The organism is Methylobacterium frigidaeris, assembly GCF_022179185.1.
GTDB classification, from domain to species: domain Bacteria; phylum Pseudomonadota; class Alphaproteobacteria; order Rhizobiales; family Beijerinckiaceae; genus Methylobacterium; species Methylobacterium frigidaeris.
Genome location: NZ_BPQJ01000022.1, coordinates 1 through 56,282 on the forward strand (window position 1 = coordinate 1; position 56,282 = coordinate 56,282).

Sequence of the window (56,282 nt, forward strand, 5' to 3'; positions counted from 1 at the left end):
AGCGCCGGCGCCCGTTCGGGCTTGCCTTGCACCTTCGAACGCGTCCGTTCGAAGGTGCGGCGGTATAAGGCGGGAGCGCCCGGCCCCTCGGCCGGGCGCTCCCGTCACGCGTCTCAGGCCGAGAGCGTCGCGTTCAGGCTGATCTGGGCGTTGAGCACCTTCGAAACCGGGCAGTTCTTCTCGGCGATGCCGGCGAGCTCGTCGAACTTCGCCTGATCGATGCCCGGGATCTTCGCGGTCAGGGTGAGGGCCGACTTCGTGATGGTGAAGCCGTCGCCGTCCTTCTCCAGGGTCACCACCGCCTCGGTGCGCAGCTCGTCGGCGGTGAAGCCGGCGCCCTGGAGCTGGAAGGCCAGCGCCATGGTGAAGCAGCCCGCATGCGCGGCGGCAATCAGTTCCTCCGGATTGGTGCCCGGCTCGCTCTCGAAGCGGGTGTTGAAGCCGTAGGGATTGCTCGACAGCACGCCCGATTGGGTGGTCAGCTGACCCTTGCCGTCCTTGCCGCTGCCCTGCCAAACGGCGTTCGCCTTGCGGTTCATGCTCGTCTCCCGTGAACTGGAATGGAACGCGGCGGAGCCGTCCCGGCGCCCGCTCACGCGCACAGGTAGGTCACGGCACGGCAAGGTCATCCTCCGGATCCGCATCGATCACCCGGCGGGCGAGGGCGAGCGCGAATCCCGCCCGCGCCATGGCGGCGAGGTCGCGCTCGCGCGCGGCGGCCCGGGCCGGCGGCTGACGGAAGGGCCCGAGGCGGCGGCGCCTGGCGTAGGCGAAGGCGGCCTCGTCCTCGCCCCCGTCCTCCTCCTCCGCCAGAGCCGCGCCGACGATGTCGCGATCGACCCCCTTGGCGGCGAGCTTGGCGCCGATCGCCCGCGCCGAGCCGCCGCGGCGGCGCAAGGAACGCACCTTGGCGGCCGCGAAGGCGGCGTCGTCGACGAGGCCGGCCCCGAGGGCGCGGGCCATCACCGCCTCGACCATCTCCGAAAAATCGTCCGGCGCCTCGCCGCGCAGGCGGCAACGGGTCTCGACCCGGCGTTTCAGCACCCGGCGCAGCATCTCGGCCGAGGCGCCGTAGCGCTCAAGGTAGTACAGGGCCGCCCGTTCGAGATAGGCCGGCGTGATCGGCCGCGCCGCCCTCAAACCGCCATCGCGGCCGGGTTCATCGGCCCCGTCCCGGATCGCCTCCGTCCCGCCGGGGGCGTCCGCCCCAGGCCCACGCGAGGGGTGATGCCGGCGTTTCTGCACAAGCGTGAATCCTTCTTCCTCCTGGTCGCCCTCGCCCTTGGGGCTGTGGCCGGCGCGGTGCTCTACCTGTCGCGGCCGACGACCCTGCGGGTCGCGGTCGGCCCGCGGGACCGGGTGGAAACGCACCTGATCCAGGCCTATGCCGACGCGCTCGCCCGCGCCCGTGAGGATATACGCCTCGAGGTCGTTCCTTACGACGACGTGCGCGACAGCGCCGCGGCCCTGCAGAGCGGCCGGGCCGATCTCGCGGTGGTGCGGCCCGACGTGCGCCTGCCCGAGAACGGCCTGACGCTGGCGGTGCTGCACGACGAGGCGCTGGTGGTGGCGGCTCCCCCGGATTCCGGTATCCAGTCCTTCCCTGACCTCGCCGGCAAGCGGCTCGGCCTCGTCGCCCATCACGGCGCCGACCAGCCGCTGGTCGCGAGCCTGCTCGCCTACTACGCCCTGACGCCGGCGCCCGCCGGGGCCGCACCGGCCCCGGCCGATCCGGGGGGCACCCTGCCCGCGGCCGCCGGCAGCGTCGCCCTGGTACCCCTGCGCGCCTCCGAGATGGCGGCGGCGCTGGCCGAGAACCGGATCGACGCCGCCGCGGTGATCGCCGCGCCGTCGGCGAAATCGACCGCCCGGGTGGTGCAGGCGGTGGAGGCGGCCTCGCCCGGTCACGGCGCGACGATCGTGGCGATCCCCGACGGCGAGGCGATCGTGCAGCGCCTGCCCGAACTCCAGGCCGTGACCATCGCGGCCGGCACCTTCGGCGGCCGTCCGAAGCGCCCGGACGACGAGGTGAAGACCGTCGGCGCCTCCTACCGGCTGATGGCCCGCGCCTCGTTGAGCCGCGACACCGCCGCGAGCGTGACCCAGCACCTGTTCGAGCTGCGCTCGCGCCTCGCCGCGATGGTGCCGACCGCCAACCTGATGAAGGCGCCGGATTTCGACAGTGCCGCCGAGGCGACGAGCGCCCGCCTGCCGATCCATCCCGGTGCGGTCGACTACTACGAGCGCGAGCAGCAGACCTTCCTGCAGCGCTACGAGGACTGGGTCTACCTGGTGGCATTCTTCGGCGGCGGCCTGGGCTCGGCCGTGGCCTGGCTCGGCCAGCGCCTCGCCCGCGAGCAGCGCGCCCGCATCGACGCCGTCCTCGACCGGCTGCTCGCGATCCTGATCGAGGCCCGGGCGACGCAGGAGCCGGCCGCCCTCGACGCCCTGGCGGTCGAGATCGACGGACTCGTCGTCGACGTGGTGCGCCACGCCCGCGAGCACTCCACCGATATCCGCACGATGAGCGCGCTCATCCTGGCGGTCGATGCGGCCCGCGCCGCGGTGGCCGATTGCCGGCGGGAGGGGACGCCGCGAGAGCGGGCCGGGCGGGTGCTGTCGCTGCATCCTGCGAGCGGGGCCTGAGGCCACCCTGCGCGGGAGGGCTCAGGTGATGAGGTGGTCCCGCCGCCTCAAGGCCGGAAACAGCCGTCCCCACAAACCCGCCACCGCCACCGTCGCGACGCCGCCGACCACCACCGCCGGCACCGCCCCGATCAGGGCGGCGAGCGTGCCCGATTCGAACTCGCCGAGTTCGTTCGAGGCGCCGATGAACACGGTGTTGACCGCCGCGACCCGGCCGCGCATCGCGTCCGGCGTCTCGCCCTGGACCAGGCTCTGGCGCACGTAGACGCTGACCATGTCGGCAGCGCCCGTCACGAACAGGCAGGCCATCGACAGGGGCAGGGAGGTCGAGAGACCGAAGCCGATCGTGGCGAGGCCGAACACCCCGACCGCGATCAGCAGCCGCGGGCCGACCCGGCGGGTCAGCGGGCGGTGGGCGAGGAGGATCGCGGTCGCGACCGAGCCGAGGGCCGGCATGCTGCGCAGGAGTCCGAGGCCGAGGGGGCCTACGAACAGCACCTCCTGGGCGAAGATCGGCAGCAGCGCCGTCGCGCCGCCGAGGAGCACCGCCACGAGGTCGAGGGTGATGGCGCCGAGCACCACCGGCTGGGAGCGGATGTAGGTCAGGCCGGCGAGCAGGGTCGCCCAGGTCAGGGCCGGCCGGGCCGAGACGGCGGCGGGCCGCGGCCGGATGCCGATGATGCTGACGGCGGCGAAGGCGAAGCAGGCGGCCGCGAGGCCGAACACCACCGCGGGGCCCAGCGCGTAGAGCAGGCCGCCGAGCGCCGGTCCGGTCACCGACGCGCTCTGCCACAGAGACGAGTTGAGCGCGATGGCGCTGCCGAACTGCTCGCGCGGCACCAGGGTCGGCAGGAGCGCCTGGCTCGCCGGGTTGGCGAAGGCGCGGGCGGTGCCGACGAGCACCATCAGGGCGTAGACCGGCCAGACCGGGGTGGAGTGGGAGGCGGCGAGCGCCATGAGGCCGAGGCCGGCGAGCGCCAGGAGGCCGTAGGACAGGGCCGCGACCCGGCGCCGGTCGAACGTGTCGGCGACGTGGCCGGTGACCAGGGCCCCGAGCATCGCGGGGGCGAAGCTCGCGAGTCCGACGAAGCCGAGCGCGAGGGCGCTGCGGGTCAGGTCGTAGACGAACCACCCCACTGCCACCGCCTGCATCTGGTAGGCGAGGCCGGTGAGGAAGCGGGCGCCGCCGAAGAGCCGGAAGTCGCGGTTGCGGAAGAGCGTCCAGCCGGACGGCGCGGGGGAGAGCATGGTCGGTCCGTGCCCCGCCCAGGCGGCGGGGGTTCGAGGTCGCGCGCCCGCCCCGGGACGGGCTGGCACAGGATCAGGCAAGAGCCTTGCGGATCAGGACCGAGAGGCCGAAGGCCAGGGCGGAGACGGCGATCGAGATCGCGATGTAGAGCGTACGCCGCGGCTGCTGGGCCGATTCCGCCCGCACCGGCTCGACGATCATGCTGAAGAACTCGATCTGCCGGTCGGCGATCATCCGCGAGCGCTCCCGCGCCGCGATCGTCGCCGCGTAGTACTTCTCGGCGGTCTTGCGCTCGGCGTCGAGCTCCTCGAACTTGGTCAGCGTGGCCGAGAGCACCCGGCGCTGCTCCGGATCCTGGTTGGCGGCCTCGCGCTCGATGCGGGCGATGGTCTCGTCGAGTTGGACGATCTGCGCCTTGAGGTCCTGGATGCTGCGGCTGTCGTCGCGCAGGTCGCGCTGGAGCAGGCTGAGCTTGACGGCGAGGCCGATGCGCTGCGAGCGGATCTCGGCGACCATCTTCAGGTTGGTGTCGTTGGTCTTCTGGGCGTCGAGCACGCCGTCCCGGTTGCGCAGGTCGCGCACCGCGAGGTGGAGCCTGGTCAGCCGGGCCTCGGCGCGCTTCATCTCGCGCTCGCTCTCCGCCAGGGCGTCGTTGCGGGCCCGCTCCGTCAGCTGGTTCACCAGCCGCTCGCTCTCGGCCAGCACGGCCCGGCTCAGCGACAGGGAATCGTCCGGATCGAAGGCGTTGATCGCGACCTCGATCAGGCCGGACGATTCGACGCCGACCTTCACCCGCTCGCCCCAGTAGCGCACGAGCTTCTCGATCGGCTTCTCGGGATCGAAGCGGGAATAGTGATCGATGTCGTCGCGCGAGAACATCTTGCGCAGCGGCAGGGTGCGCTCGAGCGTTTCGATCATCGTCCGGCTCTTGATGTACTCGCCGACGATCATCGAATCCTGGGCGATCATCTGGGACGGGATGCTCGAGGTGGTGCCGACCGAATCCGGCGCCGCCTTCTCGGCCCCGCCGATCGCCGGCCGCAGGGCGAAGCGCGCCTCGGTCACGTAGCGGTCCGAGAGGTAGAGACCGAAGAACACGGCGCTGCCCAAGGACGGGATCACGAACAGGAACAGGAACAGGAGCGGGGTGACGATGTCCCGGCGCCGTTGCGCCCGGATCGTCCGGATGGTGGACTTGTTCGGGTTCGAGAAGCGCGACACCCGGGCCGCCTGCCGCAGGGCCTCGCCGATCATCCGGGAGCGGTCGGCGGGGCTGAGCGCCTTGCCTTCCGGATTGCGGGCGTCGATCGTCATGGCGGGATTTCCGGCTGCGGGCGGGGCCGGGGCGCGGGAGGCACCGGCCGGCCGGGAAGACGGGGAAAAGCGGAGGCGGGGGACGGAAGGGCGACGGGGAGCGTCGCGCTCACTGGTTCAGGCGCTGGTAGACTTCGATCGCGTCGTTGATGTCGGGATAGATCACGGCGCGGCCATTCGCCAGCACGATCCCCTGCTGGGCATAGTCCCGGATCGTGTCCATCGAGTGCGAGCACATGATGATGTCGGCATTCGCCCGGCGCTGGCTCCACACCTCCTCGCAGCGCTTGGCGAAGCGGGCGTCGCCGACGCCGGTGATCTCGTCGACGATGTAGCAGTCGAAGGGGATCGCCATGCTCATGCCGAAGGCGAGGCGCGCGCCCATGCCCGAGGAGTAGTTGCGGATCGGCACGTTGATGTAGTCGCCGAGCTCGGCGAAATCCTCCACGAAGGCCAGCACCCGGCGCGGATCCTCGCCGTGGATGCGCGCGACGAAGATCACGTTCTCGCGGCCGGTCATCAGCGGATGGAAGCCGCCGCCGAAGCCGAGCGGCCAGGAGATCCGGGTGGTGCGGATCACCCGGCCCTTCGTCGGCATCTCGCAGCCGGCGATCAGCCGCAACGTCGTCGACTTGCCGGCGCCGTTGATGCCGAGGATGCCGTAGCTCACACCGGGCTTCAGGGTCAGAGACGCCTGGTCGAGGATGGTACGGCGGTACCCGTCCGTCTTGTAGATCTTGGTGACGTTGTCGAGGCGGATCATCGGCGGAAAGGACACGCTCGAAAGGGGTGCGGCCGCCCCCCGACACGCAACGGGCGGGGCGGGAAGCCTCACCGATCATGCGCCGAGCCGGCATCCGCACGGTTAACGAGGCCGGCCGCAGCGGCCGGCAGGCTCGGGATTAGGCGGAAAAAGCGGCGAATCTGAGAAGCCAGCCCTCGGTGGACCCTTGACCGGTCGCGGTCCCCGCCTCCAGCAGACCCACGATGTCCCGCACCAGTTTCAAGTTATTATAAAGAAGAAGCACGATGCGGCGCTATGAGCCCGCGGGATTTTGGATTAAACACCGGCCCCTCTCGTATCACTCCCGGAAAGACGCCCGTGCTGATTGCGTTCCTGATCATGCTGCGCGAGGGGATCGAGGCGGCCCTGATCGTCGGCATCATCGCCGGCTACCTTGCCCAGACCGGGCGGCAGGCCTGGATGCCGGCCGTCTGGGTCGGCGTCGTCCTCGCCGCCCTGCTCTGCCTCGCTCTCGGCCTCGGGTTGCAGGCGATCGGCGCCGAGTTCCCGCAGAAGCAGCAGGAGCTGGCCGAGGGCGTGATCGCGCTGCTCGCCGCCGGCATGCTGTGCACGATGGTGTTCTGGATGCGCAAGGCTGCCCGCTCGGTGCGGGCCGAGCTGCACGGCGCCGTCGACCACGCGCTCGGGCAGGGCGGCAAGGCCAGGGGCGGGTTCGCCCTCGCCGTGATGGCCTTCCTGGCGGTGGGACGCGAGGGACTCGAATCGGTGTTCTTCCTCCTCGCCACGGTGCAGCAGGATGTCGGCTGGGGCGTGCCGGTGGGGGCGGTGCTCGGCATCGCCCTCTCGGTGCTGATCGGCATCGCGCTGGCCAAGGGCGCCGTGCGCCTCGACCTGCGCCGCTTCTTCCGCTGGACCGGGGTGTTCATCCTGTTCGTCACGGCCGGCCTGCTCGCCAGCGCGCTGAAGGCCTTCCACGAGGCCGGCCTGTGGAACCACCTCCAGGCCACCGCCTTCGACCTCGGCCACGTCCTGCCCGCCGACACGGTGCTCGGCACTTTGCTCACCGGCATCTTCGGCTACCAGGAGGCGCCGGCCTGGGGCGAGGTGCTGGTCTATCTCGGCTTCCTGATCCCCGCCCTGTGGGCCTTCCTGGCAGGTGCCCGGCCGGCGCCCGCCGCGCAGCCCCGACACGCCTGAATCCCTCAAGGACGCCCACGATGACCGCCCGCCGGCCGGCCGCCCTCGCCATTCTCCTCCTCGCTGCCGGACGCGCCTCGGCGCAGGCTCCCGAGCCGGTCGCCGTCACGGTGACCGACAAGGGCTGCGAGCCCGCCGCCCTGACGGTCCCGGCCGGCAAGTCGGTGTTCAGGATCAGCAACAAGAGTCGCCGGGTGCTGGAGTGGGAGATCCTCCAGGGCACGATGATCGTCGAGGAGCGGGAGAACATCATCCCGGGCTTCGTGCAGTCGCTCTCGGCGACGCTCCAGCCCGGCAGCTACGAGATGACTTGCGGGCTGCTCAGCAACCCGAAGGGAACCCTGACGGTGACGGCGGCCGCGGCAACGACCGCGGGCACGCCCGACCCGATGGCCCTCGTCGGCCCGCTCGCCGCCTACAAGCTCTACGTGATGGGCGAGGTCGAGGCCTTCCACAGGCAGACCGCGGCCTTCGTCGCGGCGATCAAGGCCGGGACGATCGCCGAGGCCAAGGCCCTCTATCCGGTGGCGCGCCGCCACTACGAGCGGATCGAGCCGGTGGCGTCGCTGTTCAACGACCTCGACAAGAGCATGGACGTCCGCGCCGACGACTTCGAGAAGAAGGAGGCCGATCCGGGCTTCACCGGTTTCCACCGGCTCGAGAAGGGGCTGTGGGCCGACAACAGCACGAACGGGCTGGCGCCCCATGCCGACCGGCTGCTCGCCGACGCCACGGAGCTGAAGCGGCGCATCGCCGACCTCACCATCCCGCCAGCCAAGATGGCGGGGGGTGCCGCCGGTCTGATCGAGGAGGTCGCGGCGACCAAGATCTCCGGCGAGGAGGACCGCTACAGCCGCACCGACCTGTGGGACTTCCACGCCAATGTCGAGGGCTCGCGCAAGATCTTCGACCTGCTGCGCCCCCTGGTGGCGGCACGCGACCCCGACTTCGTCGCCCGCACCGAGAAGAACTTCTCGCGCGTGGACGCGCTGCTGGCGAAGTACCGGACCGAGGATGGCGGCTTCAAGCCCTACGACCACCTGAGCGACCGCGACCGCAACGCCCTGAAAGGCCCGATCACCGTGCTGGCCGAGGATCTCTCGACCCTGCGCGGCAAGCTCGGCCTGGATTGACCGACACCCGATCGACGACCGCCGCAACGATCACCGCATGGCCTCCTGCCCGTTCTCGACCTCCCGCCGCGCCCTGCTGCGCGGGCTCGCCGCCGGCACCGGTGCCGCCGCTTTCGGCTCGACGCAGGGCCGGGCCGCCGACGCGACGCCCTCGGCCGCCAGCGACGGCACCCTCGACCGTCAGCCGTTCCACGGCCCGCACCAAGCCGGCATCGTCACGCCGCAGCCGGCCGCCGCCCTGGTCGTCGCCCTCGACGTCCTGGCCGAGGATCGCGGCGAACTCGCCAAGCTGTTCCGGATCCTGACCGAGCGCTTCGTCTTTCTGACCGCCGGCGGGCCGGTCCCGCCCCTCGATCCGCGGCTGCCGCCGGCGGATTCCGGCATCCTCGGGCCGCAGGTGCTGCCCGACAACCTCACCGCCACGCTCAGCGTCGGCGCGAGCCTGTTCGACGATCGCTACGGCCTCGAGGGCGCGAAGCCGCGGCGTTTACGCCCGATGGATCGCTTCCCCAACGATTCCCTCGACGGCAAGCTCTGCCACGGCGACCTGCTGCTGCAATTCTGCGCCAACACCGCCGAGACCAACCTGCACGCCCTGCGCGACGTGATCCGCCACACCCCGGGCCTCGTCGCCTTGCGCTGGAAGCTCGAGGGCATGCTGCCGCCCCACGTGGTCAAGCGCCAGGGGCAGGACACGGTGCGCAACTTCCTCGGCTTCAAGGACGGCACCGCCAACCTCGATACCCGCGACGACGCCCTGATGCACCGCCAGGTCTGGGTGCAGCCGGGGAGTACGGAGCCGGGCAGCGGGGAGCCGGACAGCAGGGAGCCGACTTGGGCGGCGGGCGGCTCCTACCAGGTGGTGCGGATCATCCGGAACTTCGTCGAGCGCTGGGACCGCACGCCCCTGCGCGAGCAGGAGCAGATCTTCGGCCGTCACAAGGACAGCGGCGCGCCGCTGGGCGAGACCGACGAGCACGCCCTGCCGGACTATGCCTCGGATCCGGCCGGGACACGCACGCCGATGGACGCGCATATCCGGCTCGCCAACCCGCGCACGAAGGAAACCGCCTCCAGCCTGATCCTGCGCCGCGGCTACAACTACTCGGCCGGGATCACCCCGTCGGGCCAGCTCGACATGGGCTTGCTCTTCGTCTGCTACCAATCCGACCTCGATGCCGGCTTCGTCGCGGTGCAGAACCGGCTCAACGGCGAGCCGCTGGAAGAATACATCAAGCCCGTCGGCGGCGGCTACTTCTACGCCCTGCCGGGCGTGAAGGAGCCGGGTGGGTTCCTGGGGCAGGGGCTCCTGGTCGGGGCCTGACCGGGGCTCGGCTGATCGACATCCAGCACGTCGTCCCGGAGCCGCATAGCGGAGCCCGGGACGACGGAGCCGGTGTGATATCCGTTGAGAGTGCGGGATCGACCGGTCAGCGCATCGCCTCGCGCTGCGCCAGGGTCGTCGGCGCGCCGGATTTCTGGATCAGGCCGTCGATCTGGTCGCGCTGGCGGCGGAACTCGGCGAGGAGCCGGCCGTCGAGCTCGCGGCCGCGGGGCACGCGGATCTTCATCGGGTCGACGAAGTGGCCGTTGATGATGACCTCGTAGTGCAGGTGCGCGCCGGTCGAGAGGCCGGTGGAGCCGACATAGCCGATGATCTGGCCCTGGCGCGCCTTGGCGCCGGCGCTGACGCCGCGGCCGAACCGCGACATGTGGTTGTAGGTGGTGACGTAGCCGTTGGCGTGCTGGATCTCGACCCGGCGGCCGTACCCTGAATCCCACTCCGCCTTGATGATCGTGCCGTTCCCGGCGGCGAAGATCGGGGTGCCGATGCGGATCGACCAGTCGACGCCGGTATGGAGCTTGGCGTAGCCGAGCACCGGGTGGCGGCGATAGCCGAAGCCGGAGCTCATGTTGCCGTCGGCGACGGGCTTGCGCAGCAGGAACTTCTTGAGCGAGCGGCCGGCCTCGTCGAGGTAGTCGATGCTGCCGTCGTCGGGCGACTGGAAGCGGTAGATCCGCCGCGATTCGCCGCCGAGATTGAGGGCCGCGAACAGGATGTCGGGCCGCTCGGCCGAGCCGCCGGATTCCTCGTCGTAGGTGTAGAACAGCTCGATGCCGTCGCCGGTGGCGACGCGGCGCTGGAAATCGACGTCGTAGCCGAAGATCCGCACCAGGTCCTCGACCGTCGAGCGCGGCAGGTCGTAGCGCGCCGCGGTCTCGTAGAGGCTGGCGTAGAGGCGGGCACCCGTGCCCTCCTCGTCGTCCTCCGCCTCCTGCTTCGGCGCAGGTTTCTGCGCCGCGCCCTCCGGCACCGGCGGAGCCACCGACACGAAGGCGCCGCGGTCGTTCATGGCGGCGATCGCCTCGACGCCGGATTCGCCGTAGAGGATCACCCGGGTGAGCTGGCGCGGGTCGCCGGCCCGGGGCCCGGGGCCGACCTGGAGCCGCATCTGCTGGCCCTCGCCGATCGTGCCGGCCCTTGCCCGGGTGCCGAGAGCCGCGAGGATCGGGCGGATCTGCTCGTCGAGGCCGCCATTGGCCCTGAGCACGCCCTCCAGGGTCTCGCCGCGCTTGATCGCGACGTCGCGCTCCTCGACCAGCGGCGCGTCACGCTCCCGCTCGATCTTGGCGAGATCGGTGACGTTCTCGCGCATCACCCGGACCTCGATCGACTTGAACGGGCCGGAAGAACCGCCGAATTCACCGCCGCCGTCGAGGCCCGGCAGCGCTGCCATGCTGCGCAGCGTGCGCGAGAGCATCAATTGCGGGGCGATGGGGAGCGCGGCGCGGCGTCCGGCCTCGGCGGCGAGCCGCCGCTCTTCCTCGATCTGCGCCGCCACGTCCTCGTCCGAGAGGGCGGGCGCCCCGGCCGGGACCGCGAGGTCGCCGAGATCGCGCTTGACGACCGACACCTCGGCATCCGGGGCCTCGGCGGCACTCTGCGCCTCCGGGGCCCGGTCGGTGCCCGGATCGGCGAAGAACCGCATCGGGTCGAAGGCCGGAATGTCGGTCGCCGCCATCCCGGCGGTGGCCGAGAGCGCGGTGGCGATCCGCACGAAGGGCCGGACCTTGATGATCTCGCGCTCGCCCGCCCGCAGGGTCACCGGGGCCTTGAAGCTCTGCTTGGCGAGCGCCACCATCGGGTTGCGCACCAGCCGGTCGCCCTTGCGGGCGAGATTGGTGCCGCCCTCGCTGGCGACCGGGCGGGGTGCCACCGTGACCGCCTGCGGCAGCTCCGCGAAGGTGACCTCGCCCTGCAGCGAGACCCAAATCGCCGAGCCGATGAGGCCGGCGCCGGTCATGCCGGTGAGCACGCAGGCGGTGAGCCAGCGCAGGTTGACGTCGCGCCGGTCGGATCGCGGCGAGGCGGCGCCCGAGAGGTCGAGGGGCGGCTCCCGGCCCGGATCGGCGGTCCGGCCGCGAGGCGCCTGCTGGGATCCGACCGGGTCGAGCCGCGCGCGCTTCACCGTCTCTCCTTCGCCTTCTCGTTCCGGTGCCGCCGCGGACATGCCACGACGGCGAAAAGGACGCCCCGGTCCGCTCCGCAGCACCGCGACCATGCGTGGCTCACGCAGGGAAATCAACGGCGGGCGGGAGACGCATCCCCAATCGGCCGCATGCTCCGATGCGGCCCGGGTCCGGGGCTGTCTCTCCGGCGCCAGCATGTCAGGATTGAGGCGTCGGGCCCGCTCCCCGTGGCGCCCGATCGTGCCGCATGGCCGGCGCCGCCCGGACCCGCTTCGGGCGAGGGCATACAACATCGATCCGTGCGGCACTTCTCCCGGTGCAGCCGATTCCCCCGCGGCCCGACCTGAACTACGGTTCCGCCGATCCTTCCCGGGAGTTTTCCATGACGCGTCGTCACGCCGGCCTCGCCGCCGCCCTGCTGCTCCTCTCCTCGCAAGCCGCCTTCGCGCATCCGGGCCACGGCGACGCGGCCGGGCTCGCGCACGGCTTCGCTCATCCCCTGAGCGGGGCGGACCACCTGCTCGCCATGGTGGCGGTCGGCCTGCTGGCGGCGGCGCGGGGAGGGCGGGCCCTCTGGGCGGTGCCGCTGGCCTTCCTCGGCATGATGGCGGTCGGCGGGGCGCTCGCCGCCGCGGGAAGCGCGCTGCCCTTCGTCGAGACCGGAATCGGCCTGTCGGTGGTGGCCTTCGGCCTCGCGGCGGCCTTCGGCGCCGGACTGCCGCTGGCGGCGGCGCTTGCCCTCGTCGGGACCTTCGCGGTGTTCCACGGCTACGCCCACGGCGCCGAGATGCCCGAGACCGCCTCCGGGCTTGCCTACGGAATCGGCTTCCTGGCGGCGAGCGCGCTCCTGCACCTCGCCGGAATCGGCCTCGGATTCGGCGCTGGCCGCGTCGCTCAAGGTCGCGCGCTGCCCTTCGCCGGCGCCGCGGTGGCGGTGGCGGGCGTGGCGGTGCTGGCTGGAATCCACTGAAAGCACGGCCGGGGGCCGCGCCGCGGCCCCGGTCAGCCCGGATTGACGGCCGTCGCGAGCCAGCAGGCGGCGCCGAGGCGTACCGGCCCCTCCGCCGGCATCGCGTCCCGCAGCGCCGCCAGGGCCCGCTCGCGCAAGGCCGGATCGTCGATCTCGCGCAGCAGCCCGGCGATGGGCCCGACGGTGGCGGAGAAGCGCGTGGCGGCCTCCGGGTCAGCGCCGATCTCCAGAGGGCACTCGATGGGGGCGACCGCGGCGCCGGTGAAGCCGGCCTGCCCCAGGAGATCGACCAGCGCCTCGCCCTCCGCGAACCGGAACGGGCCCGGACTGCCGGGGGGCGAGGCCGCGGGCTCGGGCACCACGCTCAGCACCGCGGCGCGAGGCAGGCTCACCCACGGATTCTCGGCCAGCGCGCGCCAGCACAGGACGGCGAGGCGGCCCCCCGGCCGCAGGGCCCGCCGGATGTTGGCGAAGGCCGCGCACGAATCCTCGAAGAACATGACCCCGAACCGCGACAGCGCGACATCGTGCCCTCGGTCGTGCTCCTGCGCGAGGGGATGGGTCTGGGCGTCGGCCTCGATCCAGCGTATCGGCGCGCCGGTGGCCGGCCGGGTGCGGGCCCGGGCCAGCATCGGCCGGGACACGTCCACCGCCGTGACGCCGCCGCCGGCGCCTGAGCGCGCGGCCGCGAGCAGGGCGATCTCGCCGCAGCCGCAGCCGATATCGAGCACCCGCTCGCCGGGCCGAAGGCCGGCCCCTTCGAGCAGGGAAGCGGTGAGCGGCGCGAAGACTTGGTCGAGCTCCGCCTGCATGCCGGCCCAGCGCGCGCCGACATCGCCGTTCCAGTACTCCGTCTGGGTGATCGGCTCCGGCATCGGCTCAGCCCTCGTCCCGTGGGTCCCGCCGCAACGCTACAGCCTGCGCGAGACCGGGGACAACCGGGACCGTCTCAGGTCGACTTCCGGGGCCGCCCGCGCCGCGCCGCGGGGGCACCGCCCGGGGCGCCGCCGTCGCCCTCGGCCCCGCGCAGGCGCCGCCGGCCGAGGCCGCTGTTCTTGGCGAGTTCCGAGCGTTGCGAGGCGTAGTTCGCCGCGACCATCGGGTAGTCGCGCGGCAATCCCCACTTCTCGCGGTACTGCTCCGGCGAGAGGCCCCGGCCGGCGAGGTGGCGCTTGAGTGTCTTGTAGGGCTTGCCGTCCTCGAGGCTGATGATGTGGTCCGGCGTCACCGTCCGGCGGATCGGGATCGGCGGCTCGGGCTTCGGCGGCTCGGGCGCGGGCGGTGCCATCAGCTGGGTCAAGGTCGAGTGGACGGCGCCGATCATCGGCGGCAACTCGTTCGGCGGCACCGCATTGTTGGACACGTAAGCCGTGATGATCGCGGCGCAAAGATCGACGACGCGGTCACCAGAGCCATTCTCCTCGACATTCATCGCCCAACCCCGTCTGCATCCGTGATAAAGAATGCATGACGACGATCAAACGTCAAACAGACTGCGCGTTCACCGAGGTTAATCCTGTGGAGGTAACCAGTGTTCCTCAGTCAGTTGGGATGAGCGCAGGCTAACTTTTGTTTATGAAAAGGGCTACGCTCTTCGATGTAGGGGGCCGTCGCGGAGGGGCCGGCACGCGGCCATCGGACGCGGCGCCGGCGCGGATGCGCGGCATCGCGATCAGCAGGGGATAATCTGGGGATAAGTCTTAGGAGGGATCCGCCCGGCGGCGGATGAATGGTCGGAGTGGCAGGATTTGAACCTGCGACCCCCACGTCCCGAACGTGGTGCGCTACCAGACTGCGCTACACTCCGACGCGCCCGAAGGCACGGGTATCATACAATCAAAACATCTTGTGCAGATGTTTGAAGGTCTCGGGAAGACTCAGCCTCGTGAGAGGGCTGGTCGGAGTGGCAGGATTTGAACCTGCGACCCCCACGTCCCGAACGTGGTGCGCTACCAGACTGCGCTACACTCCGAACGGCCGGCCGTGGCCGACGACCGGGCTTATAGCGGGGGCATCCGGGGGCCGCAAGGCCGTTCATGCGCGATGGCCGAGTTTCTTGAGCCGGCGCTTTTCGGGCAGCGACCGCCCGCGGTCAGGGGACGGAGCGAGGGGAGAGAATGTCTTGCGCGATTCGCTCTCGCCCCCCATTGTCCCGCTCTCAGGACAGTCGGCACCGGCGGGGTGGCGTATGGCGAGCCGGGTGGCGGCGTGAGCGAGGACGACCAGGCCGGGGTGCCGGAGCCGGGAGCGAGCCACTCCACGGAGGCCCCGTCCTTGGCGCATTTGAAATCTGCGACGATCCGCGAGCCCGGCCTCGACGACCGCGGCAGCGTGTTCTTCGCGGCGATCGAGATGACCCGGATGCCGATGATCCTGACCGATCCGCGGCAGCCCGACAACCCGATCGTGTTCGCCAACCGGGCGTTCCAGGACCTCACCGGCTACACGCAGGCCGAGCTGATCGGACGCAACTGCCGCTTCCTGCAGGGGCCCGAGACCAGCCGCGAGACCGTGCGCGAGCTGCGCGAGGCGGTCGAGGAGCGCCGGGCGGTCGCGACCGAGATCCTGAACTACAAGCGCGACGGCTCGCCGTTCTGGAACGGCATCTTCATCGGCCCGGTCTTCGACGAGGCCGGGGCGATCGTCTACTTCTTCGCCTCGCAGCTCGACGTGACGCGGCGGCGGGTCTCGGAGCAGGCCTTCCGCCAGGCCCAGAAGATGGAAGCGATCGGCCAGCTCACCGCCGGCCTCGCCCACGACTTCAACAACCTGCTCCAGGTCGTCTCCGGCAACCTCGAACTGGCGCGCAATTCCGTGACGAGCGAGCGGGCGCAGCGCCAACTCGCCAACGCCGCCGGCGCGGCGGAGCGGGGGGCGAAGCTGACGAAGCAGCTCCTGTCCTTCGCCCGCAAGGCGCGGCTGGAGCCGCGCTCGCTCAACCTCAACGCGCTGGTGCTCGCCTTCGCCGAGGTGGCGGAGAGCACGCTCGGCAGCACCGTCTCGGTGCGCCTCGACCTGACGCCGCGGCTGCCGGCGGTCACCCTCGACCGCACCAACCTCGAGATGGCGCTTCTCAACGTGCTCATCAACGCCCGCGACGCGATGCCGGCGGGCGGCACGGTGACGATCTCGACCGGAACGGTCCATCTCGACGGCGACGGCAAGGCCCGCGGCCTGCCGCCCGGCGACTACGTGGCCCTGCGGGTTCGCGACGAAGGGGAGGGGATGGCGCCCCACGTCGCCGAGCGGGCGACCGAGCCGTTCTTCTCGACAAAGGGCCCGGGCAAGGGCACCGGCCTCGGCCTCGCCATGGCGCACGGCTTCGTGCAGCAATCCCGCGGACGGCTCGAGATCGAGAGCCGGCCCAAGGGCGGCGGCATCGAGGGCGGCACCACCATCACGATGCTGTTTCCGGCGGGCCTGGGCGCGGCCGCCGAGGAGGAGCCCGCCCAGCAGAGGGCGGTACTGCGGCGCGGCGACGAGACCGTGCTGGTGGTCGAGGACAGCGACGACGTGCGGGCGCTCGCCCGCGAGTACCTCGAGAGTCTCGGCTACCAGGTGCTCTCCGCCCACAACGGCGAGGAGGCCTTGGGGATCCTGGAGCGGGAGGAGCGGATCGATCTCCTGTTCTCCGACATCGTGATGCCGGGCAGCCTCAACGGCCTGATCCTGGCCGACCGGGCTCAAGCGATGCGGCCGGACCTGCCGGTGCTGCTGACCACCGGCTACAACGAGGACCTGGTGGCGGAGGGGCCCGCGACCCCGACCATGGACGTGCTCGGCAAACCCTACCGCAAGTCCGAGCTCGCCGACCGGATCCGTGCCGCCCTCGACCGCGGCGCCAGGCCGATGCCGGCCCCGGGCGAGCCGCATCACGGGTGAGCCCGACCTGCCGACGAAATCGCCGTGTCGTCACTTCACTGACATGGGACGTGCGCAGAACGGCCGCGCTCACCCGCTGAGGATCCCATGCCGCGCCGTACCGTACTCGCCCTCTCGCTCCTGCTCTCCGGCGCGTCCATCGCCCTCGCCCAGACCTCTCCGGCTCCGGCCCCCCAGGCCTTCACCGCCACGCTCGCCGGCCACGCCGTGCTGCCGGCCGACGGCGTCGCACCGCTGCCGGCGGATGCGCCCAAGGACCTCGCCACGCCGGGCAAGTTCACCACCGGCCGCCGGGTGGAGGCAGTCGGCACGGTCGAAGCCCAGTCGATGGGCCGCTCCACCAGCATGAAGCTGCCCCTGCGCGGCCAGCCGCTCCAGGGCCATTCGGGCATCAAGCGCGTGGCGGACGGCACCTACTGGGTACTGACCGACAACGGCTTCGGCGCCAAGGCGAACTCGCCCGACGCGATGCTCTACCTCAACCACTACCGGATCGACTTCGAGACGGGGAGCGTCGAGCGCCTGGAGACGGTCTTCCTGCGCGATCCCGACAGGAAGGTGCCGTTCCGCATCGCCAACGAGGCGACCGAGAGCCGCTATCTCACCGGCAGCGACTTCGACCCCGAGAGCTTCCAGTTCGTCGGCGACCAGATCTGGATCGGCGACGAGTTCGGCCCGTTCCTGATCAAGGCCGACCGTCAGGGCAAGGTCGAGGCGGTGGTCGAGACCCTGGCCAACGGAAAGCCCGTCCGTTCCCCCGACAACCCGGCAGTGACGACCCCGGCGATGCCGGGCGGGGCAGTGGCCTTCAACGCCCGCCGCTCCAAGGGCTTCGAGGGCATGGCGGCCTCACCGAACGGCAGCCGGCTCTACGCCCTGCTCGAAGGCCCGCTCTGGGATGCCGAGGCCAAGGCCTTCGAGACCCGCGACGGCCGCGAGACCTTACGCATCCTCGAGTTCGACACCAAGGCGGAGACCTGGACCGGCCGCTCCTGGCTCTACCCGCTGGAGGCGAACGGCAACGCCATCGGCGACTTCAACCTGATCGACGCCACGACCGGCCTGATCATCGAGCGCGACGACGGCGAGGGCACCGCAGACCGCGCCTGCCCGGCAGGCCAGAAGGGGCCGGATTGCTTCTCGGTCCCGGCGAGGTTCAAGCGCGTCTACAAGGTCGAGATGACCGACGCCAACCAGGGCGGTCCGGTGCGCAAGATCGGCTCCATCGACCTGATGCGCATCGCCGATCCGAACAAGAAGGCGCGCAAGCCGCTCACCGACGGCGCGCTCGCCTTCCCGTTCTTCACGATCGAGAACGTCGACAAGGTGGACGACACCCACATCATCGTCGGCAACGACAACAACCTGCCGTTCTCGGCCAGCCGCGACCCGCACAAGGTGGACGACAACGAGTTCGTGCTGCTGGAGGTGGGGGAGTTCCTGAAGGCGAAGTGATGGGCCGCGCCCCGCATCTCGAGAGAGATGCGGGGCGCCCGGCGAATACTGCCTTCAGTCCTGTTTCGTCCGGTTCGGATTCGGCCCCACCGCGTCAAACCCGGGCTCACCGACGGCGAGAACCGAGATCCATAACCGCTGAAGATGTCCTGAAAGGCCGGGTCGCGGCTCCGCCACACCCTGCATCGTCAGCGGTCATGGATCCGGGGTTCCGTTGCACGGCCCCGGGGCGGCGTCGGAGGACATCGATGGGTCAGCAAGCCAATCCGGCTCTCAGTTTTCCGCGTTGTTCGCCTCGCGAAACAACTGCCACTCCTCGACGACACGACCGTCGGGCAGGTGGCAGTAGCCGGTCTCGCCCTGAGAGCCATTTCGGATCTCGAGGCGCCCGCCGACGGACGTGCAATAGGCCGAAGCCGGGTTCCCGAGGGCCCAGGCCTGCGGGATGCCCGCGGCGACCGTGAGCAGCGCAGCGGCCAATAACGACTTCACGGCTCTCTCCCCTGATCCCGTGTCCGAGACAGGGTAGGAGCGTGCGATGAATCGGCGGTGAGCCAAGGGCGTCCCGCCGGTCCAACGGCTTCAGTGCCCGCCGCCCAGATACGCCGCCCGCACCTGCGGGTCGTTGCGCAGCTGCGCCGCCGGACCCTGGAAGCGGATGCGGCCGTTCTCCAGCACGTAGGCGTGGTCGGCGACGCCCAAAGCCGCCATGGCGAACTGCTCGACCAGCAACATCGTCACCTGCTCCTCCTTGAGCCGGCGGATGATGCGGAACACCTCCTCCACCAGCTTCGGGGCGAGGCCCATCGACGGCTCGTCGAGGAGGAGGATCTCCGGGCGAAGCATCAGGGCCCGGCCCATGGCGAGCATCTGCTGCTCGCCGCCCGAGAGCGTGCCGGCGAGCTGGGTGCGGCGTTCCTTCAGACGCGGGAAGAGGGTGTAGGCCCGCTCCCGGTCGGCGTTGACGTCGCCCTTCGGTCGCGAGCCGGTGAGGCGCGGGAAGGCGCCGAGCGTCAGGTTGTCCTCGACCGAGAGGGTCGGGAAGACCCGCCGCCCCTCGGGCGAGTGGGCGAGGCCGGTGCGGGCGACATCGTGGCTGTCGAGGCCGCCGATCTCGCGCCCGTTGAGCTTGATCGAGCCGGCGCGCGGCCGGATCATGCCGGAGAGCGCCCGCATGGTCGTGGTCTTGCCGGCGCCGTTGGAGCCGATCAGGGTGACGACCTGGCCCTTGGGCACCGTGAAGGTGAGGCCGTGCAGGACCTCGATCTGGCCGTAGCCGGCCGACAGGCCGCTGACGTCGAGCATCTGTCTACTCCGCAGCGTCGGCAACCGGGCTGCCGAGATAGGCTTCGATGACCTTGGGGTCGGACTGAACCTCGCGGGCGCCGCCCTCCGCGATCTTGTGGCCGAAATCGAGCACGCTGACGCGGTCGCACAGGCCCATCACCACGTCCATGTGGTGCTCGATCAGGATCACCGTGATGCCGGCGTCGCGGATCTTGCGGATGATGAGGGTCAGCTCGGCGATGTCGGGGGCGGTGAGGCCCGCCGCCGGCTCGTCGAGGAGGAGCAGGACGGGGTCGAGGGCCAGCGCCCGGCCGATCTCGAGGAGGCGCTGCTTGCCATAGGGCAGGTTGCGGGCCTCGACCTGCGCCAGCGCCCCGAGACCGACGAAGTCGAGGATCGCCATGGCGCGAGCCCGCGCCTCCCGCTCCTCGCGCCGGCGCCGCGGCGTGCCGAGGATCGCGTCGAACAGCGTGCCCTGGAAGCTGTGGTGGAGGCCGACCAGCACGTTCTCCAGGGCCGTCATCTCGCGGAAGAGCTGGACGTTCTGGAAGGTGCGGGCGACGCCGGACAGGGCGATCTCCGAGGGCGTGCGCCCGTCGAGGCGCTTCACCGCATCCACCCCGGTCGCGAGCGACACCCCGCCGGCGGTCGGCTTGTAGATGCCGGTGAGCACGTTCATCATCGTGCTCTTGCCCGAGCCGTTCGGGCCGATCAGCCCGTGGATCGTGCCCGGCCGCACCGCGAGGTCGACCTCGTTGAGGGCTTTCAGGCCGCCGAACTGCATCACCGCCCGCTCGACCTTGAGCAGCGGGTCGGCGCCGGAGCGGCCGCCCTGGCGGATCAGCGCCTCGCCGGAGGCCGCGAGTTCCTGGGTCGCCCCGGTATGGGCCGGGCGCAGGAAGGGCAGCTTCTCGCGCAGGAAGCCGACGATGCCCTCCGGCAGGTAGTAGACCACGAACAGGATCATCAGGCCGAAGACGGTGAGGCGGAAATCCGTCACCGACTCCATCGCCAGGGTCGCCGGGAAGAAGGCGAGGCAGAGCGCGCCCGGGATGAGCAGGGTCATCCGGTTCTCCTGCTTGCGCAGGAAGGCGAGGCCGACCACGACGACGGCGATCGCGGCGATGATGCCGGCCATGATCCGCACGAGGCCGATATCGGCCAGGATGTTCGGCATCATCACGATGATCGCGGCGCCGATCAGCGGCCCGGAGCGCGACTTGCGCCCGCCCATGGTGACGGCGAGGAGGAACAGCACCGTCAGCTCGAAGCCGTAGGAATTCGGCGCGACGTAGCGCTCCGACCAGGCGAACAGCGCGCCGGCCAGCCCCGCGAGCGCCGCCGAGATCACGAAGGCGTAGACCTTGTAGCGGTAGACGCTGACGCCCATGCAGTCGCAGGCGATCGGCGAATCGCGCAGGGCCTCGAAGGCGCGGCCGAAGGGCGAGCGGACCACCCGGTTGACCACCAGGATGGTGAGCAGCAGGCAGGCGCAGACGAGGTAGTAGAATTCGAGCTTGCGGCCGGCCGCGCCCCACGGCGCCTGCAGGCCGATCAGCGAGAAATCGAGGACGCGGGCCGGCGGCAGGGTGATGCCGAGCGGGCCGTTGGTGAGATCCGTCATCTCGTTGATGAAGATCTGGATGATGGTGCCGAAGGCGAGCGTCACCATCGCGAGATAGGGCCCGCTGACCCGGAGCGCGGGAATCGCCAGCAGCAACCCGAAGGCCGCCGTGACGCCGATGCCGGCCAGCAACCCGAACCACAGCCCGAGCTTGAACTTGAGGAACAGCACCGCGGCCGCGTAGGCGCCGATGCCGAACAGGCCGGCATGGCCGAGCGAGACCTGACCGGTATAGCCGACGACGATGTCGAGGCCGAGGATCAGGATCGCGTAGATCGCGATCACCACCAGCAGGTGGATGTAGTACTGGCTGGTGACGACGTGCGGGAAGGCCGCCAGGAAGACGACGAGGCACACGGCCCCGAGGAGGCCGACGAAGCGGCCGAGCCCGGCTTGGGGGACCGGTGGGGCGGTTTGCCGGGCCAGCGCCGGCGCGGAGGCGGACTGCGCCATGATCGTGAGGAACCCTGGAAGAAACGGAAGCGACGAGGCCGCTCCCGCGATCCGGGAGCGGCGCGGGCGAAACAATCAGACCTTCTTGATCACGGCCTTGCCGAACAGGCCGACCGGGCGCACCGCCAGCACGGCGAGCAGCAGGATCAGGCCGGGCACGTCCTTGTAGCCGGTCGAGATGTAGAAGCCGGTCAGCGTCTCGGCGACGCCCAGGATCAGCCCGCCGACGATCACGCCGAGCCCCGATTCGAGGCCGCCGATGATCGCGACCGCGAAGGCCTTGAGCGCCAGGACCGAGCCCATCGTGGCGCCGGTGAGGGTCACGGGGGCGACGAGCACGCCCGCGAAGGCCGCCGTCATCGCGCTGATCGAGTAGGACAGGGTGATGACCTTGCGGGTGTTGATGCCCATCAGGCCGGCGGCGTCGATGTCGTTCGAGGTCGCCACCACCGCCTTGCCCCAGATCGAGCGGCGGTTGAACAGCTCGACCGCGAGCATCATCAGCAGCGCGCCGGCGACGATCATCAGCTCCATCGGCAGCACCCGGACGCCGCCGAACGTCATCGCGGTCTCCGGCAGCGGCGAGGGGAACTTGAGGTCGTCGCGGCCCCAGATGTTCTCCGCGACGTTCTTGAAGATGATGCCGAGGGCGATGGTGGCCATGATCCACCCGTACTCGGACTTGATCTTGACCGCCGGGCGCACGCCGAGGCGCTCGACCACGGCGCCGAGGGCGAAGCCGAAGACCAGGACGAGCGGCAGCATCAGCCAGTAGCCGGTGAAGGGCACCAGCGTCAGGCCGAACAGGGCGCCCAGCATCAGGGCCTCGCCCTGGCCGAAGTTCAGGGTCTTCGAGGTGGCGAAGGTGAGCTGGTAGCCGAACGCGATCGCGGCGTAGATCATGCCGACGGCGATGCCGCTCGCCACGAGCTGAAGGAAGATCTGCATGAGGAGAAGGCTCGTCTCGTCGGGCGGATCCCGCGCTCATGCGCGGGTGCGGGCCCCGCGCCGAAGCGCGGGGCCCGAGAGGGCACTCGGCAGGATGGCGCTCAGTTCGAGGCCTTCTCCTTGACCCGGACGACGCCCGCGTTCTTGGCGTCCTCGTCCTTGGCGTAGACGATCTTGCCGTCCTGGACCTTGCCGAACACCACCATGTTGCGGCTGATCGCGTTGTGGTCCTTCGCGGTGAACGGCTTGTCGTAGGTGGTGACCACGCCCTCGACCTTGGTGTTCAGGTTCTCGAGCGCCGCGCGCACCTTCGGGCCGTCGGTGGTGCCGGCCTGCTTGATCGCGGCGGCGAGCAGGTAGACCGAGTCGTAGCCTTGCGCGCCCGCCACCGGGGTCGGGATCTTGTTGACCTTGAAGGTGGCGTAGTAGCCGTCGAGGAAGGACTTGCGCTTGGGCAGCGTCTTATCCTCGATGAAGGTCTGCGGCATGATCACGCCGTTGCCGTTCGTGCCGGCGATATCGATGAAGCTCTGCATCGAGGCCGGCCACGAGGTGATCATCGGCACCTTCCAGCCGAGCTTGGCCATGCCGTTGGCGATCTGGGCCAGCTCCGGGCCGATGCCGTAGGCCAGGATCACGTCCGCGCCCGCCGCCTGCGACTTCAACAGCTGGGGCGTCATGTCGACGTCCTTGATGTTGAACTTCTCCACCGCGACCGGCTTGATGCCCTTGGCCTTGAAGTACTTCTCCAGGTCCTCGCGACCGAGCTGGCCGTAATTGGTCGAGTCGGCCAGGATCGCGATCTTCTTGAAGCCCTGGGCGATCGCCTCGTCGGCCATCATGCCGGCCTGCAGCACGTCGTAGGCCGAGGTGCGGAAGACGTAGTTGTTGTCGTAGTCCGGCGGGTTGAACTGGTTGGTGATGATCGTGCCGGTGGCGACGTTGTTGATCACCGGAATCTCGGCTTCCTGGTAGAAGCGCTGTGCGGCGAGAGCCACGCCGGTGTTGATGAAGCCGAGGGTGGCGACCACCTTCTCCTTGTTGATCAACTCCTGGGCGACCTGGGCGCCGACCTCGTTCTTGGCCTCGTCGTCGCGCTCCACGAGCTGGATCTGGCGCCCGAGCACGCCGCCGCTCTTGTTGATCTCGTCGGCGGCGAGCCGCACGCCGTCGCGCATCGACACGCCCATCGAGGAGGAGCCGCCCGTATAGGGGCCGGTCACCCCGATCTTGATCGGGTCAGCCGCCAGGGCCGGGGCCGCGAAGGCGGTCGCGCAGGCGAGCGCCGCCGCGAGCGCGGTCAGGGATGAGCGCATCTGGATTCCTCCGGGGACCGTTTCTTGCCGTCCCGCCCTCGGTGGGCGGCGATCGGGGTGCCGGATAGAACCCAAGATGGCAGCGCTTGTCGAGCGCGTCTTTCGATCTAGAAACCAGGGCGGGACTTGAGCGAGACTGCTGAGGCCCTGCTTGATTGATCCTGGCCGTATTGACACCCTTCGGGTCGTTCCGGGCTCCGCTGCGCGGCCCCGGAACGACCCGAAGGGTGTGAGATCTGTCACCTATCTCAGGGGGACTCGGCCAGCGGGATCGGGGGCGACGCGTCGCCCCGCCGCTCAATCCTTCGCCGGCTCGTTCTTGCCCGGGACCTGCGTGATGCCGCCGATCACCCGCACCGGGCGGTTGCCGTCGGGCGGGGTCTTCCAGCCGCCGTCCTTGGCCTCCGGAGCCTTGGGCGGCGCAACCTCGGCCGCCTTCGCGGGCGGGGCGTCCTTCCTCGCGGGCTCGACCTTCGGCGCCAGGGGCGGGACGAGGGCCGCGGGGGTTTCGGTCGTCTCGGCCGGCTTGGTGCGGGCCGCCGTCCGGCGCGGCGCCTCGGGCTTCGCGCCCTCGGGCGCGGTTTCGCGGCGGGTGGCCGCACCGCCGCGGGCGGCCGGGCTGTCGGGGTTGAGGCCGAGCGGGTTCGGCCCGGCGGCGCGCGGAGCCACCGCGGCGCGCGAGGCCGGGGCGGGCGCCTCGACGGGCGGCGCCGGCAGCGGGCGCGCGGCGACGCGGCGCTCCTCCGGTCGCTCGCCGACCGGCGGCAGCGGCTCGCCGCGGGAGAGCGGCACGGGAGCGTAAGCCCCGCCGTCACGCCAGCCGTTGTCGCGCGGGGCACGCTCGCGGAACGCCTCGTCCCGCGGCTGTGGCGGACGCACGTCGGCCTCGGTCCAGCCGTAGCCGGGGCGACGGCCGCCGGGGATGGTGCCGGGGGGGATCAGCGGCGCCTCCAGGCGCTCGCGGTCGAGGATGCGGCCGGTGCGGGCATCGACGACGAGCTGCACCCGGTTGCCCCAGGGGCTGTCGGCCTCGACCCGGTAGGTCTCGCCGTCGAAGCGCGGATGGCTCATGCCGGTGAAGCCGGCCCGGCCGAGGCGGAAGATCACGGCCCGCGGCGGCAGGATCACATCGTCCTCGTCCTCGATGACGACCCGGTAGCCCTGCGCCCGCGCAGGGCCGGTCAGCGCCGCTCCCGTGAGCAGCGTGGCGGCGAGCGCAGCCAGGAGTGCCGCGCCCGTCACGGACCGCGTACCCGTCTTCGACGGCAGTGCAGTCATCGTCCCGCATTCCCTTGTTTCCGGGGTCGTGCCGGGCTTGCTCAGCCCCGCATTCCCCTCGTGCTCGGACAAGATTCTGTTAACCGCGCGAATGAGGCGGGATTGCGGGAGCGCGGCCGTCGCGAGGGCACAGCCTTTCGGGTGAGAACCAACGGGCGAATGGTCGCCGAGAAGGTCGGGCTCGCGCCCGTGACGATCGCGGCGATCCGCGACGGGCGCCGCCCAACCGGCCTCCCGGAGGACGACCTATGACGTCGGACATTGTTCGGCACGCCAGCGTCGTCGATCTCACGGCGGTCAGCGGATCCTACACCTTCCCGACGGTGGAGCTGAACGTCGCACGTTCCACGCTGCCGAAGGACGGCACGCCGCTGCCGCCGCGGCCGGAGTGCCAGCGGACGCCACGCGTGCGGACCCGCGAGGCCGGTCCTTTACGTCACGACCGACGGTTCCGTCCGCCCGGTATGCTGCACGATCCCGGCGATCGCCTCGGCGGCGGCTACGACCGGGGCCAGCATCTCGGCAGTCGGCGCATCCAGCCGGTCCTTCGAGAAGCGCTCGAGATAGACCCGCAGGGTCGCCCCGACGGTCCCGGTGCCCGACAGGCGGAAGACCACGCGGGCATCCTCGCGGAAGAGGATCCGTACGCCCTGGCGCGCGGTCACCGAGCCGTCGACCGGGTCGGTATAGGCGAAGTCGTCCGCGGCCTCGACGGTGAGATCACCGACGCGCTGGCCCGGCAGCCCGGCGAGCTTTTCGCGCAAGCCGCTCATCAGCCCTTCGGCGGCGGCGCTCTCCACCTCCTCGTAGTCGTGGCGGGCGTAGTAGTCGCGGCCGTAAGTCGCCCAGTGGTCGCGCACAACCTGGTCGGCGGGCTTCCCCGTCGCGGCGAGCAGGTTGAGCCAGAGCAGCACCGCCCACAGGCCGTCCTTCTCGCGCACGTGGTTCGAGCCCGTGCCGGCACTCTCCTCGCCGCAGAGGGTGATCCGCCCGGCATCGAGCAGGTTGCCGAAGAACTTCCAGCCGGTCGGGGTCTCGAAGGCCGGGATGCCGAAAGCCGCCGCGACCCGGTCGGCCGCACGGCTCGTCGGCATCGAGCGGGCGATGCCGGCGAGGCCCGCCTTGTAACCTGGCGCCAGATGCGCGTGGGCGGCGAGGATCGCCAGGCTGTCGCTCGGGGTGACGAAGAGATGAGGGGCGACGATCATGTTGCGGTCGCCGTCGCCGTCGGAGGCAGCACCGAAATCGGGCGCGTCCGGTCCGGTCATCAGCGCCATGAGGTCGTGGGCGTGGACCGGGTTCGGGTCCGGGTGGTGGCCGCCGAAATCGGGCAGCGGCTCGGCATTCACCACCGTGCCGGCCGGGGCGCCGAGGCGCCGCTCCAGGATGTCCTTGGCATAGGGGCCGGTCACCGCGCTCATCGCATCGAACCGCATCCGGAAGCCGGAGCGGAACAGGGCCGCGATGGCGGGAAAATCGATCAGCGTCTCCATCAGCGCCGCGTAATCCGTGACGGGATCGATCACCGTGACGGTCGCGTCGCCGAGACTCACGTCGCCGGGGGTGTCGAGGTCGATATCGGCTGCCTCGACGATGCGGTACTCCGTGATCGCCTTGGTGCGGGCAAAGATCGCCTCGGTCACCGGCTCGGGCGCCGGGCCGCCGTTGCGGGCGTTGAACTTGATGCCGAAATCGCCCTCGGGACCGCCCGGGTTGTGGCTCGCCGACAGGACCACGCCGCCGATCGCGCCGTGCTTCCGGATCACGCAGGAGGCGGCCGGGGTCGAGAGCAGGCCGCCGCGTCCGACCAGGATGCGCGCGAAGCCGTTAGCCGCCGCGATCTTCAGGGTCGTCTGCACCACCTCGCGATTGAGGAAGCGCCCGTCGCCGCCGACCACCAGGGTCGTGCCGGCCCGGTCGGGCAGGCAGTCGAAAATCGCCTGGACGAAGTTCTCGACGTAACCGGGCTGGCGGAAGACCGGCACCTTCTTGCGCAGGCCCGAGGTGCCGGGCTTCTGGTCGGGAAAGGGCTGCGTGGGGACGGCCTTGACGGTCATGGGGTCTCGTCTCGGTGAAGGCGGCGGGGCTGGCCGGCAAGGGGCCAGCCGACTTTTGGCCCAGCTTATGCCGCCTCTCGCCGCCGCCGGCCAGCCCGCGCGAGCGATTTCACCCCCGCGCGCGAGTTCATGCGGCGTCCTCCTCGGCCCGCTTCAGGCCGGTGGTCAGGTGGCGGAAGCTGGCGATCGGGGCCGGGCGGCCGAACAGGTAGCCCTGCGCTTCGTGGCAGGCCTCGGCGCCCAGGAAGGCGAGTTCCGCCGAGGTCTCGACGCCCTCTGCCAGCACCGGCAGGCCGAGGCCGCGGCCAAGGCCCAGGACCGTGCGCACGATCGTGGCGGCCTGCTCGCTCGTATCGACCGAGCGGGTGAACGAGGAATCGATCTTGATCTTGTCGAACGGGAAGGCGCGCAGGTTCGACAGCGACGAGTAGCCGGTGCCGAAATCGTCCATGGCGATCCGAACTCCCAGCGCCTTGACCCGGCGCAGCGTCGCGAGTGCGCGGGGAAGGTCGCGGATCAGCGCCGTCTCGGTGATCTCGAGTTCGAGGCGGGCGGGCGCGAGGCCGGTGGTGAACAGCACCTCGTGCACCAGCTCGGCGAAGCCCGGGGCGTGGAGCTGCACCGCCGAGACGTTGACGGCGATGCGCAGGGGGTTGGCCCACGAGGCGGCCTCGCGGCAGGTCTCGCGCAGGACCCACTCGCCGATCCGCAGGATGCTGCCAGTCTCCTCGGCAATCGGGATGAACAGGTCGGGCGGGATGGTGCCGCGCTCCGGGTGGTGCCAGCGCAGAAGCGCCTCGAAGCCCACCGCCTCGCCGGTGTCGATGCGGGTCTGCGGCTGGTAGACGACCCTGAGCTCGTCCCGCTCGACGGCGTGGCGCAGGTCGTGCTCGATCTGGCGCCGCTCGCGGACCTGCACGCCCATCCGCGCCTCGTAGAAGCGCAGGCGACCGCGGCCCTCCTGCTTGGCGCGGTATAGGGCGGTGTCGGCCTGGATCATCAGGGTCTCGGCTTCCGCTCCGTCATGCGGGAAAAGCGCGATACCGAGGCTTGCCGCCGCGATCGCCCCGGCCGGCCCGGTCTCGGCTTGTCGGAGGGCCGCCAGGATCGCTTCGCCGAGCGCCTCGGCGCCGGCCGCGTCGAGGCTCGGCGCCAGAACGGCGAACTCGTCGCCGCCGAGGCGGGCCAGCATCTGGCCGGGGTTGAGCACGGCGGTGATCGCCGCGCAGACGGCACGCAGCAAGCTGTCTCCGGCGGCGTGGCCGAACAGGTCGTTGACCTCCTTGAACCGGTCGAGATCGGCGCAGAGCACCGCCAGCGGCCGGCCGGCGGCCTGGGCCAGCGCGATCTCCTGCGCCAGCCGGGCGTTGAAGCTGGTGCGGTTCGGCGCGCCCGTGAGGGCATCGTGGTGGGCGAGATAGGCGATCCGCGCCTCGGCGCGCTTGCGGGCCCGCAGGTCGCGCACCGCCAGGGCAGCATGCGGACGGCCCGCGAAGTCGATGACCCGGCGGATCACCTCGACCGGCACCAGGCTGCCGTCGTGGCGGCGCAGCTGCGCCTCCGGCACCTCCGCGGCGTCGGTCGCGGCCGGTTCGGCGAGGAGGTCAGACAGGGCCACCCCGGTCAGCGCCTCGGCGGCGAGGCCAACGAGGTCGGCGAAGCTGTCGTTGACGGTGACGATCCGATCGCCGTCGCAGACCACCAGCCCCTCGACGGCGGCGTTGGCGAGGCCCCGCATCCGATCGCCCTCGAGCGCCGAGCGGCGCTCGTCGCGCAGGTGCAGCCACAGGCCGGCGAAGGCCAGGACCAGGATCGTGATGCTGGCGAGCGCCACCGCCACGGCGAGGATCTCGGCCGGCACCGCCGTGCCGGACAGGGCGACCGATGGGTCCGGCACGATCACGGCGGCGTTCATCGCGGTGAAATGCAGGCCGCAGATGCCCGCCACCATCAGACCGGCCCCGGCGAGCTTCACCCGGACCGAGCCATCCCGCAGGGTCATGGCGAGCGCGAGGCTCCCGAACCCGGCGCCGGCCGCGAGAGCCGCCAGGACGAGGCCGGCATCCCAGGCGATGCGGCCGGCCACCTCGAATGCCGCCATGCCGGTGAAGTGCATGGCGCCGACGCCGAGGCCGATCTGCGCCCCGCCGAGCCAGGCCGCGCCGGGCAGGCCCGGCCGCAGGGCGATCCAGAAGCCCGCCGCCGTCATGCCGATCCCGATCAGCAGGGACAGACCGGTCAGGCCGAGGTCGTAGGCCGAGGCGATGCCGGGCGAGAAGGCCAGCATGGCGATGAAATGCGTCGCCCAGATCCCGGTCCCGCCCGCCAGAGCGGCGGTGGCGAGCCACAGCCGGCGCTCCCCGCTAGCATTGACGCGGGCATGATCGAGGAGCGTCAGGCTGGTCACTGCAGCAAGGTTGCATACAACCGCTGCGAGAAAAACCAACTTGAGGTCGTGATTTTCAGCAATACAATTGTAGAGGGCAGTCACGACGTGCGTCTCGCGCTCGGGCTCTGTATGGCGTCCAGAGTGCACGGGCTGTGGTGAAGAACCATGTTATTGCTTGGCCCTGTCGGACATTTCTACGATCCGTAGTGAATTTCGTCCTAACACCGGTGGGGCGGCGCCCGGCTGCGCCTCCCGCGCGGCGGATCCCCGTCGGCGGTTCCCCTTTGGCCGGTTGCCGGCTGCTCCCTCTTGGCGGCCGGCCGCTCCGCACGATATCCGGCACCGGCAAGGAACGGACGTGAGCACGATGCAGAACGACGAGCCCGGCGCCCCGGCGCGGCCGATGCTGGACGACGACACGATCGCCTTCGCGGGCCGGGTCTTTCAGTATGCCCGCCTCGGTCACCACGCGGAGCTGGGCGACCTGTTGGGAATGGGTCTGCCGCCCAACCTGCGCAACGACAAGGGCGACACGCTCCTCATGCTCGCGGCCTATCACGGCCATGCCGAGACCGTCGGCGTGCTGATGGCGCACAAGGCCGATCCGGAGATCGCCAACGACCGCGGCCAGACCCCGCTCGCGGCGGCGGCGTTCAAGGGGGCGATGCCGGTGGTGCTGGCCCTCCTCGACGGCGGGGCCGCCATCGACGGTGCCGGGCCGGACGGGCGCACCGCCCTGATGACCGCCGCGATGTTCAACCGCGTCGAGATGGTCGAGACGCTGCTCGCCCGCGGTGCCGACGCGGCTCGCCGGGACGCAAGCGGCCACACCGCCGAGAGCGCCGCGCGCGCCATGAACGCGCCGGACACGCCGGACGTGCTCGCCCGGGCGGTCGCCGCGGGCAAGCCGAGCTGAGCATCATTCGCCGAAGCGGTACCCGGTTCGGCTGCGAAAATGATGCCAAAACAAAACCTTAAGCAGAGTTACACCATGCACCTCTGCTTAGGTGGCCGGCGGCGCCTTCACCATCAGCCCGCGGCGGGCCTCGATCGTCTGCCAGGCCATCAGCGACGGCAGGCCCAGCACCACGTCCGGCACCCGCTTGACCAGCGAGAGGGCGAGCGCGGTGTGCGGATCGATGCCGAACAGGCTGCCGAGGAGCACGAAGCCGCCCTCCTGCACGCCGAGCCCGCTCGGGACCGGGAAGGCGGCGGACTTGATCGCCTGGCTCAGGGACTCGAGCACCACCGCCTCGGCCAGCGTCACCCCCTGGATGCCGATGCATTGCAGGGCGATCCAGATCTCCAGGGCGCCGAGGAACCAGGCCGCGAGGTGGAGCAGGAGGCCCTGAGTGAGGGGCAGCCAGCGCCGGCGATCCCAGACTGCGTCGAGGGCGGCCTGCACGCCGCCGCTCGGCGGTGCCGTCCCGCCCTCCGCGGCGAACCGGCGGGCGAGCGCGCTGACCTGGCGCTCGATGAAGGCGGCGCCGCCGTAGCGCTGCACCGCGAAGAAGGCGGCGAGCACGACGCCGCTCAGGGCGAGCCCCTTGGCGCACCAGGCGGCCAGGGTCGCGGCCTGCTCGCCCTCGAGCTGCGACAGCAGGACGACGCCGGTCAGCGCGAACAACGCCTGCGTGACGACCTGGAAGAACATGTCGACCAGGATGCCGGCGGCGCTCGCCGCCCCGGTGACGCCCCAGAAGGTCAGGAGCCGCGCGCCCAGGACCTCGCCGCCGACCGAGGCGACGGGCAGGAGCACGTTGACCCCCTCGCGCACGAAACGCAGCAGCACGAACGGGCCGGCCGCCACCGCGACGAGGCCGGTGAGGATCCGGGCCCAGGCGACCCCGCACAGCCCGATGATGAGGACCCGCACCAGCACCACCGCGGCGATGCCGAGGAGGCCGACCCGGCCGAAGGCGTCCGCCACCGCGCCGACGTCGTTGGCGGCAACGAGCCAGAGGGCCAGCACCACGCCGATCACGGCGCCGAGGAGCGGCACGCGCCGCAGCAGGCGGCGGCCGAGGCTCGGGCGCGTCCCGGCCGGCGCCGCGCCGGTTTCCGCCACCGTCACGGTGCGTCGCCCCCCCGCGCGGGAAGCAGGGCATCCAGCATCGCGGCGGGTTCGAGCATGGGATCGAGCACCAGGAGCCGGCCCTCGCCGAGAGAGCCGGCGGTGGCGAGCGTCAGGCTGCGCTTCGGGCACAGGCCGAGGCAGCCGGTCTCGACCACCCGCACCTTGCGTCCGCGGTGATCCGCCTTGAGGGCGCGCTTCAACCCGCCCCGGACCGCCTTGGCACCGACTCCCTGCCGCTTGGCGCACTTGGCGCACACCATCACGATCTCGGCGAAAGGAGCGGCTGCCGCCTTGGCGGGCCCGCGTTTCGTCACCGGCGCCTTGCTCACCGCGTTCTGGTCCCCCGTTCCATGACTGATCCGGGGCTGTGGTTAACCGTCGGCCGGAGCAGGCGCAACGCGGCATGGCGTGGCGACGGGTCTCCCTGGCGTCGGACCTACGACGGCGCCGCCTCGCCGAGCCGCACGCACCGCGCCGCATGGCCCGGGCCCACCGCCACCCGCGCCGGCAGGCCCTCCCGGCAGGACGGGACGACGAGGCCGCAGCGGGGCTCGAATGGGCAGCCGGGGGGCGGGTCGGCGAGGTCGGGGGGCGAGCCGGGGATTGTGGCGAGCCGCACGCCCTTCGGCGAATCCGGGGTGATGCGGGAGGCGAGCAGCCCCCGTGTGTAGGGATGGGCCGGCGTGCCGACCACCGCTCCGCTCGCCCCCACTTCGACGAGGTGGCCGCCATACATCACCGCGACCCGGTCGGCGACCTGCACCGCCACGCCGACGTCGTGGGTGACGAAGATCACCGCGAGGCCGAGGTCGCGCTGCAGCTCGCGCAGGAGGAGCAGGATCTGGATCTGCACGGTGGCGTCGAGGGCGGTGGTCGGCTCGTCGGCGAGCAGCACCTTCGGCCGGCAGGCGAGCGCCAGCGCGATCATCGCCCGCTGGCGCATGCCGCCCGACATCTCGTGGGGATAGGCGTCAAGGCGGCGGGCCGGCGAGGGGATGTGGACGCGCTCGAACAGCTCCAGCGCCCGCGCGCGCCCGGCGGCGCGGGAGACGCCCTCGTGGCGCATGACCGCCTCGGCGATCTGGTCGCCGATGCGGTAGACCGGATCGAGGGCGAGGCCCGGATCCTGGAAGATCATCGCGACGGTGCCGCCGCGATAGGCCGAGAGCGCCTTGGGCCTGAGCGTCAGCACGTCGTGCCCGTCCACCCGCAGGTGGCCGCCGATGCGGGTGCGGGATTCCGGCAGGAGCCGCATCAGGGCCCGCAGGGTCACGGACTTGCCGGAGCCGGATTCGCCCAGCAGCGCCAGGGCCTCGCCGGCCCGGATGGTGAAATCGACCCCGCCGACGGCCCGGACGGCTTTTCGGCCTCCCAGGAAGTCGACCGTCAGGTCGCGGACCTCGATCAGGGCGTCGGAGGTGGCGGTGTCAGAGGTGCGCAGGGGTGCGTTCATGGTTGCCTCACGCCGCCATCGGGACCGCGGGTGCCTTCGGGTGGCCGGAGCCCGCCACCGCCATGTGGCAGGCCGCGGCATGCGCCGGGGCGACCGGGTCGAGACCGGGCTCGCGGGTGCGGCAGACCTCCGCGGCGAACTGGCATCGGGTATGGAAGCGGCAGCCCGGGGGCGGGTTGATCGGGTTCGGCGGGTCGCCGGTGAGCGGTGCCTCTTCCAGCCGGGCATCCGGGTCGGTCGAGGGCTGGGAGGCGAGGAGCGCCGCCGTGTAGGGGTGGCGCGGCGTCGAGAGGATCGCGTCGGCTGGGCCGATCTCGGCGACGCGGCCGAGATACATCACCATCACCCGGTCGGACATGAAGCGCACGACGTTGAGGTCGTGCGAGATGAAGATGTAGGTCAGGCCGAACTCGTTCTTGAGGTCGGTCAGCAGGTTCAGCACCTGCGCCTCCACCGACTTGTCGAGGGCCGAGACCGCCTCGTCGAGGATGAGGAGGCGCGGCTCGAGGGCGAGCGCCCGGGCGATGTTGACCCGCTGGCGCTGGCCGCCGGATACCTCGTGCGGATAGCGCCCGCCGAAGCGCCGCGGCTCCAGGCCGACCCGGCGCAGCAGGTCATGGGCCCGGGCGAGCGCCGCCGCCGAGGACAGCCCGTGCGCCTTCGGCCCGAAGGCCACCGATTCCTCGACCGTGAGGCGCGGGTTGAGCGAGGCGTAGGAATCCTGGAAGACCATCTGCACCTGGCGGCGATAGGCCTTCAGGTCGAGGGCGCGGGAGCCGAGCAACTCGCCGTCGAAGACGATGTCGCCGCGATCCTGCCTGTTGATCTGCATCAGCAGGCGCGCCGTCGTCGACTTGCCGCAGCCGGATTCGCCGACGACGCCGAGCGTCTCCCCCTTCATGACAGAAAAGTCGACGCCGTCGACGGCCCGCACTGCGGGGCCCTTGCCGAAAAGGCCGCCCTTGCCGGCAAAGTGCTTCACCAGGCCGTCGACGGTCAGCAGCGGCTGCGCGGGACCGCCGCGGTCGCGGGGATCGAGATCGGTCACTGGCGCACCTCCATGGCCGAGCGCAGGCCGTCCGACAGCAGGTTGAAGGAGATCGAGGTCAGGAAGATCATCACGCCGGGGAGCGCCGCCACGACCGGGTTGACGTAGATCGCGGTGCGCAGGGTGTTGAGCATCAGGCCCCATTCCGGCTCCGGCGGCTTCACGCCGAGGCCGAGGAAGGACAGGCCCGAGGCCAGGATCATCGAGACCGAGATCAGGCTGGTGGCGTAGACGAAGACGGGACCCAGCACGTTGCCGAGCACCTGCACCCGCACAACCGTGAACGGGTTGGCGCCCGAGACCCGGGCCGCCTCGACGTAGTCGCGGTTGCGGATCTGCACCGTGACGCTCTCGGCGACGCGGGTGATCTGGGGCACGAACACCACGGTGAGCGACACGATCGAGTTGAGGATGCCGGCCCCGAGCGCGCCCGAGAGCGCGATGGCGAGCAGCACCGACGGGAAGGCGAAGAACACGTCGACCACGCGCATGATCAGCGTGTTGACCCAGCCGCCGGCATAGCCCGCGAGGATGCCGAGGCCCGACCCGACGAAGAACGCGATGACGACCGGCAGCACGCCCATGAACAGCGAGAGGCGGCCGGCATAGAGCAGGCGGGTGAGCATGTCGCGGCCGAGCTCGTCCGAGCCGAGCCAGTAGGTCGCGTCGCCGACATGGCGCAGGCGCCGGACCATCGAGCCCTTGAACGGGTCCATCGGGGCGATCAGCGGCGCGAAGATCGCCGCGAGCACGATGCACAGGATGACGAAGGCGGCGGCCATCGCGACCGGATCGCGGACGAGGCGGCGCAGCACGCTGCCCCAGTAGCCGCGGGAGGCCTGGACCGGGATCTCCGGCGCCGGCACCGCAGCGACGGGATCGCCGGTGGCGAGCGAGGTCTGAACGGTCATCGGGTCAGGCCCTCTCGATGCGGGGGTCGAGGGCGGTCTGCACCACGTCGACCAGGAGGTTGAGGGTGACGAAGAACATCGCCAGGACCAGGATCGTGCCCTGGAGCAGCGGCAGGTCGCGCTGGAAGATCGCGGCGTTGAGGAGGAAGCCGGTGCCGGGCCAGGCGAACACGGTCTCGATCAGGATCGAGCCGCCGAGCAGGTAGCCGAGCTGCAGCCCCATGATGGCGATGGCGGTGGGAGCCGCGTTCTTGACCACGTGGCGGAAGACGCCGAATTCCGACAAGCCCTTGGCGCGCAGGGCCTGGACGAAGTCCTGGTGCAGGATGTCGCCGACGAGCGCCCGGACGGTGCGGGAGATCACCCCCATCGGGATCACCGACATGGTGATGGCGGGCAGGAGCAGGTAGCGCAGGTGCTCGAGGTCCGGGAACCAGTTGCCCGACCCTTGGGGCCCGGCGCCGGTGGGCGGCAGCCAGCCGAGTGTGGCCGAGAACACGATCACCATCACGATGCCGAGCCAGTAATGCGGCACGCTGACCCCGAACACCGCGATGGCGGAGGCCACCCGGTCGAGCCAGGAATCGCGGGCGTAGCCGGCAACGAAGCCGAAGAAGGTGCCGAAGGTGAAGCCGATCAGCGTCGCCACCGAGGCGAGGATCAGGCTGTTGCCGACGGCGCGGCCGACCTCCGCCAGGACCGGGCGGCCGGTGGCGATCGAGGTTCCGAGGTCGCCCTGCAGCACCTTCCAGAGCCAGAGGCCGTACTGCACCGGCAGCGGCTTGTCGAAGCCGTAGGCCGCGCGCATCTGCGCCTGCATTTCGGCAGTGGCATCCACCGGCAGGATCGCGCTCAGGGGATCGCCGGGGGCGAGGTGGACGAGGAGGAAGCACACCAGGCTGACGCCCAGGGCGACCGGGGCGGCGTAGCCGATGCGCTTGAGGATGAAGAGGATCATGACGGGAGGATCCCGGGGCTGCGCCGGTTGTCGGAATCGTGGCCTCGCCCGGCGGGAGCCGGGCGGGTTCGTGGTGTCGCGGGCCTGTCCGAGTTCGCCCGAGGGACCTTCCACCCTCCGCGTCATTCCGGGGCCGCGAAGCGGAGCCCCGGATCCGGAGCCGCTCGTGGTGCCGGATGGAGCGGAGCCCTGTCCGCCTTCCTCGGAAGCCTTGGCGGTTCTGGATTCCGGGCTCCGCTGTCGCGGCCCCGGACTGACGTCGAGAGTGTCAGGACGGTCGGTTCACTCGAACACGCATCAAGATCTCACTTCGCCCAAGATCTCACTCCGCCCAAAATCTCACTTCGCCATGGTGATTGGCGAGAAATCCTGGAACCAGCTCTGGGCCTGGACGAAGCCCTGCACCTTCTTGCTCATCGCCCGCGGGTTGACGTCGTGGGTAACCATCAGGAACAGGGCGTCGTCCACGAACTTCTCGTGGATCTTCTGCAAGACCGCGACCTGGTCCTTCGGCTCGAAGGTCGCGCGGACCTCGTCGAACAGCTTGTCCATCGCCGGATCGCAGTAATAGCCCCAGTTGGTGCCGTTCGGCGGCGCCAGGTTGCACTGGGCATGGCGGATGAAGGCGGTGAACGGATCCTGGATCAGGTAGGAGTAGTTCATCGCGGTGCCGCCGCGGGCGCTGTCAGACTTCGAGCCGGCGCGCCAGATGTTGATCAGCGTGTTCCACTCCACGACCTCGTAATCGACCTTGATGCCGACCTCCGCGAGGTTCTGCTGCAGGAACTCGTTCATCGGCAGCGGCTGCATCTGGCCGGAGCCGGAGGCCGAGATCAGCACCTTGGTGGTGAGAGGCTTGTTCGGGCCGTAGCCCGCCTCCTTGAGGAGCTTCTTGGCGGCTTCCGGATCGTAGCCGACCTTGAAGGTGGGCTTGCCGAACCAGGGATGGCCGGGGGTGAGGAAGCCTTCTGCAGGGGTGGCGAGGCCGCCGAGGAACTCCTTCAGGCCCTCGCGGTCGATGGCGAGGTTCGCGGCCTTGCGCACGCGCACGTCGTTCCACGGCGAGCCCTCGGCCCGTGACAGGTGCCAGGTCCAGTTATGCGGATAGAGGTTGGTGACGAGAGCGAAGCCCGCGGCCTTGAGGGAGGCCACCGCGTCCGGCGCCGGCGCCTCGATCCAGTCGACCTGGCCGGAGCGGAGCGCCGCGACCCGGGCATTGGCCTCGGGGAGGGGCACCAGCACCATCTTGTCGAGCTTCGGCACCCGGGCCTTGTCCCAGTACTCCTTGTTCGGGACCAGCTCCAGGCGCTCGCGCGGCACGAAGCCTGTGACCTTCCACGGGCCGGTGCCGGAGGGCGCCTTGGCGACCGCGTCCCAGCTCTTGCCCTGCTTCTCCCAGTTGGCGGGAGACGACATCAGGATCCAGGCGAGCTGGTAGGGGAAGGTGGCGTCCGGGGTCTTGGTGACGATCTCCAGCGTCATCGGGTCGACCGCCTTGTAGGAGGCGACGGCCGGGATGCGGGTGCGCCCCTGCGCCGACTGGCGCGGGTCGAATTGCGGGCTGTCCGACTTCAGGAGCTTGTCGAGGTTCCAGACCACCGCGTTGGCGTCGAAGGCCGAGCCGTCGTGGAAGGTCACGCCGGGGCGGAGCGAGAAGATCCAGCGGGTCTTGTCAGCGGGATCGACCTTCCAGGAGGTGGCGAGGCCGGGCGTCAGGTCGGAGGCCTTGTCGGCCCGGCTGAGGTCCCAGTTGATGAGGGCGTCGTACACCGTGTAGCCGGTGAAGCGCATGCCCTCGCCGCCATTGTCCGCCTGGCCGGTGGTGAGCGGGATGTCGGAGGCGGTCATGCCGATGCGCAGCACGCCCTGGGCGCTCGCAGACCCCACCAGCGCGAGGGCGAGGACGAGCCCGGACAGGGTCCGCCCGAGCGGGCGCAGGGGCAGGCGGGTGGGCAGCGGCATCGTGGAACTTCCCCGTTGGTGAGTGACGGAGACGAGATTGCAAGAGGCCTGCCAACCGGCTCGCGGCAGGAAGCCCGGTTCCCGGGCAGCGAGAATGCCTAATTTCCGGGCTGCCTCATTCGCAGGCGAACGATCCAGCGCGAATCTGCTTTCATTTGAGGCAGGCTTCGGCCCGTGCGGCATCGATCTGCCGGTCGGCGACGAGATGGGCGAGGCCGTGAACCAGGGCCCAGGCCCGCAAGGCATCGCGCTCGGCGCCGGCCGGCGACTCGCGCTCCGTCACCACGCTCCGTAACGCCCCGAACGTGGCCGACGAGGCCTCCGCGAGGTCGGGATGGTCTGCGTCCTCGACCACGCCGCCGAACATCAGCCGGAAGGTCGCCCGGTCCGCATCGGCGAAGCGCAGATAGGCGCGGCCGAGGGCAGTGAGCCGCTCCGGCGGCTCGGCCCGGCGCCCCGCCTCTTCGAGCGCCTTACGCAGAGCCCGAAACCCCTCGGTCGCGAGCGCAGCCAGCAGCGCCTCGCGGCTGGCGAAATGGCGATAGGGCGCGTTGTGCGACACCCCAGCGAGCCGCGCCGCCTCACGCAAGGTCACCGCCTCGACGCCGCCGGCGCGCAGCAGATCACGCGCCGCCGCGATCAGGCTCCGGCGCAGGTCGCCATGGTGATAGGCCGTATCGCCCCCAGATGTTGACAATGCCCACATATCTCCTATGTTGCGCCTGTCAACATACGCAAACCGGCCGCCGCCGCAAGCCGCGGCGGCCGGCCCGCACCTTGCGGAAAGCGTCCGCCATGACCCTGCAGCCGCTCCTCCACGCCTCGCCGGTGATCCAGGTCCACGCCGCGGCCGCTCTCGCCGCCCTGGCGCTCGGGGCGCTGCAATTCGGCCTGCGGCGGGGCGGACGGCGGCACCGGCTGATGGGCCGGCTCTGGGTCGGGCTGATGGCCGTGGTAGCGCTGAGCTCGTTCGGCATCTCCGGCCTGCGCCAGGTCGGGCCGTTCAGCTGGATCCATCTCCTGTCGGCATACACGCTCGTGGCCCTGGTGCGGACGGTGCTCCACGCGCGGCGGGGCCGCATCGCGGCCCATCGCTGGACCATGATCGGGCTCAATCTCGGGGCGCTGGTGATCACCGGGCTGTTCACCCTGCTGCCCGGCCGGATCATGGGGCACGTGGTGTTCGGGTAACGATGTCACGCCGGGGCCGTCGAGCGCGGTCGGTGCGCTCGACGAGGGTGAAGCCCTCCATCGGCATCCCGGGGCCGCGCAGCGGAACCCGGGATGCCTGAAAGGGGACGAAGGACGGCCGCTGCCGATTTGGAAGCCGTCACGCCGGCCGCCACGGCCCCAGCCGCGCGATGTCCCGCTCCCGCCGCTCCAGCCACCAGCCCGCCTGCTGGGGCCAGGCCTCGAAGCCCGGCTCCTCCGCCCTGTCGAGAGCCCGGCTCGCGCGTGACGCCCAGTTCGGATCGGCCAGGGCCTCCCGCCCCACCGCGACGAGATCGGCGCGGCCCTCGGCCACGATGGCGTCCGCCTGGCGCGGATCGACGATCAGGCCGACCGCCATGGTGGCGAGCCCCGTCTCCCGCTTCACGGCCTCGGCGAAGCCGACCTGGAAGCCGTAATCGCGTCGGATCCGGGCAGCGGTGGCGGAGCCGGACAGGCCACCCGACGAGCAGTCGAGCACGTCGACACCGAGGGCCCGCAACTCGGCGGCCAGGGCGAGGGTGTCGTCGAGGGTCAGGCCGCCCTCGAGCCCGTCCACCGCCGAGACCCGCACGAAGAGGGGCTTTCCCGCCGGCCAGGCCTCCCGCAACGCCCGGGCCACTTCGAGGGGGAACCGCATCCGTCCGGTCCGGTCGCCCCCGAAGGCGTCCTCGCGCCGGTTGGTGAGCGGCGACAGGAAGGTGTGGAGCAGGTAGCCGTGCGCGGCGTGAAGCTCGATCACGTCGAACCCCGCGCGGTGCGCCCGATGGGCCGCCGCCACGAAGGCGCCTTTCAGGTCGTCGAGGTCGGAAGGCGAGAGTTCCGCCGGCCTCAGCCAGCCCTCGTCGAGGGGGATCGCGCTCGGCGCCACAATCGGCCAGGGCGTCTCGCCGCGGGCGATCTCCTGTTCCGAGAGCGGGCCGTTGCCCTCCCACGGGCGCTGCATGCTGGCCTTGCGGCCGGCATGGGCGAGTTGCAATCCGGCCGCGGCACCGTTCGCCTTCAGGAAATCCGCGACCCGGGCCAGCGCCTCGCCGTGCGCGTCCGACCAGATCCCGAGGTCGCCGTGGGTGATGCGTCCCTCCGGCACCACCGCGGTCGCCTCCAGGATCACCAGCCCGGCGCCGCCGAGGGCGAATCGGCCGTAATGGACGAGGTGGTGGTCGCCCGCGATCCCGTCCCGCGCCGAATACTGGCACATCGGCGGGATCACGACGCGGTTGCGGAGAGAAACGTCCCGCAGGCGGACGGGCGTGAAGAGCTGCGCGGTCATTCTTCGCTCACACGGTCGCGATCGGCGTCGTCGGCGAGCCGACCGCGCCCGGCAGCCGCAGGGGCGGCGCCGTCAGGAGGAAGCGGGAGCGCCCATGCGCCCGCAGCCAGGTCGCGAGCGGGGTGAGGTGCCACAACTCGCCGAGATTGACCCCGAGGCGGAACAGGCAGTGCTCGTGCAGCGGCAGGGTGGCGCAGCAGCCGTCTCCCGGCAGAGCCGGGTGGACCTCGACGGCGTAGTTGTCGGCGATGAGGGCGGCGAGCCCCGAATCGGTGATCCAGTTGAGCAGCCGCCGGTCGCGGCCGTCGAGCCCGGCGCAGAGGTCGTGGATCACCGCCGGGTCCGGGTTCCGGTTCATGCCGAGCAGCCGCTCGGCGAAGCCGGTATGCAGGCAGACCATGTCGCCGGGCTCGACCACGACCCCGTCGGCATCGAGGATCTGCCGCAGCTGATCATAGCCCACCGCCACCCGCGCGTCGCCGAGATGGGCGTGGAGGTCGATCATCACACCGCGGCCCTGCATGCCGCGCTCGGCCAGCCGCTCGATGCCGAGGGCCTGGGCGCGCGACGGGGCGCCGGCTTCCTCCGGCGTCGTCGGGCCGGTGATGTCGGAGCCTGCCCGGAAACCGTTATAGTAAACCGGACGCGGCGTGCCGTCCCCCTCGACGTCGAACAGCGAGCCGACATGGGCGAGGCTGTCCCACTGCGTCGAGTATTGCAGGTGCAGCACCGCGAGATCGTCGCTGATCACGTCGGTGGCGTCGGGCACCTCCTCGCAGACCAGGAAGTTCATGTTCGGCCGGCCGCTCGCCCGCACGGTCGGGCGGACCTGCGGCGGGTGCCGGCGGGGGTTGAGGACGTTGCCGCCCGGATAGTCGAGGGGCAGGCTGAGGCAGAAGGTCAGGCCCTCCCGCACCTCGGCCGCGCCCTGACGCACCTTCTCGGGGGTCAGGAGGTTGAGCCGGCCGAGCTCGTCGTCGGGGCCGAAATCGCCCCAGGTCGAGCCCTCCGGGCGGCGGCGCCAGCGCATCGTCATTTCTTCACCAGGGGGCAGCGGGACGCCGAGAGCGGCTGGAACGCCTGATCGCCCGGAACGGTGGCGACGAGCTTGTAGAGGTCCCAAGGCCCCTTCGACTCGTCCGGCTTCTTGACCTCGAAGAGGTACATGTCGTGGATCATGCGGCCGTCCTCCCGGATGCGCCCGCCGCGGGCGTAGAAGTCGTCGACCGGCGCCTCGCGCATCGCCGTCATCACCGCGGCGGTCTCGTCGGCACCGGCCTTCTGGACGGCCTTCAGGTAGTGCGTCACCGTCGAGTAGACGCCGGCCTGGGACATGTTCGGCATCTTGCCGACGCGCTCGAAGTAGCGCTTCGACCAGGCCCGCGTCTCGTCGTTGAGGTCCCAGTAGAAGCCTTCCGTCAGGAGCATCCCCTGCGTGGCCTTGAGGCCGAGGCTGTGCACGTCGCTGATGTAGACGAGCAGACCCGCGAGCTTCTGCCCGCCCTGCGTCAGGCCGAACTCGGCCGCCTGCTTGATGGAATTGGTGGTGTCGGCGCCCGCATTGGCGAGGCCGACGACCTTGGCGCCCGAGCCCTGCGCCTGGAGCAGGAACGACGAGAAGTCGGGATTGTTGAGCGGCACCCGCACGGAGCCGAGCACCTTGCCGCCATTGGCCTTCACCACCGCGCTCGCGTCGCGCTCGAGGTCCTGGCCGAAGGCGTAGTCGGCGGTGACGAAGAACCACGACTCGCCCCCGGCCTTGACGGTGGCGAGCGCGGTCGAATTGGCGAGCGCGTAGGTGTCGTAGGCCCAGTGCACCGAGACGGGGGAACAGGCCTCGTTGGTGAGCCGCACCGCGCCGGGGCCGTTGAACACGATGACCTTGTTCTTGGCCCGGGCGATGTCGGCGGCGGCGAGCGCGGTGGCCGAGGCCGCCACGTCGAGGATCGCGTCGACCCCGCCGGTGTCGAACCAGGCCCGCGCGGTCGCCGCCGCGATGTCCGGCTTGTTCTGGTGATCGGCGACCACGACCTCGACGGGGGCGCCCAGCACCTTGCCGCCGAAATCCTCCACCGCCATGCGCGCCGCCGCGGCGCTGCCGGGCCCGGTCACGTCGGCGTAGGGTCCCGACATGTCGAGCAGGAAGCCGAGGCGCACCACACCGTCGGAGATCTTTTGAGATGTCGTGGCCGGCGCCTGCTGCGCGCGAGCCACTCCCTGCCAGGCCATGCCCGGCAATGCGACGGCCAGAGCCGCCGCCAGAAGCGTTGTCCTCACCCGGTTCGTCCTTCGTCGAAGACGTTCGTTCGTACGGTACGCCGTCGAGGGCGCCCGGGTGCATGGTCCTGACAAGGGGACCCGGTTGTCAACCGCTGCCTGAGCGGGCCGGTGCTGCAAAAACCGGTATGGCCTCGCTCAGCCGCTTCAGGCCGCCGGCCTCCCACCCTCCGCCGCCCCGAGCCAGGGTTGGGCATTCACCATCCCGACGCGCCAGCCCGACCCGTCCGGGGCGGCGTAATGGTCGAGACGGGTGAGCGAGCAATTCTCGATCGCGAAGGCGAGGCCGCCCTGGGGACCCAGGTTCAGCGCGAGGGCGATCGCCGCCCGGATCGTGCCGCCATGAGCCACCGCCACGATGTCGCGGCCGCGATGCTCGACGGTGAGCTCGTCGATCGCGGCGTTCACCCGCGCGCACAGCTCCGAAAAGCTCTCGCCGCCCGGCGGGCGCTCGTCGGCGGGCGCGAACCAGTAGCTCGCCGCCGAGGGCTGGCGCTCGGCGAAGAAGCGCGTTCGGTCCTGGCCCTGCCACTCGCCGAGATTCTGCTCGGCCAGGGCCGGCAGGGCGGTGAGGCGGGGCACATTGCCGTCCACCGTGAAGTCGCCGGCCTGCCACAGGGCCTCGGCGGTCTGGCGGGTGCGGCCGAGATGGCTCGCGACCCAGACCGCGCCGCGGGGCAGCACCGGGGCGAGGCCGGAGAAGACGTGGACGTCGCCGCAATCGCACGCGATGTCGCTGCCGCCGTAGATGCGGCCGCCATCGCCCCGCACGGGGGCGTGACGCACCCACCACCAGCGGGTGCGAACGAAGGAGGAGGGGGGCGAAGCACTCATGGTCCCGTCATAGCGCGAATTGCCAGGCCGGCGAACTCTCCGCATAGGTGCGGCACCCGAAACGGAGCGCACGGATGAACGAGGCGGAGAACGGCATGATCTACGGGGCGGACATCCCGTTCGCCCGGCTCTGCGGCATCGAGGCGCTGGATGTCGTCGAGGGACGCACGCGCCTGCGCCTGGAACTCGGACCGCAGCACGGCAACAACCTCGGCATCGCCCATGGCGGCATCCTCTGCACCCTCCTCGACATCGCCATGGGGACGGTGGCCCGGCTCACCGCCGGACGGCCGGTGGTGACCCTCGACATGCAGACCCGCTTCCTCTCGCCGGGCCACGGCGTGCTCCTCGCGGAAGGGTGGGTGACGCGGGCCGGCCAGTCGATCCTGTTCTGCGACGCGGAGATCCGCGACGAGGCCGGGCGGGTGGTGGCGACCGCGACGGGGGTGTTCAAGCCTGTCGGCGCGAAGGGGTAGTCGAGCGGCCGCGGAGGTTTCTGGCCTGTTGCGGGTTTCCGGCGGGCGCCCGGGAGCCATGTTGAGGGGACACGGTCAGGCCCGCCAGCCCGAAAGGCCCCGATGACGCGTTCCCCCGCCACCCGCGCCGCGCCCGGCGGCGTGATCGAGACCGACGTCTCGGCCCGGCTCGACCGGCTGCCCTGGGGCCGGTTCCACACCCTGGTGGTGCTGGCGCTCGGCATCACCTGGGTGCTCGACGGGCTCGAGGTGACGCTCGCGGGCGCCCTGGCGGGCGCCCTCAAGGCGAGCCCGACCCTGCAATTCTCCAATGCCGAGATCGGGCTCGCCACGTCGAGCTACCTCGCCGGCGCGGTGCTGGGGGCGGTGGGCTTCGGCTGGCTCACCGACCGGCTCGGGCGGAAAAAACTCTTCTTCATCACGCTGGCGGTCTATCTCGCGGCCACCGCCGCCACCGGCCTGTCCTGGAACCTGTGGAGCTTCTGCCTCTTCCGCTTCCTCACCGGGGCCGGCATCGGCGGCGAGTACACGGCGATCAACTCGACCATCCAGGAGCTGATCCCGGCCCGGGCCCGGGGCTGGACCGACCTCGTCATCAACGGCAGCTTCTGGCTGGGTGCGGTGCTCGGCGCCGGCACCTCGCTGATCGTGCTCGATCCTGCCCTGTTCGGGCCGGATCTCGGCTGGCGCGTCGCCTTCGGGCTCGGCGCCTTTCTGGGGCTCATCATCCTGTTCCTGCGCACCTGGATCCCCGAGAGCCCGCGCTGGCTGATGACCCACGGGCGGCACGAGGAGGCGGAGGCCCTGGTGACGGGGATCGAGGCGCGCTTTCGCGCCGAGGGCCACACCCTCGCCGAGGGGCCTTTCCCGAAGGCGCGGCTGCGCCAGCGCAGCCACACGCCGCTCGCCGAGGTGTTTTCGGCGCTCAAGACCTACCGGCAGAGGGCGGGGGTGGGCCTGGTGCTGATGTCGGCCCAGGCCTTCTTCTACAACGCGATCTTCTTCACCTACGCGCTGATCCTGATCGACTTCTACCAGGTGCCGGCGGACGGCGTCGGTTGGTACATCCTGCCTTTCGCCGCCGGCAACTTCCTGGGCCCGGTGCTGCTCGGGCGGCTGTTCGACACGGTCGGCCGCAAGCCGATGATCGCCTTCACCTACGGCATGTCGGGCGTGCTGCTGGCCTTGAGCGGGTTCGCCTTCCAGCAGGAGCTCGTCACGGCGACGAGCCTCACCGTGTGCTGGATGGCCGTGTTCTTCTTCGCCTCCGCCGCCGCGAGCTCGGCCTATCTCACCGTCAGCGAGGTGTTCCCCCTCGAGATCCGGGCGCTCGCCATCGCGCTGTTCTACGCCATCGGCACCTCCGTCGGGGCAGTGGGGCCTGCCTTGTTCGGCGTGCTGATCGAGGGCCATTCCCGCACGGCGATCCTCGGCGGGTATCTGCTGGCCTCGGCGCTGATGATCGCGGCCGGCGTGGTCGCGGGGATCTGGGGCGTGGCGGCGGAGCGCAAGTCGCTTGAGGATGTGGCGAAGCCGCTGGCGGCGGAGGAGTGACAGGTCGGGATGCCACCCGAAGGTTTTCCGTCGGCAGAGATGGAGGATGAGAGCGGATTGTCGGTTTCCCGATGAACGACACGACGTGGGGGCCTCGCACCGCCTCACCGACCGCGACCGCATCAGCGGGCGGTGGCGTCGAACCGGAGACGGTAAGCCCTCGGCGACAGTCCGACGGCCCGCCCGAAGTGTTTTCGCAGGTTGACCGCCTCACCGAATCCGGATGCCCGCGCCACCGCTTCGATTGACAGATGGGTCGCCTCCAAGAGGTCGCGCGCGTGCCGGACACGCGCGGCGATGAGCCAGGCACCCGGCGACAGACCCGTCGTCGCCCGCACGTGGCGATGCAGTTCGGTCACGCTGACGCCGACCTCGTCCGCCATGCGCTCGATCGTCCAGTCCTCGGAGATTCGGAGTCGAACGCTGTCGAGGAAGGTTCCGAGACGCGCTCCCGGGCGGATCGGTACAGGCCTCTCGATGAACTGCGCTTGGCCGCCCTCCCGGTGCGCCGCCATGACGAGGCGGCGTGCGACTTGGTTGGCCGCCTTCGCGCCGAAGTCCTTGCGTACCACGTGAAGGCAGAGATCGAGGCCGGCTGCGCTGCCCGCCGAGGTGAGGACCAAGCCCTCATCGACGTACAGGACGTCGTCGACGACCTCCGTGTCCGGGCTGATCTCGGCCAGGCGTTTGACGTGGAACCAGTGCGTGGTGGCGCGTCGGCCCCGCAGCGTCCCCGCTGCGGCGAGAACGAAGGCACCGGCGCAGATGCCGACCAGACGAACGCCTCTCTCGTGCGCCGCCACCAGAGCCTGCAGGAGCGGAGGGGGCACCTCCGCCGAGGGGCCGCGCCAGCCCGGCACGACGACGGTCGAGGCATCGGCCAGGAGTTCGAGCCCGCCATCGGCCTCCACGCGAACGCCACCGAGCCCCCGCAACGGACCGCCCTCCGCGGCCACCGTTGCGCATCGATACCAATCGGGCCCCATCTCCGGACGCGACCGGCCGAAAATCTCGACGGCGCAGCCGAATTCGAACGTGCAGAGCCCATCATAGGCGAGGATGGCGACCACCGGCGCGTTTGGCATGATCGGAGCGATAGTGGCCGTTTCGACCACTGGCAAGCTGGATAGCCGGCCGCGATGCTGACGCAGTCGGACAGCGGATTTCGGCGACCTCGTTCAAGATGGAGACTGCCATGCGCTTGATCGGAATGCTTGATTCGCCCTACGTCCGCCGCGTGGCGATCTCGCTCAAGATGATGGGACTGCCCTTCGAGCACGAGCCGCTATCCGTGTTTCGCGATTTCGATGCATTCGTGTCGCTTAATCCCGTCGTGAAGGCACCGACATTAATCCTGGACGACGGGGAAATACTCTTGGACTCGACATTGATTCTCGATGCCCTCGACCGAATTGCATCTCCGGAGCTGCGCCTTTCACCGGCTACGCAGGGTGATTTCCTGCACTCTCAACGCCTCATCGGCCTGGCTCTGGCGGCTTGCGAAAAGAGCGTCCAGATCGTCTACGAGCAGAACCTTCGCCCTGCCGAGAAGCAGCACCAACCGTGGCTGGATCGCGTCGAGCGACAAATGCTGGCGGCTTACGACCTCCTGGAGGCAGAGTTCGCGGGAGTGGATGGTTGGAGTTTCGGCGAACGTCCGATGCAGGCCGACATCACGGCAGCCGTCGCCTGGCAATTCACGCGAAGCGTCCTCGCGGACAAGATCACGGCCGGTCGGTGCCCGTACCTTCATGATCTCTCTCGACGCGCCGAAGCCTTGCCGGAATTCGTCACTTGCTCGGTCGCGTGATGGCAATCTCGCGGGGGCTGTCCGGACTTCCTAGCAACGACTCGGTGCGTCACCGCAGCAGCTCGTCAACCCCCTCCCAGATCCCCCCGACCACCTCACCGGCCGGCACCGCCCGTGCCAGCCCGGCCGCCTGCCCGGCCCAGGCCTGCATGCGGGCGAGGTCCCCCTCCTTCACCGCCGCCTCGCGCATCCCCTGCGTCAGACCGCGCTGGACCGGGTAGGGGGCGGGCACCGGCGCGTCAGGACCCGCGGCCGCCGCCACGTACTCGGTCGCGAGGCTGCGGCCGGTGCGGCCGCTGAAGGCGCGGGTGAGCCGGGTGTCCTCCGGGCGGGCGCCGCCGAGGGCGTCGGCCCAGGCCGGCGGGATCCCGGCCTCGGGGCAGCGCAGGAAGCCGGTGCCGACCTGCACGGCGCTGGCGCCGAGCAGGAGCGCCGCGGCAGCGCCGCGGGCATCGGCGATGCCGCCGGTGGCGATCACCGGGATTCTCACCGCATCGACCACCGCCGGCAGCAGCGCCATCAGCCCGACCGCCCCGGCCTCGGCCTGATCGGCCCGGAAACAGCCGCGATGGCCGCCGGCCTCGGCGCCCTGCGCCACCACCGCGTCGGCCCCGGCATCTTGCGCCGCGAGCGCCTCGGCCACCGTCGAGACGGTGGCCCACCAGGCGATACCGCACTCCTTCAGCCGCGCGACGAAATCCGGCGGGTAGAGCCCCATGATCGAGGAGACGATGCGGGGCCTGGCCTCGATCATCGCCTCGCACTGGGCGGCGAAGTCGGGCGGCGCCGCGTCGCCGGCCTCGGGCGGCACCGCCGGGCCGAAGCGGCCGAGGAAGCCGCGTAAGCGCGCCTCGTGGGCAGGGTCGCGGACGGGGGCGGGATCGGGGATCCACAGGTTGATCTGGAAGGGACCGGCCTCCCGCACGGCCTCGGCCCAGGCCAGGATCGCCGCCGGCTGCATCAGCAGCGCCCCGCAGGCCCCGAGCCCGCCCGCCCGCATCACCGCGACCGAGAGCGCCGGCGGGCAGGCCCCGGCCATTGGGGCGAGGAGCAGCGCCCGGCGCAGGCCGTAGGTGGCGGCGAAGGATTCCGCCCGGGCGAGGGCGGGATGGCGGACGGACATGAGGACGGCTCCGGCCGAGGAACATTCCGGGCGTATCAATCACCGGACGGGATCTGCGGGCAAGCGCCCGCCGCACGGGTGCGGCGCGGACGACGCAGCGTCCGCCGATTGACTTCGCACCCGCACAACGCCATATGGCGGCTTGCAGCGTCAGCGGCCGATCGCGGTCCGCTCGAGAGGGCTGCGTGACGGATTTCGCCGCGGCACCTGCGCGGCAGGCCCGGCCCTCTCTTAATCGCTCGTCCCTTGGATCGCTCCATCACGCGGGCGGTCTCCCGACATCGGATCGCGATGAGGGCCGTGCATGGCGCGCGCCTTGCGGCGATCCCGCTGCCAAAACCCAAGAAGATCATTTTGACCCAGTTCACCGATTTCGGCCTCGCGGCGCCGATCCTGAAGGCGCTCGCCCAGGCCGGCTACGTCACGCCGACCCCGATCCAGGCGCAGGCGATCCCGCCGGCCATGCAGGGCAAGGACCTGTGCGGCATCGCCCAGACCGGCACCGGCAAGACCGCCTCCTTCGCGCTGCCGATCCTGCACCGCCTCGCCAGCGAGAACACCGGTAAGCCGGCCCCGCGCCGCGGCTGCCGCGTGCTGGTGCTCGCCCCCACCCGCGAGCTCGCCAGCCAGATCGCCGACAGCTTCAAGGATTACGGCCAGTTCCTGAAGCTCACCACCACGGTGGTGTTCGGCGGCGTCACCATCGGCCGCCAGGAGCGGGCGCTCGCCAACGGCGTCGACGTGCTGGTCGCCACCCCGGGCCGGCTGCTCGACCTGATCGACCGCCGCTCGCTGACCCTCGACGGCGTCGAGTACCTGGTCCTTGACGAGGCCGACCAGATGCTCGACCTCGGCTTCATCCACGCCCTCAAGCGGATCGTGAAGCTGCTGCCGGCCGAGCGCCAGAGCCTGTTCTTCTCAGCCACCATGCCGAAGAACATCGCCGGCCTCGCCGACCAGTACCTGAAGAACCCCGTGCAGGTCGCCGTGACCCCGGTCGCCACCACCGCCGAGCGGGTCGATCAGAAGGTCGTCTTCGTGCCGACCGGCTCGAAGCAATCCCTGCTCGCCACGATCCTGCGCGACGAGTCGATCGACCGGGTGCTGGTCTTCACCCGCACCAAGCACGGCGCCGACCGGGTCGTGCGCGGCCTCGAGCGCGACGGCATCGGCTCGGCGGCGATCCACGGCAACAAGTCGCAGCCGCAGCGCGAGCGGGCGCTGGCCGCCTTCCGGGCCGGCACCTGCCGGGTCCTGGTCGCGACCGACATCGCCGCCCGCGGCATCGACGTCGACGGCGTGTCCCACGTCGTCAACTTCGACCTGCCGAACGTGCCGGAGGCCTATGTCCACCGCATCGGCCGCACCGCGCGCGCCGGCAATGACGGCCTCGCGATCTCGTTCTGCAACGACGAGGAGCGGGCTTACCTCCGCGACATCGAGCGCCTGACCCGCCAGAAGGTGCCGGTGATGGCGATCCCCGAGGGCTTCGTGCCTCCGAGCCGCGAGGAGGCCGCCCAGGCGGTCGCCGAGGCCGAGCGCGACCGGCGTCAGCCCGGTCCGCGCGGCCAGCGTCCCGGCGGCGGCCGCCAGGGCCAGCAGCCCGGCGGGCGCCAGGGTCAGCCGCGCCACGGCGCCGGTCGTCCGCAAGAGCACCGCGAGCCGCGCGCCCATGACGGCCGCGGCGGGCAGCACGAGGGCCGCCAGGCCCGCCCGCAGGGCCAGGGTCAAGGCCGGTCGCAGGGCCAAGGCCAAGGCCAGGGTCGTCCGCAAGGACAGGGTCGTCCCCAGGGCGGCCAGCGCGCCGACGGCAACCGCCAGCAGCGCCCGGCGGGCGGCAACCGCGACGGCCGCTCGATCGGCTGGCTCGACCGCGCGCCGCGCTGACACGGACTGATCGCCGTTGAATGATTGAGAAGCCCGCGCTCCATCAAGGAGCGCGGGCTTCTCGCTTGGCGTTCGGGATACTGGCTGCACTAACCTCGTCGGGCTGACGCTCGCGATGCCCGTGATATGTCTCGTCGCCCGCATTGCCGTTGCGTCAGGCTCGTTCTCGTCGAGACGAATTTTACAACGACTACTGTAGTCGATATGAACATGTTTCTTTATCGACGATTATCGTGCGATCATTGGCACCGGAAAAATCGCGCTGGCCTGCACGTAAATCTTCTGAAGCAGGCAGTTCGGGCGAAAGGTCGTCATCAATTGTTGCGCTTATTTCCCTGATTTAGAACGCAAATTTCCGCAAAGCACGGACCGGCACCTGGAGGCCCGACGGCGCCTCGTCGCGACGTGACGACCCGACGTAGCCATGGGTGTTGCCGGTCACCCAGGCGACCCCATCTTTGCCGAGACCCATCACCGAAGGAGACCGTCGATGCGCTTCGAACTCTATCGCGACGGCAAGGGCGAGTGGCGCTGGCGCCTGCGGGCGGAGAACGGCGAGGTGGTGGCCGATTCGGGTGAGGGCTACGCCCGCCGCGAGGATTGCGAGCACGGCATCGCCCTGGTGAAGGGCGCGGCCAACGCCCGGGTCGTCGACATGACGCTCAAGATGGCCTGACGGCGGCACTTGGCTTGGGGCCGCCTCCGACACGAACCGTTCACCCTGTGACACAAGACGCGCAACGCTTTCCCGCTCCCGCGCGTTTCCGCCGTCCATGCCTCCCTCCGGAGGCCTGCACGAGTGAGGGACCGACCACGTGCTGAAGACCGTGATGCTGGCCGCTGGCCTGATCCTGGGTGGCGCTGCCGCCCTGCCGCAGGGCGCGACCGCCGCTCCCGTGAGCGAGACGACCGCCACCGCGACGGCGACATCCGTGCCGACCACTTGGGCTCAGTACGGCTATTACGGCCGTCACCGCCACTGGGGCCCCCGCGGCTACGGCTACGGCTATGGCCACCGCCGCCATTTCGGTCCGCGCTACGGCTTCGGTGGCCCGCGCCATTACGGCCATCGCCATTGGGGCGGTCACCGCGGCTGGGGCCCCGGCCCGCGCGGCTACTACCGCGGCTTCTAGAACCGTCTTGCCGATCGGCCGCCCCATCCGGGGCGGCCGTGCCGCATTCTCGCCCCATAAATGACCTTGGCTGTAAAAGCCTGGCCGTTCCGGCGGCCGGGCTTGGCTCATGGTGGGCTCGCTCACGCAGCGCGCCCGCCCCACAACCAAGGGGAACCGGAATGCCGCACACCATCGCAGAGCGCCGCCGGCGCGTCGAAGCGCAGCTTCAGGATTACGAGCGGATCCTCGCCGAGATCCGCTCCTCGGCAGGCCTGGGCGCAAACAGCCGCGCCCTCCAGCTCCAGCACGCCCGCCTGATCTCCCAGGCGCGCACCGAACTGGCGTCGCTCGACGCCGAGCTGGCCAGCCTCTAACGGCAGCCATCCCCGGTCCCGCGGCTCATCGCGGGACCCTCGGAGGGAGCGTCGAGAGCTTCGCGCGCCGCGTCGTAGAACGCGACGATGTCCTCCGGATAGATCTGCGCGCCGGGCGCCACGAGTTCGGTCCGCGACCACCAGCGGTGCTCGGCCAGGACTTCGATCTCATGCGGCGTCCAGCCGTTGCGGGACAGGGGATCGGTCTCGGCCCGCACGGCGAAGAAGCGCTCCCGCGCCCGGACCCATTCGCCGTCGGGCATCCGCATCGTGAAGCTGCGCTCGCCGAGCATCGGCGCCGTCTCCGGGCAGGCCAGGACGGTCTCCTCGCGCAATTCCCGTATCGCGGCCTCCTCGAAGCTCTCGCCCGGCTCGACGCCGCCGCCCGGTGTCGCCCAGTACACCTCCCCGGCGAGCGCCCCGGCGCGGAAGGCGAAGCGGAAGAGCAGTAGCCGGTGATCGCCGTCGATCACCAGGAGGCGGGAGGCGGGGCGTTCGCGCAGGGTCTCCGTCGATCCTGTGTCGAGACTGCTCATCTCACGCCCTCATCACGCGAGGCCGCGACGCAGCCTTCAAGCAGGATCGCCGGGCAACACGGCGAAATCTGGCCTGCCTCCGGCGGTGAGACCCGTGTTGACACCCAAAAACGAATGAACGATCGTTTCAATCGAAGGATCGCTCGACGGTTCTCGCAAGAATCAGGGGTAGGAACGCCGATGCTGCAGCGTGCGGACAGCTACGCCGACCTCGTGGCGCAATTCCGCTGGCGGATCCCGGCCCGCTACAACATCGGCACCGACGTCTGCGACCGGCACGCCCCAGGCAACCCGCTCGCGCTGATCCATCTCGACCCCGACGGCGCGGTGCGGCGCTATGGCTTCGAGGACCTGCGCCGCCTGTCGAACCGCTTCGCCAACGTGCTGGCGGCGCACGGTCTCACGCGCGGCGACCGGATCGGCGTGCTGCTGCCGCAATCGCCCGAGACGGCGATCGCCCACATCACCGGCTTTCGCGCCGGGCTCATCACCATCCCGCTCTTCGTGCTGTTCGGGCCCGACGCGCTCCGCTTTCGCCTCGGCAACAGCGGCGCGAGGGCCGTGGTGACCGACAGGGCCGGCGCCGTGCTCCTCGCCGGGATCCGCGACGCGCTTCCCGACCTGGAGCGGGTCTACTGCATCGACGGGCCGGAGGAGTTCGCAGAGGATTTCCACGCCCTCTGCGCCCGCGCCTCCGACGCCTTCGCGCCGGTCGACACCGCCGCCGACGATCCGGCCGTCATCATCTACACGTCCGGCACCACCGGCGACCCGAAGGGCGCGCTCCACGCCCACCGGGTGCTGCTCGGCCACCTGCCGGGGGTCGAGATGCCCCAGCGCTTCCTGCCGCAACCGGGCGACCGGTTCTGGACCCCGGCGGACTGGGCCTGGATCGGCGGCCTCCTCGACGTGCTGTTGCCGGCGCTGCATCATGGCGTGCCCGTCGTCTCGCACCGCGCCAGGAAATTCGACCCGGAGGCGGCGTTCCGGCTGATGGCCGAGCAGGAGGTGCGCAACGTCTTCCTGCCACCCACCGCCATGAAGCTGATGCGCCAGGCTCGCACCGCGCCCTGTCCGGGCCTGTCCTTGCGCTCCGTCGGCAGCGGAGGCGAGAGCCTGGGGGCGGAGATGCTGGCCTGGGGCGAGGCGGTGCTCGGCGTGCCGGTCAACGAGTTCTACGGCCAGACCGAGTGCAACCTCGTCGTCTCCTCCTGCGCCGACCTGTTTCCCGCCCGCCCCGGCGCCATGGGCCGGCCGGTGCCGGGCCACGACGTGCGCATCGTCGACGGCGAGGGCCGGGAGGTGGCGGACGGCACCACCGGCCACATCGCGGTGCGCCGGCCCGACCCGGTGATGTTCCTCGGCTACTGGCGCAACCCGGAGGCGACGGAGCGCAAGTTCATCGGTGACTGGCTGATCACCGGCGATCTCGGCCGGCGCGACCCGGACGGGTTCCTGTGGTTCGTCGGCCGCGACGACGATGTCATCACCTCCGCCGGCTACCGGATCGGTCCCGGCGAGATCGAGGATTGCCTGATGCGCCACCCGGCCGTCGCGCTGTGCGGCGTCGTCGGCGTGCCGGACCCGGTCCGCACCGAGGCGGTGAAGGCGTTCATCGTGCTGAAGGGCGGCGTCGAGGGCACGCCGGAGCTGGCACGCGCGATCCAGGACTTCGTGCGCACCCGGCTCGCCGCCCATGAATACCCGCGCCACGTCGCCTTCGTGGAGGCACTGCCGATGACAGCGACGGGCAAGATCATCCGGCGGGCGCTCAGGGAGCGGGGAGGGGCGTGAGCCGGCCTGATTGAAAGATCGCTCCCTGGAACGACCCCGGGAGCATCGACCGCCTACCATCGAGACGAGACGATCGCATTGCCGCTTCCAAACATCCGGCGAACAACGACCGGATGCCGCCACACCACCGGGAGGACACCGTGCCGACATCCACGCTCCGCCGAACGTCCCGCGCCTTGGCGCTCGCCGCCGCGTCCCTGCTCGCGCTCGCCCAGGCCCAGGCCGCGAGCCCCATCCGCCTCACCCTCGGCGTGCTGAACGACCGGGCCGGGCCCTACTCGGACCTCGCCGGCGAGGGCTCGGTGGTGGCGGCCGAGATGGCGGCAGCTGATTTCAAGGCGCAGAACCCGGATTTCGACATCCGGGTCCTCTCCGCCGACCACCAGAACAAGCCGGATGTCGGCGCCGGCATCGTGCGCCAGTGGATCGACCGTGACGACGTCGACGTCGTGCTCGACGTGCCGTTCTCCTCGGTCGCGCTCGCCGTGCACCAGATCGTGCGCGAGAAGAACCGGCTGATGATCAATTCCGGCGCCGGGGCCTCGGAGATCACCGGGGCCCTGTGCTCGCCCAACACCATCCACTGGACCTACGACACCTGGGCGCTCGCCAACGGCACAGGCGGCGCGATGGTGCGCAGCGGCGGCGACACCTGGTTCTTCATCACCGCCGACTACGCCTTCGGCAAGGCGCTGGAGCGCGACGTGTCGGAGGTGGTCGAGCGCAACGGCGGCAAGGTGCTGGGCTCGGTCCGTCACCCGGTCGCGGCGACGGACTACTCCTCGTTCCTGATCCAGGCCCAAGGCTCGCGGGCCAAGGTGATCGGGCTGGCGAATGCCGGCAGCGACACCATCAACACCATCAAGCAGGGGGCCGAGTTCGGCGTCGCCGAGGGCGGGCAGCGCCTCGCGGGCCTGCTGGTCTTCTTGAGCGACGTGCACTCGCTGGGCCTGAAGGTGGCGCAGGGGCTGGTGCTGACCGAGGCCTTCTACTGGGACCTCAACGACGGCACCCGCGCCTGGTCGCGCCGCTTCGCCGAGCGCCACAAGGGCCGGATGCCGACCATGGTCCAGGCCGGCGTCTATGCGGGCATGATGCACTACCTCAAGGCCGTGAAGGCGACCGCCAGCAAGGACCCGGCCAAGGTGACGGCGGAGATGCGCCGGGTGCCGGCGGAGGATCCGCTGTTCGGCCGCTCCGAGGTGCGGGCCGACGGGCGGGTGACCCACCCGATGTACCTGTTCGAGGTGAAGAAGCCCTCGGAGTCGAAGGGCCCCTGGGACTATTACCGACTGGTCTCGACCATCCCCGCCGATCAGGCCTTCCGGCCGCTGCAGGCCGGGAACTGCCCGCTGGTGACGAAATGAAGCTGCATCACTGCGTCGGCGCCCGCTCCTTCCGCCCGCTCTGGGCCCTCGAAGCCCTGGGCCTGCCCTACGAGCTGGCGATGCTGCCATTCCCGCCGCGGGTCCACGCCAAGGAGTACTTCGCCGTCAATCCGCTCGGCACGATCCCGCTCTTCGAGGATGGCGACACGCGGATGACCGAATCGGCGGCGATCTGCGAATACCTCGCGGCGCGCCACGGCGCCGGGACCCTCGGATTGCGGCCCGACGATGCGGAATACGGTCGCTACCTCAACGCGCTGCATTTCGGCGAGGCGACCCTGACCTTCCCGCAGACCCTGGTGCTGCGCTACGGCCGGTTCGAGCCGCCGGAGCGGCGCAATCCCGGCCTCGTCGAGGATTATGCGCGCTGGTTCCTGTCGCGGCTCAAGGGCTTCGGCGCGGTGCTGGGGGATCGCCGCTTCGTCTGCGCCGGGCGCTTCACCGCCGCCGATATCAGCGTCGGCTACGCCCTGATGCTGGCCGAATTCGCGGGCCTTGGCGATCAGCTGCCGGACTTCGCCAGGACCTACTGGAAGGGCCTGAAGGCCGAGCCGTCCTACGCCCGGGCGCTGGCGGCCGAGCGGCAGGCGGCGGAGGCGCAGGGCGTGTCCCCGGTGCCATCGCCGCTGGGCGGGTGACGCGCTTTCAGTTCAGCAGCTTGGTCGCGCGCAATCGCGATACTGCCAGGTCGACGAAGGTCCGCACCTTCGCGGGCGCGTGCCGTCCCTCCGGATAGAGCACGTGGATGGGCAGCGGCTCCTCCTCGTACTCGGCGAGCACGATCTGCAACCGGCCCTCGCGCAGGGCGG

At 70.8% G+C, this 56,282-nt stretch carries 51 protein-coding genes and 2 tRNA genes (1 of these 53 running past the window's edge); 19 read left to right on the forward strand and 34 right to left on the reverse strand.

The genetic code is table 11. The annotated features are described in order from the left end of the window. Positions 1 to 113 precede the first annotated feature (113 nt). On the reverse strand, positions 114 to 539 hold the full coding sequence (locus MFF64_RS21395; protein WP_099908227.1) for an OsmC family protein: 426 nt from the start codon (positions 537 to 539) through the stop codon (positions 114 to 116). A 70-nt stretch (positions 540 to 609) separates the two neighbouring features. After that, positions 610 to 1,140: a regulatory protein RecX gene (locus MFF64_RS21400; protein WP_238192355.1), complete on the reverse strand. Its 531-nt coding sequence runs from the start codon at positions 1,138 to 1,140 to the stop codon at positions 610 to 612. Positions 1,141 to 1,227: 87 nt separating this feature from the next. On the opposite strand from MFF64_RS21400, the gene MFF64_RS21405 reads away from it, so the two are divergent. Further along, positions 1,228 to 2,646 carry a TAXI family TRAP transporter solute-binding subunit gene (locus MFF64_RS21405; RefSeq protein WP_238192356.1) on the forward strand — a complete coding sequence of 473 codons (1,419 nt, stop codon included), beginning with the start codon at positions 1,228 to 1,230 and terminating at the stop codon, positions 2,644 to 2,646. Between the two features lie 21 nt (positions 2,647 to 2,667). On the opposite strand, the gene MFF64_RS21410 is transcribed toward MFF64_RS21405, so the two are convergent. From MFF64_RS21410 to MFF64_RS21420, 3 genes are all read right to left on the reverse strand, one after another. Continuing rightward, a complete protein-coding gene (locus MFF64_RS21410; protein WP_238192357.1) occupies positions 2,668 to 3,894 on the reverse strand; it encodes an MFS transporter in 1,227 nt (408 codons plus the stop codon). A gap of 73 nt (positions 3,895 to 3,967) precedes the next feature. After that, positions 3,968 to 5,209 carry a KpsE/RkpR family capsule polysaccharide export protein gene (locus tag MFF64_RS21415; RefSeq protein ID WP_099901735.1) on the reverse strand — a complete coding sequence of 414 codons (1,242 nt, stop codon included), beginning with the start codon at positions 5,207 to 5,209 and terminating at the stop codon, positions 3,968 to 3,970. Between the two features lie 109 nt (positions 5,210 to 5,318). Next, on the reverse strand, positions 5,319 to 5,972 hold the full coding sequence (locus tag MFF64_RS21420; RefSeq protein WP_238192358.1) for an ABC transporter ATP-binding protein: 654 nt from the start codon (positions 5,970 to 5,972) through the stop codon (positions 5,319 to 5,321). Between the two features lie 339 nt (positions 5,973 to 6,311). Here MFF64_RS21420 and efeU point away from each other — a divergent pair, with 339 nt between their 5' ends. Genes efeU through efeB form a run of 3 tightly spaced genes read left to right on the forward strand, consistent with a single transcriptional unit; the run spans position 6,312 to position 9,608 of the window. Continuing rightward, complete coding sequence (gene efeU / locus MFF64_RS21425; RefSeq protein ID WP_099904194.1) at positions 6,312 to 7,151, forward strand: iron uptake transporter permease EfeU; 840 nt, start codon at positions 6,312 to 6,314, stop codon at positions 7,149 to 7,151. 20 nt (positions 7,152 to 7,171) lie between these two features. Next, a complete protein-coding gene (efeO, locus tag MFF64_RS21430) occupies positions 7,172 to 8,284 on the forward strand; it encodes an iron uptake system protein EfeO (protein WP_099904192.1) in 1,113 nt (370 codons plus the stop codon). Positions 8,285 to 8,321: 37 nt separating this feature from the next. Continuing rightward, a complete protein-coding gene (efeB, locus tag MFF64_RS21435) occupies positions 8,322 to 9,608 on the forward strand; it encodes an iron uptake transporter deferrochelatase/peroxidase subunit (RefSeq protein ID WP_099904191.1) in 1,287 nt (428 codons plus the stop codon). 106 nt (positions 9,609 to 9,714) lie between these two features. Here the strand turns inward: efeB and MFF64_RS21440 are convergent, their stop codons facing one another. Beyond that, positions 9,715 to 11,754 carry a M23 family metallopeptidase gene (locus MFF64_RS21440; RefSeq protein WP_238192359.1) on the reverse strand — a complete coding sequence of 680 codons (2,040 nt, stop codon included), beginning with the start codon at positions 11,752 to 11,754 and terminating at the stop codon, positions 9,715 to 9,717. A gap of 383 nt (positions 11,755 to 12,137) precedes the next feature. Here MFF64_RS21440 and MFF64_RS21445 point away from each other — a divergent pair, with 383 nt between their 5' ends. Then, positions 12,138 to 12,725, forward strand: a complete 588-nt coding sequence (locus tag MFF64_RS21445; RefSeq protein WP_099904361.1) for a HupE/UreJ family protein — start codon at positions 12,138 to 12,140, stop codon at positions 12,723 to 12,725. Between the two features lie 32 nt (positions 12,726 to 12,757). Here the strand turns inward: MFF64_RS21445 and MFF64_RS21450 are convergent, their stop codons facing one another. From MFF64_RS21450 to MFF64_RS21465, 4 genes are all read right to left on the reverse strand, one after another. Then, positions 12,758 to 13,600 (reverse strand): class I SAM-dependent methyltransferase, encoded by an 843-nt coding sequence (locus tag MFF64_RS21450; protein WP_099904363.1) that lies wholly within the window; start codon positions 13,598 to 13,600, stop codon positions 12,758 to 12,760. 74 nt (positions 13,601 to 13,674) lie between these two features. Next, entirely contained in the window at positions 13,675 to 14,157 is a 483-nt protein-coding gene (locus MFF64_RS21455) for a Ros/MucR family transcriptional regulator (RefSeq protein WP_099904365.1), read from the reverse strand. Positions 14,158 to 14,455: 298 nt separating this feature from the next. Next, positions 14,456 to 14,532, reverse strand: a tRNA-Pro gene (locus MFF64_RS21460). An 88-nt stretch (positions 14,533 to 14,620) separates the two neighbouring features. Next, positions 14,621 to 14,697, reverse strand: a tRNA-Pro gene (locus MFF64_RS21465). A gap of 236 nt (positions 14,698 to 14,933) precedes the next feature. Between MFF64_RS21465 and MFF64_RS21470 the strand changes: the two genes are divergently transcribed. Both MFF64_RS21470 and MFF64_RS21475 read left to right on the forward strand, forming a co-directional pair. Next, positions 14,934 to 16,607, forward strand: a complete 1,674-nt coding sequence (locus MFF64_RS21470) for a histidine kinase famiy protein (protein ID WP_238192360.1) — start codon at positions 14,934 to 14,936, stop codon at positions 16,605 to 16,607. 87 nt (positions 16,608 to 16,694) lie between these two features. After that, the gene (locus MFF64_RS21475; RefSeq protein WP_099904713.1) at positions 16,695 to 18,062 is read left to right on the forward strand and encodes an esterase-like activity of phytase family protein; all 1,368 of its coding nucleotides are present in this window, start codon (positions 16,695 to 16,697) and stop codon (positions 18,060 to 18,062) included. 273 nt (positions 18,063 to 18,335) lie between these two features. On the opposite strand, the gene MFF64_RS21480 is transcribed toward MFF64_RS21475, so the two are convergent. The 8 genes from MFF64_RS21480 to MFF64_RS21515 form a co-directional block, all read right to left on the reverse strand. Further along, entirely contained in the window at positions 18,336 to 18,554 is a 219-nt protein-coding gene (locus MFF64_RS21480; protein ID WP_099904711.1) for a putative hemolysin, read from the reverse strand. A gap of 90 nt (positions 18,555 to 18,644) precedes the next feature. Next, complete coding sequence (locus MFF64_RS21485; RefSeq protein ID WP_093569400.1) at positions 18,645 to 19,367, reverse strand: ABC transporter ATP-binding protein; 723 nt, start codon at positions 19,365 to 19,367, stop codon at positions 18,645 to 18,647. 4 nt (positions 19,368 to 19,371) lie between these two features. Further along, positions 19,372 to 21,426 carry a branched-chain amino acid ABC transporter ATP-binding protein/permease gene (locus MFF64_RS21490; RefSeq protein ID WP_238192361.1) on the reverse strand — a complete coding sequence of 685 codons (2,055 nt, stop codon included), beginning with the start codon at positions 21,424 to 21,426 and terminating at the stop codon, positions 19,372 to 19,374. Positions 21,427 to 21,501: 75 nt separating this feature from the next. Continuing rightward, positions 21,502 to 22,374 carry a branched-chain amino acid ABC transporter permease gene (locus tag MFF64_RS21495; protein ID WP_099905595.1) on the reverse strand — a complete coding sequence of 291 codons (873 nt, stop codon included), beginning with the start codon at positions 22,372 to 22,374 and terminating at the stop codon, positions 21,502 to 21,504. Between the two features lie 101 nt (positions 22,375 to 22,475). After that, positions 22,476 to 23,690 carry an ABC transporter substrate-binding protein gene (locus tag MFF64_RS21500; protein WP_099905597.1) on the reverse strand — a complete coding sequence of 405 codons (1,215 nt, stop codon included), beginning with the start codon at positions 23,688 to 23,690 and terminating at the stop codon, positions 22,476 to 22,478. 297 nt (positions 23,691 to 23,987) lie between these two features. Next, positions 23,988 to 24,968 (reverse strand): hypothetical protein, encoded by a 981-nt coding sequence (locus MFF64_RS21505; RefSeq protein ID WP_238192362.1) that lies wholly within the window; start codon positions 24,966 to 24,968, stop codon positions 23,988 to 23,990. 431 nt (positions 24,969 to 25,399) lie between these two features. Beyond that, positions 25,400 to 27,025, reverse strand: a complete 1,626-nt coding sequence (locus MFF64_RS21510; RefSeq protein WP_238192363.1) for an alpha-D-glucose phosphate-specific phosphoglucomutase — start codon at positions 27,023 to 27,025, stop codon at positions 25,400 to 25,402. Between the two features lie 127 nt (positions 27,026 to 27,152). Next, a complete protein-coding gene (locus MFF64_RS21515) occupies positions 27,153 to 29,516 on the reverse strand; it encodes an EAL domain-containing protein (protein WP_238192364.1) in 2,364 nt (787 codons plus the stop codon). A 265-nt stretch (positions 29,517 to 29,781) separates the two neighbouring features. Between MFF64_RS21515 and MFF64_RS21520 the strand changes: the two genes are divergently transcribed. Then, complete coding sequence (locus tag MFF64_RS21520; RefSeq protein ID WP_099904628.1) at positions 29,782 to 30,330, forward strand: ankyrin repeat domain-containing protein; 549 nt, start codon at positions 29,782 to 29,784, stop codon at positions 30,328 to 30,330. Positions 30,331 to 30,417: 87 nt separating this feature from the next. Here the strand turns inward: MFF64_RS21520 and MFF64_RS21525 are convergent, their stop codons facing one another. The 8 genes from MFF64_RS21525 to MFF64_RS21560 all read right to left on the reverse strand — a co-directional run bounded on the left by MFF64_RS21525 (position 30,418) and on the right by MFF64_RS21560 (position 38,520). Beyond that, positions 30,418 to 31,488 carry a lysylphosphatidylglycerol synthase domain-containing protein gene (locus MFF64_RS21525; protein ID WP_425324384.1) on the reverse strand — a complete coding sequence of 357 codons (1,071 nt, stop codon included), beginning with the start codon at positions 31,486 to 31,488 and terminating at the stop codon, positions 30,418 to 30,420. Continuing rightward, complete coding sequence (locus MFF64_RS21530) at positions 31,485 to 31,820, reverse strand: (2Fe-2S) ferredoxin domain-containing protein (RefSeq protein WP_238192365.1); 336 nt, start codon at positions 31,818 to 31,820, stop codon at positions 31,485 to 31,487. The genes MFF64_RS21525 and MFF64_RS21530 overlap by 4 nt, the downstream gene beginning before the upstream one ends. Before the next feature lie 107 nt (positions 31,821 to 31,927). Then, on the reverse strand, positions 31,928 to 32,944 hold the full coding sequence (locus MFF64_RS21535; protein WP_099904626.1) for an ABC transporter ATP-binding protein: 1,017 nt from the start codon (positions 32,942 to 32,944) through the stop codon (positions 31,928 to 31,930). Between the two features lie 7 nt (positions 32,945 to 32,951). Beyond that, positions 32,952 to 33,992: an ABC transporter ATP-binding protein gene (locus MFF64_RS21540; protein ID WP_238192366.1), complete on the reverse strand. Its 1,041-nt coding sequence runs from the start codon at positions 33,990 to 33,992 to the stop codon at positions 32,952 to 32,954. After that, positions 33,989 to 34,903: an ABC transporter permease gene (locus MFF64_RS21545; RefSeq protein WP_099899270.1), complete on the reverse strand. Its 915-nt coding sequence runs from the start codon at positions 34,901 to 34,903 to the stop codon at positions 33,989 to 33,991. Before MFF64_RS21545 ends, MFF64_RS21540 begins: the two co-directional genes overlap by 4 nt. A 4-nt stretch (positions 34,904 to 34,907) precedes the next feature. Continuing rightward, on the reverse strand, positions 34,908 to 35,861 hold the full coding sequence (locus tag MFF64_RS21550) for an ABC transporter permease (protein ID WP_048444352.1): 954 nt from the start codon (positions 35,859 to 35,861) through the stop codon (positions 34,908 to 34,910). A gap of 339 nt (positions 35,862 to 36,200) precedes the next feature. Then, positions 36,201 to 37,823, reverse strand: a complete 1,623-nt coding sequence (locus MFF64_RS21555) for an ABC transporter substrate-binding protein (RefSeq protein ID WP_099899268.1) — start codon at positions 37,821 to 37,823, stop codon at positions 36,201 to 36,203. A 151-nt stretch (positions 37,824 to 37,974) separates the two neighbouring features. Then, a complete protein-coding gene (locus MFF64_RS21560) occupies positions 37,975 to 38,520 on the reverse strand; it encodes a TetR/AcrR family transcriptional regulator (protein WP_165795504.1) in 546 nt (181 codons plus the stop codon). Positions 38,521 to 38,618: 98 nt separating this feature from the next. On the opposite strand from MFF64_RS21560, the gene MFF64_RS21565 reads away from it, so the two are divergent. After that, entirely contained in the window at positions 38,619 to 39,014 is a 396-nt protein-coding gene (locus MFF64_RS21565; protein ID WP_099899264.1) for a DUF2306 domain-containing protein, read from the forward strand. 139 nt (positions 39,015 to 39,153) lie between these two features. Here MFF64_RS21565 and MFF64_RS21570 read toward each other — a convergent pair whose 3' ends face one another. The 4 genes from MFF64_RS21570 to MFF64_RS21585 all read right to left on the reverse strand — a co-directional run bounded on the left by MFF64_RS21570 (position 39,154) and on the right by MFF64_RS21585 (position 43,416). Then, positions 39,154 to 40,305 (reverse strand): NADH:flavin oxidoreductase/NADH oxidase, encoded by a 1,152-nt coding sequence (locus tag MFF64_RS21570; protein ID WP_099899261.1) that lies wholly within the window; start codon positions 40,303 to 40,305, stop codon positions 39,154 to 39,156. Between the two features lie 7 nt (positions 40,306 to 40,312). After that, entirely contained in the window at positions 40,313 to 41,341 is a 1,029-nt protein-coding gene (locus MFF64_RS21575) for a cyclase family protein (protein ID WP_238192367.1), read from the reverse strand. Next, positions 41,338 to 42,534 carry an ABC transporter substrate-binding protein gene (locus MFF64_RS21580; RefSeq protein ID WP_099899272.1) on the reverse strand — a complete coding sequence of 399 codons (1,197 nt, stop codon included), beginning with the start codon at positions 42,532 to 42,534 and terminating at the stop codon, positions 41,338 to 41,340. The genes MFF64_RS21575 and MFF64_RS21580 overlap by 4 nt, the downstream gene beginning before the upstream one ends. A 195-nt stretch (positions 42,535 to 42,729) precedes the next feature. After that, positions 42,730 to 43,416, reverse strand: a complete 687-nt coding sequence (locus MFF64_RS21585; RefSeq protein ID WP_099899257.1) for a histidine phosphatase family protein — start codon at positions 43,414 to 43,416, stop codon at positions 42,730 to 42,732. A 74-nt stretch (positions 43,417 to 43,490) separates the two neighbouring features. On the opposite strand from MFF64_RS21585, the gene MFF64_RS21590 reads away from it, so the two are divergent. Together MFF64_RS21590 and MFF64_RS21595 are read left to right on the forward strand one after the other, a co-directional pair. Further along, positions 43,491 to 43,892: a PaaI family thioesterase gene (locus MFF64_RS21590; protein WP_099899255.1), complete on the forward strand. Its 402-nt coding sequence runs from the start codon at positions 43,491 to 43,493 to the stop codon at positions 43,890 to 43,892. A 102-nt stretch (positions 43,893 to 43,994) separates the two neighbouring features. Continuing rightward, positions 43,995 to 45,446 (forward strand): MFS transporter, encoded by a 1,452-nt coding sequence (locus tag MFF64_RS21595; protein WP_099899253.1) that lies wholly within the window; start codon positions 43,995 to 43,997, stop codon positions 45,444 to 45,446. Positions 45,447 to 45,568: 122 nt separating this feature from the next. Here MFF64_RS21595 and ftrA read toward each other — a convergent pair whose 3' ends face one another. Continuing rightward, positions 45,569 to 46,531, reverse strand: a complete 963-nt coding sequence (gene ftrA / locus MFF64_RS21600) for a transcriptional regulator FtrA (RefSeq protein ID WP_238192383.1) — start codon at positions 46,529 to 46,531, stop codon at positions 45,569 to 45,571. A gap of 110 nt (positions 46,532 to 46,641) precedes the next feature. On the opposite strand from ftrA, the gene MFF64_RS21605 reads away from it, so the two are divergent. Beyond that, positions 46,642 to 47,256 carry a glutathione S-transferase gene (locus MFF64_RS21605; RefSeq protein ID WP_238192368.1) on the forward strand — a complete coding sequence of 205 codons (615 nt, stop codon included), beginning with the start codon at positions 46,642 to 46,644 and terminating at the stop codon, positions 47,254 to 47,256. A gap of 49 nt (positions 47,257 to 47,305) precedes the next feature. Here the strand turns inward: MFF64_RS21605 and MFF64_RS21610 are convergent, their stop codons facing one another. After that, positions 47,306 to 48,379 (reverse strand): NAD(P)H-dependent flavin oxidoreductase, encoded by a 1,074-nt coding sequence (locus MFF64_RS21610; protein WP_099904879.1) that lies wholly within the window; start codon positions 48,377 to 48,379, stop codon positions 47,306 to 47,308. Positions 48,380 to 48,733: 354 nt separating this feature from the next. Here MFF64_RS21610 and MFF64_RS21615 point away from each other — a divergent pair, with 354 nt between their 5' ends. From MFF64_RS21615 to MFF64_RS21630, 4 genes are all read left to right on the forward strand, one after another. Beyond that, positions 48,734 to 50,266 (forward strand): DEAD/DEAH box helicase, encoded by a 1,533-nt coding sequence (locus MFF64_RS21615; RefSeq protein ID WP_099904881.1) that lies wholly within the window; start codon positions 48,734 to 48,736, stop codon positions 50,264 to 50,266. Positions 50,267 to 50,756: 490 nt separating this feature from the next. Continuing rightward, positions 50,757 to 50,942 (forward strand): YegP family protein, encoded by a 186-nt coding sequence (locus tag MFF64_RS21620; RefSeq protein WP_099904877.1) that lies wholly within the window; start codon positions 50,757 to 50,759, stop codon positions 50,940 to 50,942. A gap of 139 nt (positions 50,943 to 51,081) precedes the next feature. Further along, positions 51,082 to 51,399, forward strand: coding sequence for a hypothetical protein (locus MFF64_RS21625; protein ID WP_099904875.1), 318 nt, complete (start codon positions 51,082 to 51,084; stop codon positions 51,397 to 51,399). 161 nt (positions 51,400 to 51,560) lie between these two features. Further along, on the forward strand, positions 51,561 to 51,755 hold the full coding sequence (locus MFF64_RS21630) for a hypothetical protein (RefSeq protein WP_099904873.1): 195 nt from the start codon (positions 51,561 to 51,563) through the stop codon (positions 51,753 to 51,755). On the opposite strand, the gene MFF64_RS21635 is transcribed toward MFF64_RS21630, so the two are convergent. After that, positions 51,752 to 52,291: an NUDIX hydrolase gene (locus MFF64_RS21635; RefSeq protein ID WP_238192369.1), complete on the reverse strand. Its 540-nt coding sequence runs from the start codon at positions 52,289 to 52,291 to the stop codon at positions 51,752 to 51,754. The two genes, MFF64_RS21630 and MFF64_RS21635, sit on opposite strands and share 4 nt — an antisense overlap. Before the next feature lie 180 nt (positions 52,292 to 52,471). On the opposite strand from MFF64_RS21635, the gene MFF64_RS21640 reads away from it, so the two are divergent. The 3 genes from MFF64_RS21640 (at position 52,472) to MFF64_RS21650 (ending at position 56,111) form a co-directional block, all read left to right on the forward strand. Further along, entirely contained in the window at positions 52,472 to 54,085 is a 1,614-nt protein-coding gene (locus MFF64_RS21640) for an acyl-CoA synthetase (protein ID WP_238192370.1), read from the forward strand. A gap of 140 nt (positions 54,086 to 54,225) precedes the next feature. Next, positions 54,226 to 55,452 carry an ABC transporter substrate-binding protein gene (locus MFF64_RS21645; RefSeq protein WP_438823087.1) on the forward strand — a complete coding sequence of 409 codons (1,227 nt, stop codon included), beginning with the start codon at positions 54,226 to 54,228 and terminating at the stop codon, positions 55,450 to 55,452. After that, positions 55,449 to 56,111 (forward strand): glutathione S-transferase family protein, encoded by a 663-nt coding sequence (locus MFF64_RS21650; protein ID WP_099899391.1) that lies wholly within the window; start codon positions 55,449 to 55,451, stop codon positions 56,109 to 56,111. The genes MFF64_RS21645 and MFF64_RS21650 overlap by 4 nt, the downstream gene beginning before the upstream one ends. 7 nt (positions 56,112 to 56,118) lie before the next feature. Here the strand turns inward: MFF64_RS21650 and MFF64_RS21655 are convergent, their stop codons facing one another. Beyond that, positions 56,119 to 56,282: the end of a LysR family transcriptional regulator gene (locus tag MFF64_RS21655; RefSeq protein ID WP_099899389.1), read on the reverse strand. Its footprint extends 727 nt past the window's final position; only the last 164 of its 891 coding nucleotides appear in the window; the start codon falls outside the window, past its right edge — the gene reads right to left on this strand; its stop codon occupies positions 56,119 to 56,121.

Coding starts and splice junctions, on each gene's coding strand:
- MFF64_RS21450 (WP_099904363.1), bottom strand. CDS start 13,600: ATGCCGGAGCCGATCACCCAGACGGAGTACTGGAACGGCGATGTCGGC.
- efeO (WP_099904192.1), top strand. CDS start 7,172: ATGACCGCCCGCCGGCCGGCCGCCCTCGCCATTCTCCTCCTCGCTGCC.
- MFF64_RS21605 (WP_238192368.1), top strand. CDS start 46,642: ATGCGCTTGATCGGAATGCTTGATTCGCCCTACGTCCGCCGCGTGGCG.
- MFF64_RS21490 (WP_238192361.1), bottom strand. CDS start 21,426: ATGGCGCAGTCCGCCTCCGCGCCGGCGCTGGCCCGGCAAACCGCCCCA.
- efeB (WP_099904191.1), top strand. CDS start 8,322: ATGGCCTCCTGCCCGTTCTCGACCTCCCGCCGCGCCCTGCTGCGCGGG.
- MFF64_RS21405 (WP_238192356.1), top strand. CDS start 1,228: ATGCCGGCGTTTCTGCACAAGCGTGAATCCTTCTTCCTCCTGGTCGCC.
- MFF64_RS21535 (WP_099904626.1), bottom strand. CDS start 32,944: ATGAACGCACCCCTGCGCACCTCTGACACCGCCACCTCCGACGCCCTG.
- MFF64_RS21585 (WP_099899257.1), bottom strand. CDS start 43,416: ATGAGTGCTTCGCCCCCCTCCTCCTTCGTTCGCACCCGCTGGTGGTGG.
- ftrA (WP_238192383.1), bottom strand. CDS start 46,531: ATGCCAAACGCGCCGGTGGTCGCCATCCTCGCCTATGATGGGCTCTGC.
- MFF64_RS21650 (WP_099899391.1), top strand. CDS start 55,449: ATGAAGCTGCATCACTGCGTCGGCGCCCGCTCCTTCCGCCCGCTCTGG.
- MFF64_RS21485 (WP_093569400.1), bottom strand. CDS start 19,367: ATGCTCGACGTCAGCGGCCTGTCGGCCGGCTACGGCCAGATCGAGGTC.
- MFF64_RS21495 (WP_099905595.1), bottom strand. CDS start 22,374: ATGCAGATCTTCCTTCAGCTCGTGGCGAGCGGCATCGCCGTCGGCATG.
- MFF64_RS21575 (WP_238192367.1), bottom strand. CDS start 41,341: ATGACGATGCGCTGGCGCCGCCGCCCGGAGGGCTCGACCTGGGGCGAT.
- MFF64_RS21545 (WP_099899270.1), bottom strand. CDS start 34,903: ATGACCGTTCAGACCTCGCTCGCCACCGGCGATCCCGTCGCTGCGGTG.
- MFF64_RS21550 (WP_048444352.1), bottom strand. CDS start 35,861: ATGATCCTCTTCATCCTCAAGCGCATCGGCTACGCCGCCCCGGTCGCC.
- MFF64_RS21510 (WP_238192363.1), bottom strand. CDS start 27,025: ATGACCGTCAAGGCCGTCCCCACGCAGCCCTTTCCCGACCAGAAGCCC.
- MFF64_RS21445 (WP_099904361.1), top strand. CDS start 12,138: ATGACGCGTCGTCACGCCGGCCTCGCCGCCGCCCTGCTGCTCCTCTCC.
- MFF64_RS21570 (WP_099899261.1), bottom strand. CDS start 40,305: ATGACCGCGCAGCTCTTCACGCCCGTCCGCCTGCGGGACGTTTCTCTC.
- MFF64_RS21500 (WP_099905597.1), bottom strand. CDS start 23,690: ATGCGCTCATCCCTGACCGCGCTCGCGGCGGCGCTCGCCTGCGCGACC.
- MFF64_RS21555 (WP_099899268.1), bottom strand. CDS start 37,823: ATGCCGCTGCCCACCCGCCTGCCCCTGCGCCCGCTCGGGCGGACCCTG.
- MFF64_RS21475 (WP_099904713.1), top strand. CDS start 16,695: ATGCCGCGCCGTACCGTACTCGCCCTCTCGCTCCTGCTCTCCGGCGCG.
- MFF64_RS21565 (WP_099899264.1), top strand. CDS start 38,619: ATGACCCTGCAGCCGCTCCTCCACGCCTCGCCGGTGATCCAGGTCCAC.
- MFF64_RS21420 (WP_238192358.1), bottom strand. CDS start 5,972: ATGATCCGCCTCGACAACGTCACCAAGATCTACAAGACGGACGGGTAC.
- MFF64_RS21590 (WP_099899255.1), top strand. CDS start 43,491: ATGAACGAGGCGGAGAACGGCATGATCTACGGGGCGGACATCCCGTTC.
- MFF64_RS21505 (WP_238192362.1), bottom strand. CDS start 24,968: ATGACTGCACTGCCGTCGAAGACGGGTACGCGGTCCGTGACGGGCGCG.
- MFF64_RS21410 (WP_238192357.1), bottom strand. CDS start 3,894: ATGCTCTCCCCCGCGCCGTCCGGCTGGACGCTCTTCCGCAACCGCGAC.
- MFF64_RS21580 (WP_099899272.1), bottom strand. CDS start 42,534: ATGGCCTGGCAGGGAGTGGCTCGCGCGCAGCAGGCGCCGGCCACGACA.
- MFF64_RS21620 (WP_099904877.1), top strand. CDS start 50,757: ATGCGCTTCGAACTCTATCGCGACGGCAAGGGCGAGTGGCGCTGGCGC.
- MFF64_RS21415 (WP_099901735.1), bottom strand. CDS start 5,209: ATGACGATCGACGCCCGCAATCCGGAAGGCAAGGCGCTCAGCCCCGCC.
- MFF64_RS21640 (WP_238192370.1), top strand. CDS start 52,472: ATGCTGCAGCGTGCGGACAGCTACGCCGACCTCGTGGCGCAATTCCGC.
- MFF64_RS21635 (WP_238192369.1), bottom strand. CDS start 52,291: ATGAGCAGTCTCGACACAGGATCGACGGAGACCCTGCGCGAACGCCCC.
- MFF64_RS21395 (WP_099908227.1), bottom strand. CDS start 539: ATGAACCGCAAGGCGAACGCCGTTTGGCAGGGCAGCGGCAAGGACGGC.
- MFF64_RS21595 (WP_099899253.1), top strand. CDS start 43,995: ATGACGCGTTCCCCCGCCACCCGCGCCGCGCCCGGCGGCGTGATCGAG.
- MFF64_RS21630 (WP_099904873.1), top strand. CDS start 51,561: ATGCCGCACACCATCGCAGAGCGCCGCCGGCGCGTCGAAGCGCAGCTT.
- MFF64_RS21610 (WP_099904879.1), bottom strand. CDS start 48,379: ATGTCCGTCCGCCATCCCGCCCTCGCCCGGGCGGAATCCTTCGCCGCC.
- MFF64_RS21520 (WP_099904628.1), top strand. CDS start 29,782: ATGCAGAACGACGAGCCCGGCGCCCCGGCGCGGCCGATGCTGGACGAC.
- MFF64_RS21455 (WP_099904365.1), bottom strand. CDS start 14,157: ATGAATGTCGAGGAGAATGGCTCTGGTGACCGCGTCGTCGATCTTTGC.